We start from the raw sequence: 56775 nt of genomic DNA, 5'->3' as shown, positions 1-56775 counted from the left end.
AAGTAGAATTTTCCAGTGCGAAATTCTTGCCGTAACCGATCCATCTCGTGTACAAGTTTTCAGATTAACTCATGCCCTGAAATATATGTAACATTTTGACACAGCAAAAGGAGATATGCATGTTCGCCGTTATCGTAAAAGTCCATATCAAGCCCCAGCATAAAACGATGTTTATTGAAGAAATGCTCGCTGATGGGCGTGGTTCAGTAAAAAATGAATCGGATTGTCTACTTTTCAATATTATTCAAGATCATGAAGACGAAAATCTTCTTCACCTTTACGAAGTCTATCAAAGTGCAGATGCATTTGAAGCACATAAAGCAACTCCCCACTTTGTCCGTTGGGTTGAAACCACAAAGGACTGGCTTGCAAAGCCTCTGGAGATAGCGACCGGTTCTCATCTGTTTCCGGATGACGGCATTTGGAAGAAACAGGGCTGATGTCCCTGCCGTCAACGGGTAAGAGGGAATGACGAAAGGCCCCGATCCGTGACGAACCTGCCAAGCCCTCCTGCATGCGCTTTTGCATGGCCGGGATGATATGAAAGAAAAGTCAGCACAAGGCTTGGCCGATTCCCTTTGATACCATCCCGTTTTTTTTCAAATTCCTTCTCACGCAACGGAGCAAGCGCAACCGCTCCGCGCGAATCATCAATTCCTTCCCGCTACCGCCTCCATTCCGGAATGGAACCTGTCTTGAACGATCGCAATACCAATTCGTACCTTGACGATCCGATTTGAATATGCACTGATATTCATCAATCTACTCTTGAAATGGCCGTGAATCGCTGCCTGCCAAAATGCTCGCGGCAAAGGCGACTGAACGCACGGAGAAGGCAAGCCCAAAAGGGCCAGATCCTGGATGGGTTGGATGGATGAGCATAGCAACTGCCGCCGTTTCGCGGCATCCGGAGGACGCATGAAGATAGTTTCCCTGGCTACGAGCCTGAAGAAAGGCACGCGCAAGACCACAGTGGATGAACTGCGCCTGGTCGAGGACCATGGCGTGGAAGGAGACGCCCACGCCGGCCCCTGGCATCGGCAGGTGAGTTTTCTGGCTGCCGAGCAGATTGAAGGCTGCATCGAGCAAGGGCTGAACGTCGAATTCGGCGCCTTTGCCGAGAACATCGCCAGTGAAGGCGTGGACTGGAAGACCCTGCCCGTCGGCACGCAGGTGGAACTTGGCGACGAAGTCCTGGTCGAGATCACGCAGATCGGCAAGGAATGCCACAAAAAATGCGCCATCTTCTATCAGGCCGGAGACTGCATCATGCCCCGCGAAGGCGTTTTCGGGCGAGTCCTCAAAAGTGGCATGGTCCGGGTTGGCGACGCGATCAGGATTGAAGACGCGGTTCGGAACTGAAGATTTTCATGCGTGGATTTTTCCCCATGTGAACGACCCAGGAAAAATTCACGCATGGAAGAATTGCCCTGCGCGCAGAACGAACTCATGCAAGACAAGTCATTTTTGGACTCCCAATCATGAGCAAAGAGACTCCCCATTGCCCAATCTGCCGCACGCCTTGGCTCACGATCCCGCGCCGACCTCAATGGCGACCTTGCGACCACCCGAGAAATACGCTCCCCGATCTGCGCTGACCACACATTTTCACTTCATAATATCATACGGCAATTGCGTCCCTGCATTTGGATATTTGTGCCTGTTTCATTTCATCCCGGACTGGCGAATGCCCACATAGCACCTTCCGCATGACTTTTGACTCGGCATGCCTGATCTGGCAGGGATGTGTAGCTGCTCCACCTCTTGTGTAAATTGATAGAGATGGTCTTGCCAGCCAGGAACTCAAAAGGGGATGACATGAGAAAATATATGATGCTGACCATGATGGCGGTGCTGCTTGTCGTGGGAGCGGCTCACGCGCAGACCGCCTACGTGGCTGACGTTTTCGAGATAACGCTGCGCTCCGGACCGACCAACAGCAACAAGATCCTGAAGATGCTGCCGTCCAGCACTCCCGTGGAAGTGCTCAGAAACGACAAGGACTGGTCCCTTGTGCGGACCGAAGGCGTGGAAGGATGGGTGTTGGCGCGCTATCTGACCAGGACTGTCCCGGCAGCCCTTCAGGTGGAGCGATTCGCCAAGGAAAATGAAACCCTGCGCGCCAAAATGGCCGAGATGACCGAAAAAACTTCCGCCACGACAGGCGAGAACCAGGCATTGCTGGACCGCCTGAACCGCGCCGAAACCGAACTGGCTTCCTTGCAGCAGCGGTATGCCGAACTGGAACAGGGATCAAAGGCCTATGTGGACCTGCAGAAAGCCCATGATGAACTCGTCGCGCTGCAGGCGGAAACGGCGCAGCAGGCAGAAGCCCTGGAGATGAAAAACAGGGATCTGAGCGGTGACACACAGTTCCGATGGTTCCTCACCGGAGCGGGCGTAGTCGGAGCCAGTCTGCTCCTCGGCCTGGTTCTTGGCCGGTTGCAGAGAAAGAAGACAGGCCGCATCTTCGCCTGAAGAAGGCTGACGGCTTGTGCTGTCGGCCTTCGTGAAACCCGCGGGCAAAGCGACCTTCCAGCAATTTTGCGACCATCGCAATAAACCCGTCACAACTCGGTCGCAATGCTCCCGGCCGTATCGAAAGACCGCTCCCCGTCAAACCGTCTGCCGGATCAACGAATCAGGGCTCCAGCAACTGGTGCGTCAGCACTCCGAGTTCCACGGTGATGTCCATGTTCAGCACCACCATGTTTTCCGGGATTCGCACCGGGCGGGAAGCGAAGTAGAGAGCGCCGCGGACGCCCAACTGCGAAAGGCGGTCGATGATTCCTTGGACTTCCGGCGGAGGAACGGCGATGATGGCCACATCGATGCTGCTCGCTTCCAACTCCAGCTCAAGATTGGCAATTTCGTGAACCGGGATGCCCTCGATGGAAGCGCCCGCGCTGGCGACTTGGTGGTCGAAAATCTGAACCACCGAGAGGTTGCGCTTCTTGAAGGAGGCCGAATGCATGAGCACGCTGCCCAGGCCTCCGGCACCGATCAGGGCGACCCTCCAGTGCCGATCCAACCCCAGAATCCGAGCAATCTGCTCGCGCAACTCCGGCACATGATACCCTACCCCCCTGACCCCGAAAGACCCGAACTCGGCGAAGTCCCGACGCACCAGGCTCTGGGACACGCCGTCAATCATCTCGAGGTCCGCGGACGAGGTGACTTTCACACCCTTGTTCTGAAGGTGGTCCAGCGTGCGCAAATAGATCGACATGCGGCGGATGATGAGATTGTTCTTGTCCGCCCTGGGGCGCTTTCTCGTGTTTGCCATGATGTGGATACCTCGTGTGCGGTTGTAAAACTGATCAAAATTCTCCATTACACGCACTGCGGTCAAGAAATACTTCAGTCAGTCCGGTGAGGATCGGCAATGAGGATGCAAAACAAAAAATCCTGTACCAACACCATATCCTCTGCGCGCTGCGCGGGCATGCGCTCCCAATACGGCCCGCTCATCCGGCTCCTAGACGCCATCCCTTGCGGAGAAATCATCACGCTTGCCGCCGTTGACGGGACGCAGCCCGACGATCACAACCGCAGACTGATCCGTCTCTGACAAAACGACGCGCCCCGCTCCCCTTTACGATAAAACCGGGGAGCAGGTCTCATTCCGGACATCCCGGGCCGCCGTCATGCCCAATAATGACGGCAGTCCGGGCCGTGCGTTGATTTTTCAGGACAGGCATTCCCGGCGCAAGGAATTATGGGCGTCCATGGCGCAGAGCTTGCCGCACATGGTGCAGGTCTTGCCTTCGCTGGCGCGGTTTTCCTCCCAGCGGCGCCGGGGCAGGTCCTGATCCAGGGCCGCCGCGAACATACCGTCCCAATCCAGCTCCTTGCGGCACACGGACAGAGTCCGGTCCCGGTCGATGGCTCCGGGGACACCCTTGGCGATATCGCCGGAATGAGCCGCGATGAGAGTGCTGACCACGCCCTGATGTACATCGTCCATATTTGGCAGGCAGAGATGCTCGGCGGGTGTCACATAACACAGAAAATCCGCACCCGCGGCCGCCGCGACAGCCCCTCCGATGGCAGCAGTGATGTGGTCGTACCCGGGCGCAATGTCGGTGGTCAAAGGGCCCAGGACATAAAAGGGTGCGCCGTCGCAAATGCGCTTTTGCAGCATGACGTTGCCCGCGATCTGATTCAGCGGCATGTGCCCCGGCCCCTCAATCATGACCTGCACTCCTCTGGCCCGGGCCCGCCTGCCCAGTTCCCCGATGACCAGCAACTCCTGGATCTGCGCCGAATCCGTGGCGTCGCTGACCGCTCCGGGGCGCAGCCCGTCGCCCAGGCTCAAGGTGACATCGAAGCGAAACGCGATGTCGAGGAGCCTTTCGAATTCCTCCAGCAGTGGATTCTCGCGGTTGTTGCGTTCCATCCAGGCCGCCAGGAGCGCCCCGCCCCTGCTGACAATCCCGGCCACACGGTCCTGCGCGTGGGTTCTGGCCACGGCTTGGCGGGTTACTCCGCAGTGCACGGTGATGTAATCAAGCCCCTCGGCGCATTGCGCCTCGATGGATTCGAGCAGCATGGAGGCGGTCATGGCCTCTATCCCGTAACCGGCATCGACCAGATCGGCAGCCACCGCATACATGGGAACGGCCCCGACCATGACCGGCGAATGATCGAGGATCGCGCGCCGGGTGGCCATGAGTTCCCGGCCCGTGGACAGGTCCATGACGCTGTGCGCTCCGGCTCTGACCGCCACTTCGAGCTTGGCCAATTCGACGTCCAGCGCACCCTGCACTCCGGACGTGCCTATATTGGCGTTGACCTTGGTTTTCAGGCCTGCGCCAATCCCCTCGACGGAAAAATTCCGCCCCACGCTCCTTGGGATGACGATCACCCCCTTTTCCACACCCTCGCGGATGACTTCAGGGTCCAGATTCTCCTTCTCCGCCACCACCCGCATTTCCGGGGTGATCTTTCCCTCTCGGGCAAAACCAGGTTGTGTCATGTTGACCTCGGTTGAAAATGAAAAAGCCGTTTTCCAGCACAGGAAAACGGCCGCACGAGCGTCAGCATGTTTTTCGTTTTCCTACGCTGGAATTATCCAGATCAGGTTCAAAGGGTATAATCTCAGACTCATGCGAGCCACCCCCAACTTGTGTCGTGTTACGTAGTCGGTTCCAAACTCAAGGTCAACGGACCCGGGAACTTCGTCACAGAGGCACTATCCCCGGCGGAATGAAGCAGCATTCTTCACTTTGTCAGTCTGCGACACTCTCTACTTTCATATGCAATTTCAGTTATATGAAGATTAAATCCTACATGAAGCGTCTCTAAAAGCTAATGTGACGAAAACGTTTCAATCACAATCGCTGCCAATTGTTCATTAATGACACGGTGACGGGACATTATGACCCATTTTCACAGCTCCATTCTGCAAAACAAGCAACGCTCATTGATGTCTGGACACAATTCCAGGCAAATTAATCATGTCTATTTAATCATGTTACATACTAATAAGATTAATAAAAACATATTAAAAAAACGCATTTATCGCTCACGAATTTAATTACGAATAAAAAAATATATTCGTAGTTATCACCAGTGGCTTCAATTTTGCTCAACACAATCTCGATCTTGTCTAATTAATTTTACATAATACATATCTATAAGACATTATTAAATTATGATATTCTCTGAATGAATATCGTATTATCATTACGCATATTAATAAATCGCCTCACAATTTAACAAGGAGTACAATAGAATTCATGCGATGATTTGGAATTATTCATGTTTTTTCAATATCAAGAATTTCTTGAATGAAAAAATTTATCTCAGCGACGGAGGAAAAAGTAATGACGTTGGTACTTCTGGTTACAATTGCCATGTTGTGGTTTCCGATCGGACTTTTTTACTTTGGACAGGGTGATGCAAAAACATGCGGCGCTATTGCCGGATTTGTGGGAACAATAACCTGTATTGGCGGATTAATTCATGCTACGCCCCTATTTGGCAGCGATGCGTTTACAGCAACATTGCTGATCCCCTTTGGCATCGTATATCTCACAATCGCGTACTGCATGCTGACCGGGGTCGAAGACCTTCGCTCACTGGGCAATCTGAGTTTGATGATGGCCATTATTCTGGCCATTGCTGCATATTTCTTTTTCACAGGCGGAGGCATCAAGCCCGACGGAACGTCATTCATCGGCAAGAGCCTGTACCTTGGCTGCATGATGGTCGCCTTTCTGGTGCTGACGGTCGCGGTCTGGGCCGTGACATATGGAAAGTTGTCACCCAAGGCTTTGGGCGCACTGCTTATCATACTGTCATTTGTCGGCCTTTTGCTGCCCGCCTATGATCTCATCGGTTTTGGCAAGCTGCCGTTCTAGCCTTCAAACCTGACATGGACGTGAAAACGCCGCCTTTTGCTTTCCAGCGCAAGGCGGCGTTTTCACGTCTACCAAGGCAAAGGGCGTCAAGCCCGAAACGTGGCTCTACGGAGCGGCGTTTGCGATCTGATCGCGCAGGCCGATTATTTTTTCACGCAGCGGGTCCGCGCCCGGCAAGCCCTGCAGAACCTCGTCCAAAAGCGCCAGCGCCCTGGATTTTTCACCAAGCCGCGACAGTGCCAACGCCCTGGTGCTTTTGAAAAGCGCATTGCCGGACTCGACCTCCAGGGCCTTTGCGGACCAGTCCAGAGCTTCCTGCGCCTGACCCAGGTTTATCAAGGCAAATGCCAGATTGTTCATGGCTTCAGGGTTTTGCGGGTTTCGCTTCAGGGCCTGCCGATACCTGGCCTCGGCCTGCGCCCAATCGCCCAGGGCCGCTTGCACGTTGCCCAGATTGATGAGCGGCTGATCCCAGGTGCGATCCTTGGCGGCAGCGGTTTCATAGGCAGTAAGGGCCAGGTCAAGTTCCCCGGAGGCCTCGTAGGAAGCTCCCAGATCATTGTGTTCCCTGGCGTCCAGCGGGTCGGAGAGCACGACGATCCTGGGCGTGGCGCAGCCAGCCAGGGCAAAGGCGATGCAAAAAAAGAGACAGCATGCAAGGCGCATGGTTCACTCCAGAAACAGATACAGTCGGTTCATGCGTTCCCAGCGGTCGAGCAGGTCGCGGTTGGGCAGATACATGTCTCCCCTGGTTCCTATGTGCATGAGCAGCCCGTCGGGATCATGCCCGTAGACCACCACGTAATGCCCTTGGCTGAACATTTTCGTGCCCATGTCGAGCAGAAGGATGACCGGCCCCCCGGAATCGATCATCGCCCTGACCAGGGGCAGGTCTCCGCGTCCGGAGCGGGTCGCAAAGCCCAGCGACCGGGCATGGTTTTCCATGTCCGGAAGCAGCGACCGTCCAAGGCCAGGCGTGAAGACACGGCGAGTCAATTCATCCAGTTCCACGTACCGGCCATGAAAAGCCAGCACCGAGGCAAGGGCCGCCGGTCCGCAATCATTGATCTGGGTCTGGGGAACGAACGGCACGTCCAGGCGCACCGCGCGGGGAAAAGAGTCCCGAACCTGCTGAAAAGCGGGGCGCTGCATGCACCCCGCACAGGAGATCATCAGGATCAGGAGCAGCCGGAGACAGGATCTAGCTGATGACAATGCGCCTGTCGCTTATTTGAAGGATGAGCACGACCAGCAAAATGACCAGCAGAACGGCGATGACCGCCCCGAGAATGCCGCCGCCCACGTCGCCGGAGAGGCTGGCCAACTGATGCAACTGATCGTCGGAAAGCGTCCCGAGCTTCGCGTCCACCTCTTCAGGAGTCAGTCCGTAGTCCGCCAGACGCTGGGTCACGACCTTGTTCTCCAGAGCGCTCTGGATGGAAGCGATGTCGGCGCTTCGCTCGGACACGACCTTGCCCGAAGACATGCGGCTTTGCGCCAGAAAGGCATCAGCGTTGGAAGGTACGAACGCGATAAACAGATAGGCGACCAGTATCGGCCAGCACACGCGTGTGTTGAAAAACCACTTTTGTCGATTCATGCTTTAAGCCTCCATGAAATTATGCCCGCAAGCTCCGCGCCCCCCGGCACCCACCGGGAACACGTGTCCTTCGAAGCGACTTCGGTAAAAAGTTGTTTTTTCTTACAGTGTCCAGGGCAGAATAGTCAAACCGACTCCATGCGCCACGTCATCCCCCAGGCGGAAAAAACATAACTGTCAATGCGCTCACCAGATTTTCGCGTCCGCCGCGATGCGCGTTAAACCGCAAGAACTGCACTGTGAAAACCAAACAACTCTTAGGCAGTATCCCGAAGCAGCTTCGAAAAGGCTACCGAAATTTTCGAGCCGAGCTGGCGCCTCGTATGACAGCGCATAAAAAAAAACCAAGAAAAAGCATGTTACATCCAGGGTGTCTTACAGAGAGACTTGTTGACAAGTCATGCACAATAAGATTCTAGTTTCAAATAATGCATCGTATCTGTTCGCACACTATTTGAATAAAACCTGCTGTCCGAGATAGATCCTGGTGCAATGCAAAATGGCATTTTCGTTTTCAAACCAGCCAAGGAGTGTTCAATGAGCCCCGATATGGCCAAGCCTTTCATAAGCGCAACCAAGCATGTGCTCTCCGCAGCCGCAGCTCTGGAAGTCGTGGCCGGACCTCCCTATGTGAAAAAAGACAAGGTAGCCTGCGGCTGCGTCTCCGCGTTGATCGGCATCACCGGCGACAGGAAAGGGACTTTTTGCATCTCTTTTGACAAGAACACGGCAGTTCACATCGTCAGGCAAATGCTCGGAGACGCCATCGAGGACGTCGTGCAGGACGTACAGGACGCCATGGGCGAGATCACGAACATGATCTCCGGCCATGCTCGGGTCGGACTTGTGGACCTTGGCCTTAAACTGCAAGGCTCGACGCCGTCGGTCATCATGGGGGACAACCACTCCATCTCATACCGGGCCTCGGCCCAGGCCATCGCCATTCCCTTCTCCTGCCAGGCCGGAAAATTCACCCTTGAGTTCTGCTTCGACTAAGCCGTAGAAATCCCTCTTCAGCAATCTGGACACAAGCTCCATCTTCGCGGCCCAGGCGACAACCGGGCCGCAGAGGGCCTAGTGGACGAAGGCAATCCTCCCGCCCTTTCCCGCATTCCAAAAGCTTCAGATAACTTTCGTACCTGCGTGCGCCATCGATCCCTCAAGTTCCTTGACGAACGGCATTGCCATGCCGACATTGCGGTTTTAGTCCAAAAACAGTAATCACTCTCAAGAGCAATTCCGGTTTTGCACCAAACCCACTGGAGCTTCATGTCTTCTCAAAATCAAAATCCCCTCGCCGCACAAGGCTGGAATTTCGACAATACCTACACCCGTCTGCCCGAATCGCTTTTCGTGCGCCAAAAGCCCGTTGCAGTAAGAAAACCGGGCCTTGCACTCCTGAATCGCGAACTGGCGACGTCTTTGGATCTTGACCCGGACAGCCTTGATGGTCCGGACGGAGCCGCCATTTTCGCCGGGAACATTCTCCCGGCAGGCGCGGACCCCATTGCCCAGGCCTACGCGGGACATCAGTTCGGGCACTTCACCATGCTCGGCGACGGCCGCGCCATCCTTCTGGGTGAACATGTCACCGCCGGCGGCGAGCGCTTCGACATCCAGCTCAAGGGCTCCGGCCAGACCCCCTTTTCCCGCCGTGGCGATGGGCGCGCGGCCCTGGGCCCCATGCTCCGTGAATACATCATCAGCGAAGCCATGCACGCCCTTGGCATCCCGACCACGCGCAGCCTCGCCGTGGCCACCACCGGCGAGCCCGTGCACCGCGAAACAACCCTGGCTGGCGCCGTCCTGACCCGCGTGGCGGCCAGTCACATCCGCGTGGGCACCTTCGAGTACCTTGCGGCGCGCGGCAAGACCGAAGACCTGCGCACCCTGGCCGAATACACCATCCGCCGTCATTACCCGGAGCTTGCCGAGGCTGAAAAGCCCTTCCTCGAACTGCTGCGCGCGGTCATGGAGCGCCAGGCCCGGCTCGTGACCAGCTGGCTGCACGTCGGCTTCGTCCACGGTGTCATGAACACCGACAACATGGCCCTGTGCGGAGAAAGCATCGACTACGGCCCGTGCGCGTTCATGGACGCATACGACCCGGCCACGGTCTTCAGCTCCATCGACCGCGACGGACGCTACGCCTATGGAAACCAGCCATCCATCGTCCAATGGAACCTGACCAGGCTGGCCGAAACCCTGCTCCCGCTGCTGCATGAACACGAGGAAAAGGCCGCCCTGCTTGCCCGGGAGACGCTTGAAGAATTTCCGGCGCTGTTCAGACGGCACTGGATTCAAGGCATGCGGGCCAAGCTCGGCCTGTTCACGGCCGAGGACGAGGACGCATCCCTGGCCCAGGACCTCCTGACGCTCATGCAGGAAAGCGGCGCGGACTACACCCTGACCCTGCGCGAACTCACCGGGGAGGCCCCGGAGGGGTCATTCTTCCGCGACACCGGCTTCACGCGCTGGCAAGGGCGCTGGCAGGCGCGGCTGTCCCGGCAGCACGAGACGCCCGAGGAGTCGCGCATCCTCATGCGAGCGCACAATCCGGCCATCATTCCGCGCAACCGCCGCGTGGAGGAAGCGCTGGAAGCGGCGACACTCAAAAACGACCTTGAGCCCCTGAAACGGCTTCTGGGCGCCCTGTCAACACCCTTCGAAGACCGGCCCGAACACGCGCGCTACCGCGATCCGGCGCCGCTTGGCAACGGCTACCGGACGTTCTGCGGAACATGACGCATCCGCCCTGAGTGATGGAAAACGGGAGATGAAGAGAGCTCAGTCTTCGCGCAGCACTTTCCGGATCCGTTCCAGCATGGCCATGCTGTCGCAGGGCTTCTGGAACACGTCGTCATCAACCAGGCCCAGCGTGCCGATATCGACATAGAGGCGAAAGTCCGTGGAGCCGGTGTGCAGGATATGGTGCCGGCACAAACCCTGCTCCCGAGAGACGCGGATGAATTCCGGTCCGTTCATGACCGGCAGACGTATGTCGACGATACACAGGTCCGCCGCTTCACGCCGCAATTCCTCAAGCGCCGATTCAGCAGAGTGGAACGCGCGGATGTGAAAATCGTCAAAGTCCTCCAGAAAACAGGCCAGGGAGCTGCGGATGTGCTCCTCGTCGTCGATGATCATGAGTCTTGGATGCACTCGTCCTCCTCTTTGCGGCCGGAATCAAGGAGCGGAAGCTCGATGATGAAGCGCGTGCCCCCGCCAGGCCTGGACTCCAGCCGCATGCGGCCATCATGGCTGCGGGTGATGATGAAGTAGGACACGGAAAGGCCAAGCCCCGTACCCACGCCCGGCGGCTTGGTCGTGAAGAACGGCTCAAAGGCCCTGCGCTGCACTTCGGGCGGCATGCCGGGACCGTTGTCCTCCACCTCCAGCACCACGTGATCCGACACGACCTTCATGCGCACCACGATGCGCGGATCCGGAACCTCCGGCCGGGCCGAAGCCATGGCCTGGGCCGCATTGCGCAGCAGGTTCAGGAACACCTGCTCCATTTCGGTCTCCGTGCATCTGACGGCGGGAAAATTTTCATCACACTCCCAGGCAATTTCTATCCGCTTGAAATCATAATTCCTCTTCAAATCGTAATCGTTTCCGGCGAGAATCATGGCCCGCTCGATGATGGCGCGCAGATCGCAAATGGTGCGCTTTGACTCGCTGCGGCGGCTGAAATCAAGCATGTGACGAATGATGTCCGCCGCCCTCACGGACGCCTCCTGGATATTCCTGATGAAATCGTAGAGCCCACGGATTTGCATGTACTTGTCGAACAGGTTCATATCGAGACCGATGTTTTCAGCCGCTTCGATATTCCTGGAAAAATCCGGCCTGCTCCGCTGCACGAGGTTCTGACTGCTGACCATGATGATACCGAGCGGGTTGTTAATCTCATGGGCCACCCCCGCAGCAATGCCGCCCACGGAAATCATCTTTTCGCTCTGGATCATGAGTTCCTGCATATGCTTGAATTCCGTGACATCACGCAACACGGCCAGGACGCATTTCTCTTCGCCGACCGTCAAAAGCTGGCCGGAAAGGACGCACGGAATCGTTTTTCCGTCCTTGCATCCCAGGGAGAAGTCGATGTTGTCGATCTGCCCGCTCTGGTGCATGCGCCGCCGCACGGCCTCGCGCATGGCCGGATTGGCGTAGAGGCCAAGCTCGAGCGCGGTCCTGCCTACGGCTTCGCGATAGGCGTATCCGGTCAGTCTGGTGAAGGCCTCGTTGACGTCGATGATACGACCCTCGCTCAGATTCATGAGAATGATGACGTCGGGCGATAGCCTGAACAGACGCGAAAACTTTTCCTCCGACTGCCGCAGGCGCTCTTCGGTCTGCTTGCGCTCGGTGATGTCGATGCCGATGCCGGTCAGATAGGTCTGGCCGTTGATGACCACGGCCACTCCGGAGAAGTAGAAGGGAACGGCCCGGCCGTCCTTGGTGAGCATCTCGGCCTCCACCGTCGCCACTCCTTCGGTCAGGCCCCTTTTCAACGCGGCCCGGACATTGGAAACATGGGGCTCCCGCCCGCCAAACCAGTCGAGAATATTGCGCCCCAGCATTTCCTCCGCCGTAAAGCCCATCTTTGATTCGTGGGCCTTGTTCCAGCGCATGAGCCTGCCCCTGCTGTCGTACATGAACAAAAGTCCGGGCACGCTCTCAAAAATGGCCTGGGTCAGCATCCGCTCCTGGGCAAGCGCCCGCTCGGCCTGCTTGCGGCCGCTGACATCCTCGACCACGCCGTTCAGGTACAGCGGACGGCCTTGGGTGTCATGCTGAATCGAGGCGGTCAGCACACCCTCGAAGTTTGTGCCATCCTTGCGAACGAACGTGACCTCCATGCTCAGCGCGTCCTCGGAAGCCAGCAGCGCCCTCAAATATGTCTCGCGGATCGAAGGGTCCGCATAGACCGAGTCAACCCGAATCCCGCTGGAGGTCAGATAATCCTCCCGGGACGAGTAGCCGAACATGCCCCTCAAGGAGGCATTGCCTTCCAGCAGAGTCCCGTCCAGGGTGGACCGAAAGATTCCCACGGGGGAATGATCGAAAATCACCCGGTACTTTTCCTCGCTCTCGGCCAGGGCGCTCACCTGCCGCTCGATGGTGCGCCCCATGTCCAGAAACGCGCGCACCAGCGGTTCGAACTCCGTGTACTCAACCCCGGGGTCGGCCTGGGCATATTGACCTCTGGCATAGGCTCCGATCAGGGAGTCCAGGGCCGCGAAAGGCTCCCGAAAATAGCGATGCAGAAGATGCCTGGCCAGAAAGTACTGCGCCAGAATGACGAGCAGGGCTATGCCGCTTGCTGCCAGACCGATGCCGATCATGGTCCTTTGCCTGGCGGAATCCTCCAGCCCCAGACGGATGGAGCCGATGACCTGCCCGTCATGGCTGATCTCGGCTTCGCGGGTGATGAAAAGCTCCTTGCCGGTGTCGTGCACAAACCACTCTTCGCCCCTGGCATCCCGCAATTCCACAAGGCCGACATTCGCGTCCAGGCTCGTGGCCTTTGCCACCGCCCCCGCGGTTTCCCGGTCAAGGGCCCAGAGCGGGGATTGCAGGGCCTGCGACAGGAAAGTGATGGTGTTCTCGGCCCGCTCCTCCATCTGGATGCCCACCCGCCACGAAAGAAAAAGAAAGGCCAGCGTCGAAACCGCAAGAATGATGACCATGCCCAGGAGCCCCAGCGACAGGGACAGACGTTTGGAGAGGGATTTCCTGGAAGCCATGCGGGAACCGATCCTTTTGAACAGGGGTGTCATGAGCGAAGCAAAGCTGGTTTCGTACCCTCCCTTAGCTCAAAGAGGCTCATCTTTCGAGAAAAATATTCCTTGCACTTTCCCTTCCAGCCCCGAAACTTCACCATGGGAAAGGCGCATCCCGCTCCCTGCGCGAGGCCGCATCCATTGCAACGGGATATCCGGCCTTGTCATTTATGAATCTAACGGGTAAGGAGCTTTGTCTTTAAACAAAAAAATACTGTAAACAGAGAAGGTATCCGTTTTATATGGCCAAGGAAGAGTCTATCGAAGTTGAAGGTGTCGTCGAGGAAGCCATGCCCAATGCCATGTTTCTGGTTCGTCTGGAAAATGGTCATCAGGTGCTTGGACACATCTCAGGAAAGATGCGCAAGTTTTACATCCGCATCCTGCCCGGTGACAGGGTTAAGCTGGAGCTTTCTCCCTATGACCTGACCCGCGGCAGAATCACCTACCGCTTCAAATAATCCCCCCTGTCGAGAATTCCCGGCACGCGCTCCCAAGCGCGTGCCGTTTTTTTGTCGTCGGACCCGCCTGGCAAATATCCTTGTCATCCCCGGGCCCCTGCCGTACCCATGAGCTTATGCCAGAAATAGATCTTCATACCCACTCCACCGCGTCCGATGGCACCCTGAGCCCTTCGGAACTCGTCGCTGCGGCCGTCGCTGCGCGTCTCAAAGCCATTGCCCTGACCGATCACGACACGGTCATGGGGCTGCCCGAAGCGTGCGCCACCGGACGCGAGCTCGGCCTTGAGGTCATCGGCGGGTGCGAACTGAGCGTTGAATTCGGGCGCGGCAGCATGCATCTGCTGGGGCTCTGGCTGCCCCAGCACCCGCAGCGACTGCAGGCCACCTTGAGCCGCCTGAGCGACCTGCGTACGGCGCGCAACGACAACATCATCGCGAACCTGAACTCCTACGGCGTGGACATCACCCGCACCGAACTGGAGGACATCACCACCGGCGGTTCCATCGGCCGCCCCCATTTCGCGCAACTGCTGGTAAAAAAAGGCTTCGCCGTCAATTTCCAGGACGCGTTCATGAACTGGCTGCGACCGGGGACCAAGGGGTACGCGCCCAAGGAAAAGCTCCTCCCCCGCCAGGCCATCGAGCTCTTGAAGGACGAACAGGCCACTATCATCCTGGCCCATCCCTGCACATTGAAGCTTGAAAAAGACGAAATCGAAAACGTGCTGCGCGAGCTCAAAGATTTCGGCCTCGACGGCATGGAAGTCTTCTACTCCATGCATACCCAGGCCCAGACAAATTTCTACGCGGGCCTGTGCAATAAGCTGGAACTGCTGCAGAGCGCAGGCTCCGACTTTCATGGCGACAACAAGCGGGGCATCGCCCTGGGCCGGGGCAAGGGCGGCCTGCGCCCCTCCTACGAACTGGTGCGACGCATGAAGGAAGCACGTCAGAAACTCGGTCTTCAACTTCCAACCTGCTCGTAACGCATGACACAATCACCCGAACTTCTCGTCCCCGTCGGAAGCCCTGACAAGCTGGCCACAGCCTTGCGCTACGGCGCAGACGCCGTGTATCTTGGCGGCCAGTCCTTAAGCCTGCGCGCCAAAACCGACGGCTTCTCCTTCCCCGAACTCAGAATGGCGGTGGAAGAGACACACCGTCACGGGGCCAAGGTCTACTTCACGCTGAACCTGCTGGCCTGGGAAGAGCACCTGCCCGACGTGGAACGTTACCTGGAAGAGATCGATGCCTGCAATGTGGACGGCATCATCATCGCCGACCCCGGCATCGTGGCCATGGCCAAAAAAAGGGTTCCGCACATTCCCATCCACCTCTCCACCCAGGCCAACACGTCGAACTCCGCTTCGGCCATGTTCTGGCGGGATCAGGGCGTGCACCGGGTCAACGTTGCCAGGGAACTCGGGGCCGGACGCATCCGGGCCATGGCGCAAAAAGTCCGGGACCTGGAGCTTGAGGTGTTCGTGCACGGGGCCATGTGCATGGCCATCTCCGGACGTTGCCTCTTGTCCGCGCACCTGAACCAGCGTTCGGGCAACCTGGGCCTGTGCACCCATCCCTGTCGCTTCGACTACAAGATCACGGCAGTTCGCCTGGAAGAGCGCCTGCGCCCGGGTCAGGACATGTGGGAGGTTTGCGAAGACGAACAGTTCACGCAGATCATGGGCGCCCAGGACCTGTGCCTGATCAAGTACCTACGCTGGTTCCGGCAGACGGGCATCCATAGCCTCAAGATAGAGGGTCGCATGAAAACGCCCTCCTACCTGGCCCAGGTCACGGACATCTACCGCACGGCATTGAACGATCTGGAACAGGGAGCGTTTCGTCCCGCCCTGTATCTTGAGGAATTGCAGCAACTCGGCACGCGGCCGCTCTCGACCGGATTCTTCACCCCCGAGCGCATCACCCTGCGTCCCGCCCTGCCCAGGAATCTCAAAAAGAACATCGTCGCCAAACTGATCGAACCCGTCCGCCCGGGGCTGTGGCTCATGGACGTCAAGTGCCGCTTTCAGGTCGGCGACCCTCTTGAGATCGTGCTCCCCGGCCTGCGCCGACCGCTGCTGGCTTCCGGGGACTACGGCGTGGAAAAAGAGGAGGGTTTTCACCTGAGCACCGCCCACAGCGGGTTGCGCCTGCTCCTGCATTGCGATCATCCGGATCTTGAGCCGGGCATCTTCCTGCGCGCCCACCTGCCCGACGCCCACAACGGCCAGGGAAGCTGAAACATGGATGCCACGCCAATGCGCATCTGGGTTGACGCCGACGCCTGCCCCAGGGTGATCAAGGACATTCTCTACCGGGCGGCCGACCGGCGCAAGGTGCGACTCATCCTGGTGGCCAATTCGCGCTTTCCCGTCCCCAAGTCGGAATTCATCGATTTCATGCAGGTCGGCGCGGGCTTCGACAAGGCGGACCTGGCCATCGTGGAGCAGGCCCGGGACGGAGATCTGGTCATCACCACCGACATCCCGCTGGCGTCGGGCGTCATCGAAAAGGGGGGACTTGGCCTGAGCCCCCGGGGAGAGCTGTTCACTCCCGACAACATCCGCAGCCGCCTGACCATGCGCGATTTCATGGACGAGATGCGCGGTAGCGGGGTCATGACCGGCGGGCCGGCGCCCCTTGGCGCAAGGGATCGGCAGGAGTTTTCCAACCAGCTGGACCGGCTGCTTACCGGGCGTGGGTACTGATCAGGTTAGTGCGATGGGCGAAATGGACATCATGGGCCAAATGGACCGGATGAACAACAAAAGCCGGGCCGATGCTCAGTCCTTGTCCAGGAGGTAGCGCAATTGGGCTACGGAGCGGCCCGTGCGTTTGGCCAGGGCCTGCAGGGCCTCGAACTCGGGCCGGGAGTAACTTTCCCCTTCGATGACGGTTTCCTTGGCGGACACATCGCCCCAGGGCGTAGTCCGTGTGGATGCCGCGCGGGGCAGCACGGCGCGGGTCGTCTCGGTCATGCGCAGCCCCAGGGTCATGGTCTGGGCAAAGGTAAGGTCGCGGATCCGGGCCAGATCCCCGGGCCTGCACAGCACCTGCAAAAGCCCCCCTGGCCGATTTTTCTTCATCACTCCGGGCAGGAAAAGCACATCCAGCGCCCCGGCATCGAGCAAAACTCCGAAAACCCCGCCTATCTCCTCCCCCGTGAGATGATCGACATTGGTCTCAAGCACCATCACCCGCTCCAGCCCCGGCCCATCCCCGGACAGAAGCAGGGCGCGCAGGCCGTTGACCGTGGGCAGGTCCATGGTCCCAAGGCCTAGCCCGGACCGCTCCAGACACCCGGCGGGACCTGACGTGAACTCGTCAACCATCCGGTCGAGCAAAAGCGCGCCCGTGGGCGTAATCAGCTCCCCCGTAAACTCCGTCGGGTACACGGGCTTTCCCTGCAGCAGGATTGTCGTCGCCGGGGCGGGCAGGGGCATGAGTCCGTGCGCGCACTGCACCGTGCCCGAAAACCAGGGCAGCCTTGAGCAGGTCACGCGGCTCACGCCAAGCGTCTCCAGAGCCCAAAATGCACCGACCACGTCGACCAGGGTGTCCACGGCTCCGACCTCGTGAAAGTGCACATCCGCAACCTTGCAGCCATGCACCCGCGCCTCCACCTCGGCCAGACGGGCCAGGGCGTCCTCGCTGCGTAATCGGACGTTCTCCGAAAAAGGCAGGGCCCGCACAATATCCTTCAGCTCGGCCAGATGCCGCAGGGGCTGGGCATGGGGCGCGGCAATGTGCATGCGCTTGCCGCTTATGCCCTTGTCCCGGGCGTCAAGAGCCGTGATTTCGACATTGACTCCGGCCCTGGCAAAGGCGGCGCGCAAATGGGCCAGCTCCACTCCCAGATCGGCCATGGCCGCCAGGAACATGTCTCCGGCGATCCCGGCTGGACAATCAAGATGCAACTCGGGCATGTGTTTCCTCACAATTGGTGAAGTGTTAAGCTTGTAGGGTATCACATGAAAATCGCTGCAGTTCAACTATCCGGATTCCCAGGAGATGTTCGCGGCAATCTGGACAAAATCCGCACCGCCGCCAAGGCCGGGGCCGAAGCTTCCTGCCGCCTGCTGCTCTTTCCTGAAATATCGGACCTCGGCTACGACATGCCGTCCATCGCGCTTGGCGGCCGCGACTGGTGGCCAAGGGTCCGGGACGAACTCTCGGAACTTGCGCGGGATCACGGACTCTGTCTGGTCTGCGGAGTCTGCCTGCCCGGGCCGGACGGCCTGGCCAACGCGCTGGTGGCCTTCGGCCCGGACGGAGGCATCCTGGCCACATACCGCAAGATCCATCTCTTCACGTCCAGGGATGCCGACGAAACCGAGGTGTTCAGCCCCGGCGCGAAGATCGTCAGTTTCAATTTCGAGGGAGTCCGTTTCGGCCTCTCCGTATGCTACGACCTGCGCTTTCCCGAACTGTACCGGGCGCAGGCCCTCGGCGGTTGCCAGGCCCTGCTCCTGGCTTCGGCCTGGCCAAAGGCGCGCATCGACGTCTGGCAGACTCTCTGCGCGGCCCGGGCTCTTGAAAACCAGTGCTACCTGCTGGGCGCCAACCGGGTCGGTGACCAGGGAGCCTTCCCTTTTGGCGGTCGATCCCTTTTTGTCACTCCCGGCGGCGAAATCACCCTTGCAAACGAAATGAATGAAGGCCTGATCCCGGGTCACATCGATCTGGCCGAACTGGCCGCCGTCCGTCGGAACATCCCGGCTCTGGCTCATCGCCGTCCCGACCTCTACGCTGAAGTTGTTGACGATTCGACACGGAGCCTTTGACGGAATGGCGAAAAGGTATTATTCGATGAACACCTTACATGCAATTTTCGCTGCATTGAAAGAAATACTGCCTCATCAAGGGCGGCAACCCGCCTCCAAGGAGAAATAACATGATCATAAAGGAATGGATGACCAAGGACGTTATCACGGTGGACCCTGAAACCTCCATGATGAGAGCGGCCAAGCTGATGAAGGAGAAAGGCATCCGCCGTCTGCCCGTGGTCGATGATAAGGGCAAGGTGCTCGGGATGCTCAGCGACCGCGACGTGAAGGAAGCCTCGCCTTCCAAGGCCACGACCCTGGACGTGCACGAGCTTTACTACCTGCTCTCCGAGATCAAGGTCAAAAACATCATGAGCCCCAATCCCATAACCATCAGGGATACGGACACGGTCGTCAAATGCGCGGCCATCATGCACGACAAGAAAATTTCCGGCCTGCCCGTGCTGAACGAAAAGAACGAACTGGTCGGCATCATGACCCAGAACGAAGTCTACAGCGTACTGTTGAGCATCACCGGCGTCTACCACGGCGGCATTCAGATCGGCCTCATGCTCTCTGACGAGCGCGGCAGCCTGAAGGAAGTGCTTGACTGCATTCGCGGACACAAGGCCCGCATCAGTTCCATCCTGACCTCCTACGACAAGGTCGAGAAGGGCTTCAGGCAGGTCTTCGTGCGCATCATGGACATGGACAAGTCCGCTCTCAACGAATTGCAGAAAGAACTGACCGAAAAATACAACCTGACCTTCTGGGTTCGGGACAACCTCAACTAAACCGGCTCGCCATCGCCTCGGGGCCCGTGGATACGTTCGCGGGCCCTGTCCATGTCGGCAGGAGCATCCAGGCAGGAGCATCCATGGAAGAGCATTATCCCATCAAGGACACTTTCGTCGAAATCACAAACACCTTGCAGGCTGCCCTGGACACGGACTACGTCCTGGGTCTTCTTTTCGCCACGGCACTCATTTCCTTCATCATCGGCCGCATGAGCAAGTAAGTTCCGGCTTCCGCATGCTTCAAGGCTCTTTCGAATTCCCGCCATCTGTGCGGGAATTCGTGTTTTTGGAGTCCGCGTTGCAGGCCAGGCGGGGACAAAAGGACAGGGCCGAGGCGCTCAGACGCGTCTGGCTGCCCCGACCTTCGTGCAGAATCAGGGGAGGATGCACCGCAAGTCCCGCCCCTCCGTTCTTGAGGCTGCGCACAAGCACCAGGCGGGCCGTGCTGTCAAGGCGCTGGTGCACGAACAGGATCTCCTTGGGCTGAAGCCGGGAGGCACGCAGCATATCCAGCAGTTCGTCAGCTCGTTCGGCCAGATGGATGAAAACGCAGCTCTTGCGGTTGCGCACAAGGTAAGCGGCGGCCCGAACAAAATCCCCAAGCCCGGCCCGGTACTCGAAGCGCGCCAGCGTCTTGGTCTCGTCCGGGCAGATCCGGCCCCGGGCGGGATCGCGGTACGGTGGATTCGAGAGCACCAGGTCCATGCTTTCGGGCGCAAGGCCCCACGGCCCGCACGCATCTGCCTGAAGCAGGGAGAATCGCCCGTCAAAACCAAGCCGGCGGACATTCTCGCGAGCATGCCGCAGCATGTCCGGATTCAGGTCCAGGCCAATCCCAAAAAAATCGGGGTGGTCAAGGGCCATTGCCAGCCCCACCACCCCGCATCCGGTCCCCAGATCAAGAACCCGGCCCCGCACCCGCTCCCGCCCGGCAAAGGCGGCCAGGAGCAGCGCGTCCATGGAAAAACGAAAACCCGACTCCGGCTGGGAGAGCCCGCGCGGAAAATTCCGCCGGGCCTGATCCGCGGCCGTTAGTGTCATTCTACTTCAGGACGGCGCGCAGCCGCTCCATGGCTTCCTGAACGTTGGCCAGGCTGTTGAAGGCGGAGATGCGGATGTAGCCTTCGCCGCAGGAGCCGAATCCGGCGCCCGGAGTACAGACCACGGCGGCCTTGTTAAGGAGCATGTCAAAAAAGTCCCACGAGCCCATCTTGCCGTCGATCCAGACATAGGGCGAGTTCTCGCCGCCGACGCATTCGTAGCCAAGCGCGGTCATTTCCTTGCGGATGATGGCCGCGTTGTTCAGGTAATGGTCCACCAGCGCCCTGGACTGCGCCTTGCCCTCGGGTGAATAGACGGCGGCAGCGGCTCTTTGTACCGGATAGGACACGCCGTTGAACTTGGTGGTGTGGCGCCGGTTCCACATGGCGTGCAGGCTGTGCGCATTGCCCTGGCTGTCGTAGGCCATGCAGGTCTTGGGCACCACGGTGAAGGCCAGACGTGTGCCCGTGAATCCGGCGGTCTTGGACAGGGAACGGAACTCGATGGCCACTTCGCGGGCGCCTTCTATCTCGTAGATGGACCTGGGCAGCTCGGGGTCGCGGATGAAGGCCTCGTAGGCGGCATCGAAAAGGATGAGCGCCTTGTTTTCACGGGCATAATCCACCCAGGCCTTGAGCTGGGGCCGGGTGATGGTCGCGCCTGTGGGGTTGTTGGGGTAGCACAGGTAGATCAGATCCACGGGTTCTCCGGGCAGTTCCGGGATGAATCCGTTTTCCCGGGTGCCGTCGAGGTAGACAAGCCCTTCGTAGCGGCCGTCCACGTTCTGTCCGGTGCGGCCGGCCATGACGTTGGTATCGACGTAGACCGGATAGACCGGATCGGGGATGGCGATGCGGATGTCTCCGGCGAAAAGTTCCTGGATGTTGCCGGTATCGCACTTGGCTCCGTCGCTGACAAAAATTTCGTCTCCGGAGATGTCCGCCCCGCGCGACTGGAAGTCTTCCTTGGCGATGAGGTCGCGCAGAAAATCATAGCCCTGCTCCGGGCCATAGCCTCGAAAGGTTCCGGCGTCGGCCATCTCGTCCACGCCCTGGTGAAAGGCGGACACGACCGCCTGGGGCAGGGGCTCGGTCACGTCGCCGATACCGAGGCGGATGATCTTCTTGTCGGGGTTGGCCTGCTGGAAAGCGGTCACGCGCCGGGAAATGTCGGCAAAAAGGTAGGAGGCTTTGAGCTTGAGATAATTTTCATTGATGCGGATCATATGTGGTCCTCACTGGCTGGTTTTTCTGTGGTGAATGGAAGCGGCAAGCCTAACGTCAAAGGGCGCACAGTTCAAGTCAGGCTCTTTTGCGCCATGACCGCCTTCCCAGCACTTTGGCGAAAAGCCGCGCCTGGCTTACGTTCAGGAGCAGGGCAGCCCCCATGTACAGGGCAGCCCAGACGGGGATGAAGAGCAGGCAGACCGGGCCAAGCCGGGTGCTCATCCAGCATCCGGCGAGCATGGCGAGACTCAGGGCAAGGGAGATGACCATGTCGCGGTTCACGCGGAACCAGGCTCCGCAATGCCGGCGCAGAAGAAAACCCAGGAGCACCACGTTGATCCAGGCCGACAGGGACGAGGCCAGGGCCAGCCCCACGTGCCCCAGCACCTGCATGCCCGTGTAGCCCGCAACCACGAAAACGCACAGGCTGCCAAGAGCCACGCGCACCGGGGTCCTGGTGTCGCCCAGGGCATAGTAGGCCGAGGCCAGGGAACGCACGCTCGAAAAGGCGGGCAGCCCGACCACGTAGCCGAGCAGAGCCATGGACGTACCGTGTACCGCCACCGAAGAAAATTCACCGCGCCCGAAGAGCAGGTCCACCAGCGGCAGCGACAATCCGGCCAGGCCCGCAGCTGCAGGCAGGTTCACGAACAGGGTCAGGCCCAGGGAGGTGGCCAGGGTTTCCCGGAACTCCGCGCGCTTCTCGGGTGCAGCCAGCAGGGAGAGCGAAGGCAGGGTGGCCACGCCCACGGCCACGCCGAAAACGCCAAGCGGAAACTGGAAGAGCCGATCCGCATAGTAGAGATACGATACGGACCCTTCGGGCAGAAAGGAGGCCATGCCCGTGCTGATCAGGATGTTGATCTGGTAAACGGCCGAGCCCAGGATGGTGGGCAGCATGAGCGTGCCGATGCGTCGCACGCCCGGGCCCGCTGGCTCCACCGGCCCGATCCAGGAAAAACCTTTGGAGCGCAGAATGGGCTGTTGCATGAGCCACTGCCCGACCCCGGCCACAAGCACGCCCCAGGCCAGATACACGGCCACGTTCCCGCCGACCTTTATGGCCAGAAGGCTTGCGGCTATGAGCACGATGTTGAGAATGCACGGCGCCAGGGCCGGGATGAGGAAATGTCCCATGCTGTTCAGGATGCCCATGCACAGGGCCACGCCGGAAATGAACAGGATGTAGGGAAAGCAGATCTGGACCAGACTTGCGGTCAACTCGAAAAGCTCCGGCCGCTTGGCCGCGAAACCCGAGGCGATGAGCAGGGTCACGGCCTTGGGGAAGAGCAGCACCAGAAGAGTCAGCAGGCCCAGGATGACAAGCAGCCAGAACTGGATGGACCTGGCCAGCACAAAAGCCGCCTCGTCGCCCTCGCTCTGCCGGATTCTGACGAAGGTCGGCACGAAGGCCATGGTCAGGGAGCCTTCGGCAAAGAGGCTCCTGAGCAGATTGGGAACGCGGAAAGCCACGAAAAAGGCGTCGGCCAGCACGGACGCACCCAGGGCGTAGGCCATGATCAGGTCACGCACGAGCCCGAGCACCCGGCTCAGCATGGTGGCGCCGGAAACGATGGATGCGTTTTTGGCGATGGTTCGGTTGGTGGACAAGAGAAGCTTCCGGAATGGTGAAATAAAAGGGACATCCTCAAAAAAATTTTATGTATCTGCCGCGCCAATGCGCGTCTACCAGGATTTACAGGGCAAAATCATGAAACCTCTTCATTTTTCTGTTTATCGGACTCACTCCCCCATCAACGGACACGAGCTTGAAAAGCCAGCCGAGCCCGGCCTGCCCTAAAATCTACAACGAAGCCAAGACGTTCTGGACATGGTCTTTGCTTAACCGATACACTGCCTCCATGAACACCGCACGAATTCTCACATTTCTGGTTCTTCTTGTCATTCTCGGAGGCTGCGCCGGACGCCAATCCGGACCGGGCCTTGCGACCTCGTTTTCCATCCCGGACGCTGCCAACCCCAATGCGGACGAACTCAAGACCTTTAAGAGCATGTACCTTGAGAATCCGGAGAAATCTCTTGCCGCGCATTTTCTGCTCGACAATCTCCCACCGGCCGACAGCCTGTCCATGAATGCCCATGCGCTGAGCGATAATCTGGATTATGCATTCCTGGCGCGGGAGGCCATGCCCTGGGGCAAAACAGTACCGTGGGACATCTTCCTGCACTACGTCCTGCCCCACCGCGCCAGCCAGGAGCCCTTCCAGCCTCACCGCGCCATGCTCTTCGGCGAACTGGCCCCGCTGTGCGCCACGGCCGGAAGCATGGAGGAAGCGCTTGTGCGAGTGGGCAAATGGTGCGCGCAAAAAGCCCAGTACCGCGCCACCTCGCGCCGCGACCTGGGAGTGATGTCCATCCTCGAGGCAGGATATGGCCGTTGCGAGGAGACGAACATCCTCTTTCTGGCCGCGGCCCGCGCCGTGGGCCTGCCTGTGCGCCAGGCCATGGTTCCGTGGTGGCAGCATACCGACGGCAACCATGCCTGGGTCGAAGCCTGGACCGAAGACGGCTGGAAATTTCTGGAAACCGGGACTGAATTTTCCGCGCTCAGCCAGACCTGGTTCGCGGCCCAGACTCCGCGCATGGCCAAGGTAGTGGCCTATGCCTTTGGCCAGCCCCAGGACCCGTCGATCTACCGCACGGGCACAGGTTACGCCCTCATCGACAACACGGCCGCCTACACGCGGGCAACGCCGGTCCAGGTCAGCGTGCGTCTGGCCGACGACCAGCCAGCCCCTGGCCGCGACGTCTTCTTCTGCGTCTATTCCATGGGCGGCCTGCGGCCCGTGACCAAGGCCGTCACCAACGACGATGGCCTGGCCAGGGTCATCCTCGGTCCCGGGATCTTTTTCGTCTCCTGCGCCGCTGAAGACGGCTTGGCCTGGACCCTGCTCGACACCCGGGACATGGACGAAACGCGGGTCCGGCTCCAGGCCGAAGCTCCCCGCACGCTTCCCGAATCCATCAGATTTTCCCATCCCGGCCCCGCTGAAACCGCCTTCAAAGCTTCCACCAGCACAAAACTCAAACGCCTGCGCAAAGAACGCGAGCAGCGCTGGGAACCATTTCTGCGCGACCTGCCGGGGCCTCTGCGCGATCGCCTGACCCTGGCGGGAGAGCGCACCCCGCTCTGGCTGCGACTGCTGCATCAGCCTCCCGGTCCGGCCTCGCCGTGGCTCTTGCCCCTGCTGACCGGCCTCGACGACAAGGACCTGCTGCAGGCCGATCCGGACGACCTGCTCCGCGACATCGAACTAGCGGTCGAGGCCAGTCGTGCTCTCCCCCCGCCTCCACCTTGAACCCTGGTCGCCCTGGCGCGCCCAGCTTCGCCCGTGGCTCGAAAAATCAATCGCCCTGCCTCTCGACAAAAAAATCCAGACGATCCGGGCTCATATCAACAGCCTGCCCATCCTGCCGCCGACCCTCTTCGGCCCTCCCCTGACCCCGCTGCAAACCCTTCAAGGCGGTTTCGCCTCCTCGAATTCGGACAAGGCGGTGCTGGCCACCGCAGCCCTGCGCACCCTTGGCGTTCCGGCCCGCAACGCAGTCGATTTCGGAGGGGTGGAGTATTTTGACGGCGCGAACTGGCAGTTCTGGGAAATGGAGGCCGCCGCACCGGCCAGTGGCGCTCTGCACATCACGGGAGGCAGGGATTTGCGTCCCCTGATGGATTTCGGCGTAGCCAGGATCGATGAAGGGTTTCTGCGCGCCCTCGACGACCTGCCCTGGAAAAAAACCCGTGACGGCCTGGCCTGCGCCATGCAGCCCGGGGACTACTTCCTGCTCGAGCCCCGGCGCGGGGACAGCGGAGTCACGATCCTTCTGACTCCCTTCAGCATCGCGGACAAGGAGACGGAGGTCGTTCAGATCGTTACGGAGCAACAGGAAGCAAGCAAATAAAGCCCGCACGATTGCAAGACCTTGTGCTTTGCTCTACACCACAGACTAATAAAACCCAACGCACGAGGATAGTCACATGGACAGACATATTCTGCTTACCGTAAGCGATGATTACAGTTCCCTGCAGGCCGTGCGATTCGTCGCCGGCTTCTTTGCCGCCACCGAATACCCACAGTTGACCCTCCTCTACGTCGCGCCGAATCCCAAGGCGGGGCTGACAGAGGCAGAGATCATACAGGATTACGGAAACCTGAGCCGCAGGGAAAGCCAGACCAAGAGCCTGGCCCAGACCGCCCTCGACAGGGCCGAGGAACTGCTTGTCAGCAAGCATTTTCCCAAGGCCAACATCCACAAGAAGATCACCTTCAAACAGCTCGGCACGGCCAAAGACATCATCCAGGAAGGCATTGCCGGCATTTACGACGCCATCGCCCTCGGCCGCAGGGGCTTGTCACGTCTGGAAGAGTTGATCGACGACAGCGTGAGCAGACAAATATTCACAACGCCCATGGAAATTCCTTTATGGATCTGTCGCAGTCACGAAAAACCCGCTCCAAGCGTGCTGCTCTGCACAGACGGTTCTCCCGCCAGCCTGCGCTGCGCCGACCACGTCGGCTTCATGCTCGCCAAGGCCCCCGAACACGAAATTACCTTGCTGCATGTGGACTGCGGCTCGTCTCCGGCAGTCCCGGAGGAAGCCATCGCCCAGGCCCGGCGCATGCTCGAAGAGAACGGCGTTGCCGGCCGCCGCATTCATCAGAAGATAGTCAAATGCAGCGGCATCGCGGATACCATCCAGCGCGTGGCCAAAGAGGGCGAATACGGTGTCCTGGCCACGGGACGCACGGGACGGGGAGAGACCAGAACCCTGCACCTGCTGGGCTCTGTCAGCATGAACCTGCTCAAAAACCTCGAATCCACGACCTTGTGGATCTGCCATTAAAACAACCGACCCCGCTTTCGAATCCGAAAGCGGGGTCGAATTCCCCTGGCTGCACCTGGCTTCAGATGAAAAGCATGTCGTGAATGGCTGAAACCTGCAAAGGCGGAAGCGGATCTTCAAGAAAAATCTCATATTTGGAGGCCGTGCTGCTGATGGCCAGGACACGGTTTCCCACTTCCTCCAGCCGCGCCAGAACCTCGCCGACCCGGCGGCTCTGAGCGGACACACGCGCGCCGATGAGGGACAGGCTCGCGCACGGAACTCCTTCCAGGCTCCCGGCATTCTTTTCGTCCACGACCACCACGCGGCGTCCCTCCACGGACTGGCACAGGCGGCTATCCGGCGGGAGCGGTATCTCGGCGTCAAACGCGATCCAGCGCAACCGATCATTGTAAACCATGGCCTGCAGGGTGTCGCGGTTCAGGTTCTCACTTGAAACGATGGTCCCGATGAGCCCGGAACTGCTCGATCCGGCGGCAATGCGCACCCCCAGACGCCGGGCGTACTCCACGGCGTCGTCCTTCAAAACCTTGGCCCCGGCGGCGGACATTTCGAGCATGGTCTCGTAATCCACGGTGTCCAAAAGACGGGCCGATGGCGCCAGGCGCGGATCAGAAGTGTAAACCCCGTCCACATCGGAATAGATTTCGCACATATCGGCCGAAAGGGCAGCGGCTACGGCCACAGCGGTGGTATCCGAGCCGCCCCGGCCGAGCGTGGTGATCTCCCGCTGCGTGGACACACCCTGAAATCCGGCGACCACGGCTATCCGGCCTTGATCCAGGGCCTCACGCAGGCGGTCGCCCCGTATCTCCAGAACCCGTGCGTCACCGTGATTGCAGTCGGTGATCAACCCGATCTGCGAGCCGGTGAAGGACACGGCCAGACCAGGCCTGAGGCCGTTGATGGCGATGCTCATCATGGCGATGGAGATGCGCTCCCCGGCCGACACCAGCATGTCCATTTCACGCGGATCAGGGTTTTGGGCCAGCTCCCGTGCCTGGCTGACCAGCGCGTCGGTGCTCTTGCCCATGGCCGAGACCACCACAACCACCTTGTCGCCGCCGTCGTGCCGGGCCACGATGCGCCGTGCCAGATCCCGAATCCTGTCCGGGGTGGCCACACTGCTGCCTCCGTATTTCTGAACGACAAGCGCCATGCTTTTCTCCTTATTTCGCCATTTTCACGATACGCGGCATAAATGTCCCTCGAATACGCACCAGATCGGCCTGCGCGGCCATGACTTCCCGTATGTTCTTGTAGGCCATGGGCACTTCGTCGATCCCTCCCGACAGGAGCCGCACCCCGCGCTCCTTCAGTACATGCTCCAGATCGGACCTGCGAAAGCGCTCCGTGGCCTCCTTGCGGCTCATGACCCGACCCGCACCGTGAGCCGCCGAGCACAGGGACATCGGATTGCCGAGGCCCTCGACCACAAAGGCCGGATCGACCATGGTGCCCGGAATGATCCCAAAAAGCCCGGCATCGGCGGGAGTCGCGCCCTTGCGGTGCACGATGACCCGCCGTCCTCCAAAGGTCTCCTTCCAGGCGAAGTTGTGATGATTCTCGAGACTCAGCAGGGAAGTCAACCCAAGACTCCCGGCCACTGCGGCGTGGATGAGGGCATGATTGGCCGCGCTGTAACGGCCCATGAGCTCCATGGCGGCCCAGTATTCCCCTCCCTCGTCCGTATCCAGTCCAAGCCAGGCCAGGTGCCCGAGAGCGCGAGGCAGCTCCGGATGCAGACGTCTGGCCAGCGCGCTGTAGTGCTTGGCCACTTCCCCGCCAGTGCCCCGGCTGCCGCTGTGTGACAAAAGAGCCAGATACGTCCCCTCGGCCAGACCAGGCATGGCCAGGGGCACATTCAGCACGCCCCACTCGACAAAATGATTGCCCGAACCGCTGGTCCCCAGCTGGGCCCAGGCCGTGTCCTGCATCCGCCGCGTCACGGGAGAAAAGCCCCAGTCCTCATGCATGACCGGATGATCCTTGCGGACCTTGAACTGGCCGCCGACGCCAAAACAGGTCTCCTGCTCGATGGCCTGCGCCAGTTCGCCGCCATGGGAATCGACCAGATCCGGGGATACTGCGAAGACGCTCATCTTCATCCGGCAGGCGATATCCATGCCGACACCGTAAGGAATGACCGCGTTATCCACGGCCAGCACGCCGCCAATGGGCAGGCCGTAACCGACATGAGCGTCGGGCATGAGCGCTCCGCTCACGGCCACCGGCAGGCTGCATCCGTCACGGAGTTGCTGCACCGCCTTGGGATCGAGTCCCTCGCCCCAAACCCGCCAGGGAACCTCCGTAACGGGATCGGCCACGCCAGGCGCCGATTCGCCGCCAAGCATTCCTGCCAGGCCGCCCAGGACCGGATGATCCCTGAACGACCTCGGATCCTGCGCCAGACGACCGAAAAGACGACGCAGGGCCTTGCCGCGCACTCCTTCCCCTTCCATTTGTCGCACGCAATCGAGGACCACGGGGAAAAGACGATCGGGGATGCCAAGGGCGGCCGGACGAAACGGCAACGCTTTTTCCATTTTTCGGCTGTTCATGGGCATGAATTTCACGTATCCGTTTTTTGAAATTTCTCCAAGAGAAGGAAACTTGAAACATTATCCGGAACCCACCATGATACAGAACTACACACGCATTCGTGCATTTTTTTCGAATGTTCCTTCTCTGAATACATTGATTTTACGAATAAAGCATTCTAGTGGAGCGCATTCGTAACACGGGAGGATGAAATGGCCAAATTCCTGTTTATTCTTGGCAAGGACGACAACGAGGCGGCGACCCGCTGTTTTCAGTTCGCGCGCATCGCCCACTCCAAAGGGCACCATGTCAACCTTTTCTTCATCGACGGCGGAGTGCTCTGGGCGGACACCACCCGGGACACGGGCCAGAAGACCCTGACCGGGGATTGCCCGGGGGACTATCTGCCCTATCTTGTGCAGGAAGAGATCGAGATCGGAATCTGCACGCCCTGCGCCAAAAACAGGGGAGTCGACGAAGCCCGCTTTTACACGAACATGCGTCTCGACGGCGGGCCGAATCTGATTGACATGGCCGCAGAAGCCCGGGTCTTCAATTTCTAGGTGGAAGTACCTTATGGGTTTGCCAACAGCGCATCGCCAGCGGCTTGATGCAGCAAACCCTACCGTCAGAAAGATTGATTTTGCCATTGAATCGGGACATAATTCTCAATGTCCGGTTTTGCAGTGACATCTTTGCAGATCCTGCTTGCCAATCTTTTTTTCGGGAGGGTTCCACTTCATGGTTACCGACACTGTCGCCCACGATCCGAAGTTCCCTCCCTGCCCAATGGTATTGCGCCCAGTAGGGCGGTTCGTGTTGCCCGTACACGAAAGCATGGAGCTTTGCGCGACATGGTTTAAAGTCAACGGTATAGCCGTGGAGGAGTTTCCCTGGAAACCCGGGTTAAACAAGCGCAGTCTGGACGCGCTCAAGGAAACGCTCGGGACGAAAGCGGGGATGGCGAACGAAATCACGGGACTGTCTGTCCGTGAGAGATGGGACGAAACGGATGTCAGCGACCTCTGCGGATTTCCGGCCATGTTGCGCTGTTGCAACGGCAGCAGGGCCAATCACAACCTTGAAGTCTATATAGGCATGCCGGAAGTAATCCTGTGCCTGACAGAAAACCGACCCTTCGATACGTGCGGGCCATGCCTGACCGTAAACGGGCCGATCCTGAACCTTTTCCGAAAGTACCATCACGGCAGCGAGAATGTTTCGCCAACCGGCTTTTTTCTCTCCGCGGGGAGAGTCGAAGGTTTGAAGACATGGAGCGAACAAGCCGGCATGAGCCTCGAACGTCCGCCGTCCGAATCATCTCACAGGATTCGCCTGCGCTTTGACGCCCATCTTTTCGCCCATCCCTGCGACCCGCCCCGCATCACTGAAGCCGTCAAACCGGTGACCAGCAAGTACCGGATCGATCTGAAGATTTTGCGTTCACGAGAAAACGTCCTGGCCGGTTTGAAAGGTTTGGAGGAGATTTACATCCTCCAACCCAAGGACAAGGACTGTCCCGATGTCCCCAGACTAACGGCCTGCTGGGAATATGAAGGCGCAGGCGGGGACCCGCAAAAACCGCACATACAAATCAAAATGTCCTGTCGAATCGAGGCCAGAGAAGACGCTCTGCGCATGTGGGACGCGCTCATCTGCAATTTCAACTCGGTACGGAAACTTTTCGGCGGATAATCGAAAAACGCCTGAATCCGGCAACGGCCTGTCAACGCGCCCGACCCGCCACAATCGAGCCAAAAAGCGCTTACAACCCTATTTAATCACCCCGGCGCAGCGACCGCAGAATGAACCTGCGGGTCTCCTCGTAAAGTTCCGGTTCTCCGAAAGGGCTCAGAAAAACCGTGCGAACCGCCCCGACCATGGCGGCGTAGATCATGAGTGCGCAGTCCTTGACCGGAACCTGGACGATGGTTCCGTCGGCGATGCCGCGTTCCAGATTGACTTCGATTTCCCTGATCAATTCCTCGAACTTCGCGCCGATCTTGTGACGGTCCAGATGCGGATTGTCGTCGCTGAAGGGCGAGCACCGGATCAGGGTGGGAAAGGTCGCCCGGTTGGCCAGGGTGTAGGAGAGGTAGGAATTCACGAAAATCTCCACTGCCTGCAGACCATTTTCTGCCGACTCCATATCCCGCCTGATACCAAGCAGCATGGCATCGATCATCTCGTGCCCGGCCACCAGAAACAGCTTCTCCTTGTTCCCGAAATAATGGGACACAAGCCCGAACGCCACCCCCGCGCGCTCGGCGATCATGCGCATGGTCGTTCCGGCGTAGCCGTATTCGGCGAACAGGGCCTGAGCCGCCGCCAGAATTTCGTCGCGTTTATTCACCAGCGTCCATCCTTCTCATGAGAACTCCCCTCATTGTTACGGCACTTCAAGCGCGAGCCCCACCGGGCAATGGTCGGATCCGGGCACATCGGCCTCGATCCAGGCGTCCCTGACCGCGCCGCCAAGCTCCTCGGACACAAAAAAATAATCGATGCGCCAGCCCACGTTTCTCGATCTGGCCCCGAAGCGGTACGTCCACCACGAGTAGGCATCCTCCACATCTCCGTGACAATGGCGAAAAGTGTCCACATAGCCGTGGGCCACAAAACGGTCCAGCCAGGCCCGCTCTATGGGCAGAAAGCCCGACGTCTTCTCGTTGGCCTTGGGATTCTTGAGGTCGATCTCGCGGTGGGCGGTGTTGAAATCCCCGCAGACCACGATGGGCTTCTCCCTCCTGAGCTCCTGGGCGTGGTCCAGAAATGCGTCGTAAAACCCCATTTTGAAATCGAGGCGATCCTGGCTCATCTGCCCGTTGGGAAAATAGATGTTGAAAAAATGAAATTTCTCGAACTCAAGGCGGATGACCCGTCCCTCGCCCTGAAAACGCGCATCGGGCAGGCCACGGTGCACGGCCAGGGGTTCAAGGCGGCTGTAACAGGCCGTGCCGGAATAGCCCTTCTTGCTGCGCGCGGCGTTCCAGTAGCAGTGATAGCCGTCAAAGAGGCGATCACCGCCGACCTGGTCCTCCTCGGCCTTGACCTCCTGCAGGCCGAGCACGTCCGGCGCGGCCCGATCGAACCAGTCGCGGAAATTCTTGCCAAGGACAGCCCGGAATCCATTCACGTTCCAGGAATACATGCGCAGGATCATGCCACGCTCCGCAGGACAGCCACAAGGCCGGAAGGAGTCTCGTCGATGCGCACATACCCGCCCTGGGCAAAGGCCCCGGGGTTCAGCACGTGCGACCGGGCGATAATCTCATCTCCGGCCCCTTCGTGAATGTGGCCGGTAACCACGATGGCGGGCTGGTATTTTTCGATCAGCGCGCGCACTCCCGGACTGCCTACATGGGCTCCCGAAGGCAGCCTGTCGACCACTTCCCCCCGAGGCGGGGTATGGATCATGAGAATGACCTGCTCGAAGGCACCCGCACGCTCCAGCACGTCATGGGCCCATTGGCAGATCTGGGTCTCGTCCACTTCGGAAGGGGTGCTGAAAGGCGTGGGAGTCGAATATCCCACGGCGGCCAGGCAGACCCCGCCGCCCAGATCCACCACTTGGCCGTGGACGTTGACCCCTTGTTCGGTCAGCACCCGATCCACGGCCTGGGTGTCCATGTTCCCGATCTGGGCATGAATGCGCGGATTGATTTTGGCCACTGCGGACACGATGCGTCCGGCGCTCTCACGCGTGCCAAGATTGGTCAGATCCCCGGACAGAAAAACCCCGTCGGCGCGACTCAAGTCATCGATCCGCTCCGCGGCCCCGACACGTTCGTGAATATCCCCAAAAACTATCCAAAAGCGGTTTGCCATTTGCCTGTCATCCCCTCTTTGAGTAAATGTCGTGTTTTCACGGCATGGTAAAGGAGCGCACCACGTCATGCAAGAGCCCAGCAAAAACCTTATGCGAATTGCCCTGCGCAAGCACCGGCAGGAACTGCCCCTGGACCTGGTACAGGAGGACAGCGCCCGCATTCGGGAGAACCTGTTGTCCCTGGATCGCATCCGCCTTGCCGCCAGCGTCATGCTTTACCTGCCGGCCCGCGGCGAAGTCGACACCTGGCCCCTGCTTGACCATTTCTGGGCGCGCGGCAGCGAAATCCTTCTTCCTCGCTGCTGCGACGGCTCCCCCGGCATCATGGACGCATACTCCGTATCCTCCCGCGAGGATCTGGGCCCCGGCTGCTTCGGCCTCATCGAGCCGCGGATGGAGCGTGCGATTCGCGTCCCAAACCCGCAGCCCGAAGTCATCATCCTTCCGGCTCTGGCTTTTGACCGGCGCGGATACCGCCTTGGCTTTGGAGGGGGCTATTATGACCGCTTTCTGCCCACCCTTGGCTGCACCCCCCTGCTGGTCGGTCCGGCCTACGCCTTCCAGATCCTCGACAGCATTCCGGTCGAACCCTGGGACCGGCCGGTGGAAATGATAGTCACCCCGGAATCCATCCTTCACATCCCCTCGGAGCGATAGTCATGTCTTTGAAGTATATCGATTTTCATTTCCCCGGTCTTGACAACGTCGGCTGCGTCTTCACCACCCGCCATGGCGGTCACGGCGCGGGTGTATACGCCGCGTCCAACATGTCGCTCGAGGTCGGAGACGATGAAAAGGCAGTGCGGGACAACAGGGCCGAACTGCGCGAGGCCTTGGGCTTTCAGGTCTGGCAGGAACTGAGGCAGGTGCACGGACAGGCCATGCACATGAATCTGGAGGATGATTGCTTCGACGGGGCAAGGCTGGAGGGGGATGGACTGGGCACGAATCGGCCCGGACACGCCCTGGTCATCAAGACCGCGGACTGTCAGCCCATCCTGCTGGCGGATGTCGCCGGACGGCATGTGGCCGCCCTGCACTGCGGGTGGAGAGGCAACGCCGTCAATTTTCCCGCTGTCGGAGTACGTAATTTCTGCGCGGCCTATGGCCTCGATCCTGCCGAGGTTCTGGCCGTGCGCGGGCCGAGTCTTGGTCCTGGCAGAAGCGAATTCGTCAATTTCGAGGCCGAATGGGGACCAGGATTCACATCCTGTTTCAACCCGGCCACCCGCTGCATGGACCTGTGGAGCCTGACCCGCGAGCAGCTTCTCGGGGCGGGCATCCCCTCCGGCAGCATCTTTGCCCTGGACCTGTGCACGGCCTCGTCCCCCGGTTTCTTTTCCTACCGCAGGGACAAGGTCACCGGCCGCCAGGTGGGCGTCATCTGGATAAGGTAGCCGCTCCGCCACTGGAGCGGCTCACCCCGGTTCAACCCTTGCGGCTCAGGGCGTGACGGCCAAGAGGCGTGATCAGGGCGCCGTTTTTGTACCCCCCGATACGCTTGTTCTCCTGGCGCACCTTCAAAAGCTCTTCCTTCAAGGACTGATGCAAGGCCCTGGCCTCATGGCGCAAGCGTGTGTTCATGTTCTGAATGCTCTTGAGCTTTTCCAGAAAAACCTTGTCCTGCTCATCCATGTCGCAGTTCATGAATTTCACTATGGCTGTCTCCCGTTCCCGCACCGCCGTCCCGAGACGTTCGGTGTCCTGGCTCGCGATCAAGCCCATCTCTTCCTGGCCAAGCGCCATGATGTGCTCGTAGGTGTCCCTTGATTCAGCCATTTTTTTCCTTCCTGACCGAATCCCTGATCGACTCGCGCAAGCGGGCGACCAAGTTCTTGGTCTTATCCACCACAGGCAGGTATTCATACTCGAGCAGGTCCGCTAGCAGAATCCAGTCCTCGTTCTCCTGAATCTCGATCATCTCCGAAAAAAGAGATGAAAGATCCGACAGCGACGCTTCAAATTCCTCGGAGGTATCCGTGGCGAATTCGTTCCGGAGCACGCCGACCATGTTCAGGAAATCGCGGTTCACTTCCAGCAGGTCTCCGTAAAGCTCCAGAGCCTGGTCGTCATCCGCCTGGCGGAAAAAATCCGCGACCTGCCGCCCGGCCTTGCCCATCAGGGTCACGACCTTGTACAATTCGCGGGTGATGTCCTGCGCCATTTCCGACGTGGGCACGGAAACAATTTCCACCCGATTGATATGCGAGGTGTCCATGTCCTCGGCCTGATGCGGGTAAATCTCCGAAAAGGCCTCATCGTTGACCAGAACATCGGTCACGATGCGACTGTTCATGCGTACGTCTTCCATGACTTTTTCGATGATCTGCTCAAGGTTTTCGAAATGACGAACCTCAAGTCGACTCTGCTGACCGTCTATAATGATCATTTTCCTGTCCTCCGCCTACTGGGAATAATTTTGCCGTATGTCCGGACTAATCAACATTCATGCCAGCGCGAGCCGTTGCCTGAAAACATCGAGCAGACCGCGGTACCGGACGCACAGTTCCAGGAAAGCCTGCATGCTCACGGACTCGGCCCTGGACTGAAAGCGCCACATGGGGCCAAGTATCCCAAATGACGAGCTACTGGAAAAAAAATCCTCTAAATTCTGACAGTTGACGAGAAATTTTGGTTTCACCGGCGCATCCGGGCGGAGCGCCAGAACCCGCCCCTGCTCTTCGACCAGGGTCAGCATGAGAGCGGCGCGCTCGAGATCGTGCACAAGGGCGTCTCGAAAATCGGAGCCCGGCGCGGGCCACAAAAAATTCCCCCCTCCAGCTTTTTGGTCAAGAAATTGACGATAGACCTCACGCTGAATCCTGATCCACCGGCTGCGATCCTGACCCTCATGCCCGGACACGGAAAAAAGATCCATGAACCCGGCCTCATCGCGCCTTGCCTGCCAGATCCGTCCCCTGAAGCCGGGTGCGACGCTCAAGGACTGCCCCTCCGGATACCCCGCCAGCATTTCCCCGACGGCCTCGCCCTCGATGGAGTCGCGGCAGACCAGCCCATGGGGGCATCTCTCCCCGAAGGAACATGGATGACAGGGCAGGTCGGGTTCCAGGCTCAGGCTGCCCTCAAGGTACGGCCCGGTGTCGAAGGGCTGGGCCGTGGCCAGAAAAATCGCCGCCACCGGAACGCCAAGGCCGGCCGCCAGATGCATGGTGCCCGTGTCGTTGGTCAGCAAAAGATCCATGCGCAACAGTACCGCCGCCAGCGTCAAGAGGTCGGTCCGACCGGTCAGGTCCAAACAGGGGTAGTCGGCCAGGTCCATGAATTCGCGCGCCAGATGCCCCTCGGAGGCCGTGCCCAGGAGCACGGGCATGCGCCCGGTCCTTGACCACAGCACGCGTCCGGCCCGTACGAAGGAGGCTACGGGCCAGCGCCTGTAATCCTGGCTGGCCCCGAGCTGAAAGGCCACTCGCCGCCCGTTCCCGCCGAGCAGTTCGTCCGCCGCCGCCAGGGCCCCGGCTTCGGGCGTCTTCAACCTGAATTCTCCCGGATCAAGAGCTGCCACACGCTGAAACAGATCGACCAGATTGAAAGGGCTGCACCCGCGGTGGGCGGACGCCGCCTGCAGAAAAGTCGCCCAGTGTGTGGAGTATTCGCCGAAACCATGACTATCGAGACCAAAACCCTCCACCGGCCCGTCATGCATGGCGCGGGACAGCAACCGCGCAGACAGGGTCGGGGTCAGGTTCACGATCCGGTCGAAGGGCGTTTGCCCCCCCTGGTCCAGCCAGGAGGTCAATTCCTCCACCGCCAGAGGCCAGCCGCGATCCAGTTGCGCCAAAAGACGCGCCCCGGGCAGGACCCGGACCTGATCCACATCGCGCAGCAGACCGGCCGCGCCCCTGAAGGAGTCCAGACAGACCAGCCCCGCGCTGCCGCCCCGCCGTCGCAATCCGCTGAAGACAGGCTGGGTCTGCAGCAGATCGCCGAAGCGGGTCAAATTGATGACCAGAGTATGCATTCTAGGCAATGAACAAAAGGCGTGCCAAAAACCCGAGGTTCCGGGTCGCTGGCTCCGTGACCGAAGCGTGGAAGGGACAGGGATTGGGCATCAATCAATCCCCTTTGTCCAAGATCTCGTTCTTGTAGGTCTCGAAGTGCGATGCGGCCTTGATGGCCGTCGCAACGAAGGCGAGAAAGGAAAAAAAGATGAGTGAAATATTGAGGATCAGCCATCTGTCCTGGCGCAGGTTGCGCCCAAGGATGACCTGATCCGGAGCCAGATAGTAAAGCCCGACGGACACGCCTCCGGCCACGACCAGAGCGATGATCTCGAAGATGAGCAGGTACTTGCCGGACAGTAGCAGGAAAAGAATCCCGTTTCGCACGCCTTGCAGGAACAGCAGCTTCTTTTCGAGCGTGTCCAGATTCTGCTCGGCCTGCCGCATGGCCTCATGCCCCTGTCTGAACTTATCCGGGACGTAGAGGTCAAGGTGCCCGATGAGGCTCACTCCTTCGCCGCATGCATTGAAAAGCTTGTTGAAAGAACCGAGCATCGACGGAAAGGGAAACCAGGACGCCTCCCGCTGTATTTTCTTGAGTCGCTCCCGAATGGCCGTACGGCGGTTGGCGAGCCCCTGGATATCCTTTTTGACCCGATGCTGGATATCCGCCCGTATGGCTATGGTGCCTCGCAGCAGCTTGGCCATGGAGGCATAATTGTTGATCCCGGCATAGCTGTTCAGGTCCTCGATGCGCACATGGAACATGTTGTAGGCGTCGTGATCCGAAGGCAGCCACTTGGCCAGCAGATCCGGAAGATGCTCCACCGCGCCGATGACTTCTTGGGAGCGGGTTTTGGCATCATCCCAGATCTCCCACAAATCGCTCAGCAGGTAGGAACGCCCCCCTTCGAGCTCGGTGTCAAGCAGCACGGTGCTGAAATAGTCGGGATTGTCCTTGATCAGCTCGCGAATAAGCGCCTGAGCTTCGTTGAGGTATCCGGATTTGATCAGGCAGACGGCCTGTCTGTAGCGGGCCTGGCTGAAACGCGGGGATTCCCCGAGCGCCCGGCCGTAAAGACGGATGGCTTCGGGATAATCGCCCGAAACCTCCCTAAGACGCCCCTGGAGGAGCTGAATGTAGGAGCGCTGCAGGCTGGTGTAGGCAAGGCTCTCGGCCTCTTCCCAGAAGCCCAGGGCCCGCTTGAACTCGTCGCGTTCCATGGCCATGAAGCCAAGGAGCACCCGAGGCTGATAATTCTTGGGCGAACTGAGCACGACATGATCGACCTTCTCCATGGCCCGATCCAGGCTCCCTGTGCGCAAAGCCTCCAACGCCTCCCAGAGCTGCGCCTCGCTTTGCGGCCGCTGGTCCTCTATCCCGCGCGGCCACTCCTTGCCCTTGGCGCGCCAGACAGTGGCCATCATGCGCAGCTGGCAGATCATGTTGACCTCGAACATGGACCGAACCACAAGGCCCGGATCGGTCTTCTCCCCCTGTAAGGCACTCAGGCCGCGAATGATGTCCGGCGCAACCTGTTTTTCAACCCCGGCCAGGATTCCGGGCAGGGCATCAAGATCCAGGCGGGCAAAACGGGACATGTCCGTGACCTGCACGTTCCCGGGCTGGAGCATCCGGGAGGGGCATTTGCGGGGCTGATGCGACCGCAGCCCGCAATAGAAACAGGGGTTCTCGCCGCCGGATATCAGGCTCGAAGGCAGAAAAACATTCAGGCTGCCGCGTCGCCGCCCGCTCTTGCTGGAATGGAAGCGGACCTGAAACAGGTCGGTCAGTTTGGAATTGTCCATGGAAGCACGCGAATCCACCGGCGTGATCCTGGAGTCGGCGATCTGGAAAATCGTGGCCAGGGGCAGGTGCAGGGCATTGGATTCAAGAGAGTCCATGACATAGCGGACCTTGCTCGCAAATTCCGGCGTGAAGGACTGATCGCCCATCTCAACGGCCATGTATTTGCAAGGCCAGGCCGGCTTCTCCTTGTCGTCGATCATGGTCAGCAGCTCCGCGGTCAGGGCGCCCATGACTCGCGGCGATGCCACGCGGAGGACCAGATTCTGGTCCTCCGCCTGCAGATAGGAAATCTTGTACTGCTGGAAGACCGCTTCCAACCGGTCGAAGTAGGCCCGCCAGCCCTTGGTGAAGGTCTTGTCCTGTCGGACGCCCTGAGGGCGGATGACCCACAGCCAGTTCAGCCTGTAGGACACGCTGACCTGCTCGCTGCCTTCCAGCTCGAACCAGTCGCCGGACAGTCCGTCCGGATTCTGCACATGCTTGAAGGAGAGGCCCGTCAAGGTTCGTCCGAGTTCCCGCATGCGGGCGCTGACGCGAACAACGAGCCTCTTGGGGAATTCGACGCAGAGAGTGTGCAGTTCGGACTTAACCTTGAGGGATTGCCCAAGCTTGTCATCCACGACGAGACTGCCCTCGAAGACGGTCACGCTGGTGGCCATGGGATGAAGCCTGGCCCAGTTGTAAAGCCTGGCCAGTCCGAGCATGACTTCGGAAGAGGGAAAGAACCACAGGGTCTGTGTGTTCTCTTCTGCCAGGGGCCAGCCGCCGATATCGGTCAGGGTCTGCATAAAACTGACGGGCAGGGGCTGGGAGTGCACCAGCCAGCAGACGAAGCCGTTGCTCAGCAGCCTTGGCGAGGCTTGCTTTGTCACTTTCGCCAGGAGCGGCGCGATGCAGGTCATTTCGTTCTCCGGTTGTACGGACTGAAAGCGACTGGTTCCTTTGGACACAACATATGCGGCAACATGACACGCAGCCCCCGCAAGCGCAACCCGCTAATGGCGCAGTTACGGCTTGACGACGGGGGGTCCTTTTCCTAGTCAACAGCCAAACCACACCACCCTCCCGCAAGGAATCCGGCATGTTTTTTTCCTATTTCAATAACGACCGACTGACCCTGCTGCACCGCCTCGTGGACCTCGCCCTGGAGGAAGACGGGCGCGACCTGACCTCCGAAGCCCTGTTCCCGCCAGCCTCGCTGCTGGAAGCCTCCATCGTTGCCAAGGAAGAGACCCTGGTGGCGGGCCTGCCGCTCATCGACATCGTCTTTGAACGCATGCACTGCGCCAAACCCCTCGTGACCCTGCTCTCCTCGGACGGGGATATGGCCAATCGCGGACAGGAGGTTGCCCGCATCCGGGGTTCGGCACCCATCTTGCTGAAGGCTGAGCGGGTCATCATGAATTTCATCTGCCACCTCTCCGGCGTGGCCAACGAGACCAGACGCTTTGTGCAGGCGGTGGAAGGGACTAGAGTAAGGGTGCTCGACACCCGCAAGACCACCCCCGGCCAGCGCTATCTGGAAAAATACGCGGTGCGCATGGGAGGAGGACACAATCACAGGGCCAACCTCGAAGAAATGCTGATGCTCAAAGACAATCACATCGACCAGGCGGGCTCCATCACCGCCGCCGTGCGCGCGCTCAGAACAGCCTACGACGTCTGCCCACCCCTTGAAGTGGAATGCCGCACGCTCGACCACGTGCTCGAGGCCGTGAGCCTAAGCCCCCAGCGCATCATGCTCGACAACATGCCCGTACAGACCGCTGCCGAGGCATTGCGGCTCATCCCGCCCCACATCGAATCGGAGATCAGCGGCAATGTCACCCTGGCGACCATCCGCCCCCTGGCCGAACTGCGGCCGACGTTCATCTCAACCGGCGCCATCACACATTCCGCCACTGTCGCGGACTTTTCCATGCGCCTGACACAGAGCCCCCGGGAGAATGCATGAATCTTAAAATTTCCGCCATCAGGGAGCAACTCGGCAAAGAGCTGTGCATCCTCGCCCATCACTACCAGGCCGACGAAGTCGTCCGGCATGCCGACATTCTGGGGGATTCCCTGGAACTGGCCCGGCACATCAACGGCCTACAGGCACGGCACATCGTGTTCTGCGGAGTGCATTTCATGGCCGAAACGGCAGCCATCCTGGCCAGGCCGGAACAGAAGGTGCACATCCCCGATCCTGGGGCCAGCTGCGTCATGGCCGAGATGGTTCCGGCCCTCCTGGCCGAAGAGGTCCTCGCGCGGCTGAACCGGGACGGAGCGCGCATCATCCCCCTGACCTACGTCAACTCCTCCGCCGCCGTAAAAGCCTTCTGCGGCAGCCATGGCGGCAGCGTATGCACTTCGGCCAACGCCCCGACCATGCTGCGCTGGGCCCTCTCGCAGGGGGACGGAGTCCTCTTTCTGCCCGACGCCAACCTCGGCCGCAACACGGCCCGCCTGATCGGTCTGGCCGAGAACCGGATCGAGAGACTCGACATTCGCGGCCAGGGGCGCTACGTGCCTGCGGCCGATCCAGCCCGCCAACTTTACCTGTGGCCTGGGCTGTGTGCCGTACATGCCAAATTCAATGCCGGCCAGGTGAAAGCCATCCGCGCAAGCGAACCCCATGCCCTGATTTTCGTTCATCCCGAATGCGACCCTGAAGTCGTGACCATGGCCGACGGAGCCGGTTCGACCACTTATCTCATAAAGGCCGTGGCCGAAGCCAAAAGCGGAAGCACTGTCTATGTCGGAACCGAATGGAGCCTGGTCAACCGCCTGGCGGCCAGACATCCCGACAAAACCGTCCGGCCGCTGCGCAAGGCGCTGTGCTCGAACATGGCCAAGGTCAACGAATCAAACCTCGCCCGCATGTTGCAGGAACTGGACACCGCCCTGCCGGTCCGGGTCGAGGAACACATAGCCCGGCCGGCGCGCCTAGCCCTTGAGCGCATGCTGACCGCCTGCAGTTAGGAAATCGATCATGACGACGCCCACCCGCATGAAGACCGAAGTCCTGGTCATCGGTTCAGGAATCGCCGGTTGCACTGCGGCCATTTGCCTGGCCGACAAGGGACATGAAGTGACCCTGCTCTCCTCGGGAGCCTCTCTGGACAACGGCAATACCGCCCTGGCCCAGGGAGGCATCGTCTACAGCAGCAGCGAGGACTCTCCTGAAAAACTGGCCAAGGACATTGGCACGGCCGGTTGGGATTACAACTACGATCCGGCTGTGCGGCACTTGTGCGAAGACGGTCCGAAGGCTGTGGAAAAAATTCTCTTCGAGCGCGTGCAGGTGCCCTTTGACCGCACGGAAAAGGGAGACTGGTACCTCACCAAGGAAGGAGGGCACGCGGTACATCGCATCCTGACCTGCGCCGACTACACCGGGCGCGCCATCCAGGACAGCCTGGTCAGGGAAGTGCTCATCCACCCCAACATCCGCACCCTCTACAACCGTACGGCCATCGACCTTCTGGCCACGCGACACCACTCCACCAAACTGGAATTCCGCTACCAGCTGAACAACCAGTGCGTCGGAGCATACGTCTTCAATTCGGAGACAAACGAGCCCAATACCATCCTGGCCGATTATACGGTCCTGTGCACCGGCGGACTTGGCCAGATATTCCTGCACACGACCAATACCTCGTCCTCCATCGGTTCGGGCATGGCCATGGCTCACCGCGCAGGCGCGACGGTCATGAACCTGGAATACATCCAGTTTCACCCCACCTCCCTCTTTCACCGCGCGGACCGCAAATTTCTCATCTCCGAAGCCGTTCGCGGCGAAGGGGCCCGCCTCTTCAACGTCAAGGGCGAACGCTTCATGGCCCGCTATGACGAACGCATGGAACTTGCCCCTCGCGACATCGTGACCAGGGCCATCGTCGACGAATTGCTCAAGACCGGAGAGGATTGCGTTTTTCTGGATGCCGCCAACTACGTCGACCAGAACCTGCGCAAACGCTTCCCGACCATCCACGAGAAGTGCAAGCAAGTCGGCGTGGACATGTCCAAGGATCCCATCCCTGTGGTGCCTGCGGCGCATTATTCCTGCGGGGGCGTACTTGTCGACAACAGGGGCCGCAGCACCCTCGACGGGCTCTATGCGGCCGGCGAGATCGCCTGCACGGGTGTGCACGGGGCCAACCGTCTGGCCTCGACATCACTTCTGGAAGGATTGTTGTGGGGAATGAAAGCGGCGGAAGACATTCATGAACGCTATGAGGGATCGTGCCAGCTGTGCCAGAGGCTGCAGGATTCCATCGCCGACTGGATCACCTCCGGCAAAACCGAGATGGAAGATCCGGCGCTCATCAACCAGGACTGGGCGACCATTCGTCACACCATGTGGAACTACATGGGCATCATGCGCACCACACCGCGCCTGGAACGGGCCTTCGAAGACCTGCGCAACCTGAACAAGCGGCTGCACTCCTTCTACAAATCGATCCGCATCTGCAAGGAGTCGGTGGACCTCTTCCACGGCTGTCAGACTGCCTACATCGTGACCACGGCAGCCTTGCGCAACAAGACCAGCAGGGGTTGCCATTTCCGCAAGAACTAGCAGGCCCGGCGGGATGCGGCCGGGTTCAGACCCGGCCGGATTCTAACTGGGATCAAAAAGAAAATCGGTTAACAACTCGCGAAAAATGTCGCGGCCCTGCTCGAAAGACATGCCCTCCAGGGTTTCCACCCCCGAAGACTGCACCCAGGCTATCAGAAGCCCAAGGCAAACCAGATTGCGCTGCAGCAAGACGTCTTCCTCGCCGCTGCGCAGTGCTTCAAGATAATCTCCGCGCGAACTGACCGCAAACCCTTCCTTTTCCAGAATCAGGCGCATGATCCCGAGACGGCTCCGCCTCTGCGCCCGGGTCCCCGTCCCCCCCTTGAAACGGAAACGGACGTACTTCTCAACGCCATCCTCGCACGAACATTCCGCGACGTACAGATTCTGCTCAAGGCGCAAGGTACAATGCATGAAAAACTGGGAAAGAACCGCGTAACTGCTGTAATGCGGAACCGAAGGGGTGTCCTCATGCCGCTCGCCCGACCAGGACACAGCAGGGCAAACCAGCCCCAGCAGCAGCGACCAGGCAGGGATGGAGCGCACATCTTCCATGGAGATCACGGCCCGCTCCGCCGCCGAAGGAAAAAGTCCGCCACCCAGATTGAAGATGTTGATGACCACGGGAATTTCAAGTCGGAGCTGCTTGATTCCGGCCAAACCACGGGCCGGCTCTCCGGCAAAGGCAAAGATCTGGGCCAGCCCCCGTTCCATACACAGGCAGATCAGGTCGTGCAGTGAGCGGCAATGCTCCGGGCGCAAGGCCTCTCCCTGGGCCTTGAAGACGTGCAGCCTGGTAACGCGGGGCAGTATCTGGTCCAGGCGCGCGACCAGGGCCGCCGCATCGGGAACACCTTCAAAGAGAGCGCAGGTCCTGATGTCCGAGGCCGTGTCAGCGGGAAAAACAGCCATGGTCAGCGGGTGCTCCTCGTCGGCAAGACCTTTTGAAAGACGCAGGGCCAGCGCCGAAGGAGAGAACTTGCAGGCCACGGCCTCAAGCCACGCTGCAAAGAACTCCGTGGGCCGCACCCCGCCGTACTCGCCGATCATTACAGCGTCGTCTCCGCTGCCGGCGAACACCCGCAGTTCAAGAAATCTGCCACCCGGAGCAAGCTCCACGGCCGCGATCTCCAGTTCGGTAAGCAGCCGCTGCGGCAAGGAACCTCCGCGGATAAGCTCACGCGCGCGTTTTCCCAGCTTTTCGGTAGCGTCTTCCTGCATCAGGTCCAGCTGGCGCAAAAGCTCGTCCAGCTCGTGGCGCATGTCGTTGGCCTCGATGAAATACTGGTACAGCGCAGGCGTGAGAACGAGTGCCGGGTTTGGGTCCGAAGGGCTCAAAAACTTTGAGATCCAGGAGTGGGAGTCTTTGCCCTCGGGCGAATCGAGGGCCAGCAGGTATGGAGGATTGGCGGACGTGGCCGCGTGTTCGGTGGCAAGGCGGGTGTAGAAGCTCAATTTCGCGACCCAGTCGTGGGCATCCATGAATTCCACGGGATTCATCACCTGCAACTGGTCCACAAGATCGCGGATGGCGACACTCAGTTGATTCGCCAACCCCGAAACCCGGCACCAGTCGACCACAGCCCCACCCATGGACAAGTCTTCGAAGTGGGCCAGGAGTTCAAAACAGATGCTGGTCTGACGATGTATCCGGTAAAAGGCATTGTACTTGGGCCGGGGAATCGAACCGGGTGCAAACGACTCGAAACTCCAGTGCTTGAAAAGTCCTGACTGACGCATCATCTCCCTCCCCTTGCCAACTTCCCCAGGCGATGCTTCCGCAAGGACACGGCCCCTGCCGAAGCGCTGCCGTGACAGGAGGCAATCATGGTCGCGGTGCATCCTTGGAATCGGTGGCAGGGCGCGCATTCTCTTCCAATTTCCCGGGCGATTCACCCGTCGCAGGCTTGAGCAAATCCATGAAGGGAACCATCTGCGTATCGTTGCCGTGCTTGCTCCAGCCCAGAATGCGCTGATAGAAAGGAAAACGGCGCATGATTTTCCCGTAAGAAATCCGCACGACAATGTATATGGGAAAGAAGAAAAAAGGATAAAACACGCTGTCTCCTACTCCCGGGATCGAGAAAGGCAACGTGATCGGAATGCCGCCAAAACGGATGTCCAGCCAGGCCATGGCGAAGGGCAGCGGCCAAATGGACAGGGTAAAGGCACCCGCCTGGCTGAAAAAATACTTCCCGAACGCTTCGTGCGCCTGCCGGTTGACGGCCTTGTACGCATCCTTGTCGGAATGCTTCAGGGCCTGAACGGAAAGGTTGTGCTGGCGAACCATCTCATCGCGGTATTTGCCGTAAACCCCTCGATTGAGCCTGCGGGCCAGATGTGAAGTGAAATCCCCCGTGACCACGCAGAGAAGTGTCAGCACGGCCAGGCCGGTCAAAAAGCCGCCCCAGGGGTGATCAAAGAGGCGGAATCCCCAAATGAGAAAGGGGTCCATCATCAAGAGAATATTTCGTAGTGTTTCCATGCAACAAAAATGGCCCCGACAGAGCCGGGGCCATTGGGTGTGTACGTTTTTACAAGTGGCGCCTAGCCGAACAGAAGTTCGATAACGCGTACGTTAAAGAAGCCCTTCAAGATATAGTCAATGCCTACATAGAAGGCAAGAACGATGAAGATGCGCTTGAGCAGCTTGTCGGAAAAATACTTGGAAGTATGCGGACCGACAATGGAGCCGATGGCGATACCAACCATTTCCGTACCGATGAGTACCCAGTCAACCGGGGTGCCCTTGGTCATGAGGGTCAGGATGCTGGTGACCATGCTGACCAGAACGGCCAGGGCGGAGGTACCGGCAGCCAGATACATGGGCAGCTGGGTGATGCTGGTCAGGAAGGGCACCAGCAGGAAGCCGCCGCCGACACCCAGGAAAGCTGCCAGGGCGGAGATGACAACGCCGCCGACTACGGGCAGCACGGGATTGAAGCTGAACTCGACGCCGCAAAAGGTGAACTGAACCTTGGAAAAGGTGATGCCGAGAATCTTGACGCCTGTCGGAGCGGGCGCGCCGCCAGCCTTCTGGGCCTTGACTGCAGCTTCAAAAGCCTGTGCAGCCTGCTTGGCCTTGACCTTTTTGGCCTGGCCGGCAGGAGAAGTCTCCCACAGCAGGTAACAACCAAGGGCCAACACGAAGAAACCGAACCAGCCCTGATAAGCGGAAAAGGAAACCTTGCCGGCCGACAGGGTTGCGGAACCCCATGCGCCGAGCAGCGAACCAGCGCCCAAGGCTAAGCCCAAAGGCAGCACAAGACGTCCCATCTTACCATAATTGATGGAAGAAATAAGGGCGGAAAGACCGACAAGAAACTGGTTGGACGCACGGATGGAGTCGGTCACGGTCTTGTTCAGTTCGGGAGCTGTGGTCTTGAAACCCTTGGCGTAGGTTCCCAGGCCGAAAACGGTGACGTGGCCGACACCGGCCATGACGCCGCCGAAAGCGCCGACAGTGGAGAAAATCCAGCCTACCCACACCGCCCAGAGCAGCGCAATGATGGGATTGATCTGGGGAGCGCCGGGGATGCCGAGAAAGCCGACGGGCTTGGCCGGATCGATCTGGCCGACTTCTGTTCCCACAGGAGCCATGGCGATCGCCTTTTCCAGCTTGGAACCGGTGGCGGGGGCTTTGGGAGCTTCAGGCGCAGCTGCAGCCTGAGCAGTTACTTCCGTCTGGGCAGCCGCGGGCGCGGCAGCTTCCTGCTGAGCCCAGAGGGGGCCGACTACGCTCACAAGTACAAACAGAGCGGACAAAACCAGAACACGAAAACGTTTAGACATAAATCCTCCCTTTTCTCCCATTGTAAAAAAAATGACACTAAGCTGAAAATTTCCGAGCAGTTATCGGATTTTACCACCAGACAGCACTCGTCTTGAAAAGATTGCTTCGCCTACCACTGTTTTGAGGAAAAAGGCAAACTAAGACTTTTTATAGACAGCTTTGCTCCTTTTGTCACATTTTTCACCAAACTTTCACCCAAAACCCCCTTCTAAACCATGTTAATTCGTTCAAAATTTCACAATATGCCTGCATGGAAAACATCCCATAATGCCGCCAGTTATCCAAACAACCCGGCAGCAACCAGAAATTACAACAAAAAAAGCGCTCCGAAGAGCGCCTTTAAGAGTGTGTACAAAGAAACCTAGTTCAAGCAGTAGCCGGTGCAGGATGCTCATCGACATCGATGCGGGGTTTGAAGAAGGCCAGAATCGGAGCGCCCACGAAAACGGACGAATAGGTTCCGGCCACAACACCGACGAGCATGGTCAGGGCAAAATCGTGAATGACGCCGCCGCCGAATACATACAGGGCGAGCACGGCCACGAAGGTCGTGCCTGCGGTGATGAGCGTGCGGGACATGGTCTGGTTGACCGACTTGTTGATGACGACATCGAGGGACGGAGAAACCTTGGCGCGAATGTTTTCGCGGATACGGTCGTAAATGATGATGGTATCGTTCAATGAGTAACCGACGATGGTCAGCAACGCCGCTATGATGGTCAGATCGACATCCTTGTTCAGCAGGGAGAAAAGTCCCAACGGGATCATGACGTCATGGATGAGGGCGACAATGGCTCCAAGAGCGTATTTGAGCCGCAACACCACGCAAAGCACCAGGGACGCAACGGTTGCGACGATGACGGACAGGCTTGTGGGCGCATTGAGCAGATCGAGAACGTAGACGACCGAGGCTAGGCCGGCGGCCATGAGCCCGGCAACCATCCACTTCTGCTCGAAGCGTCCGGAGATGTAGGTTGCGATGAGCAGGACCGCGTAAAAAATAGCCTCCAAGGCTTTCTCGCGCAGATCCGCACCCACCTTGGGACCGACCATTTCCAAGCGCTGTATTTCATGGGTCACCCCGGGAAAGGCGGACTCAAGCCCGGTATTCACGGCCTCGCGGACCTGATTGGCGGTCTGCTCGGAAAAGGACGCCCGCAGCAGGATCTCGTGGTCTCCGGCATCGCCGAAATTCTGGACCACAAGACCGGTCAGGGCGGGGCTGTCGAGGGCCGTACGGATCTTGTCCAGCTCGACGGACTGGCTGAACTTGACCTGGACATTGAAGCCGCCGGCGAAATCGATGCCGTATTGCGGCCCCCCCTTGACGAGAAGGGACAGGAATCCGGCCAGAAGCAGCACGGCGGAAAGGACATACGCGTACCTACGCATTCCGACAAAGTCGAAGTTCGTGTCGCGTTTGATGATTTCAAAGGACATGGTCTGCTCCTTAAATGCTCGGTTGGGTGCCGGGCTGCCGTCTGGCCAGCCAGGAGTCGAAGAAGATGCGGGACACGAAAATGGCCGTGAACATGGACGCCAGTATGCCGAGCGTCAGGGTGACGGCAAATCCGCGCACCGGGCCTGTGCCGAACTGGTACAGGATTACGGCGGCGATTATCGTGGTCAAATTGGAGTCGATGATGGTCTGGGTCGCCCGGCTGAAGCCGTTGTTGATGGCGGCGGCCACGGACTCTCCGTGCCGGAGTTCTTCACGGATGCGCTCATAGATGAGCACGTTGGCGTCAACCGCCATGCCGAGCGTCAGGATGATGCCTGCGATGCCAGGCAGGGTCAGCGTGGCGCCGAATGCCGCAAGGCCGGCCAGGATCAGAAAAATGTCGAGGACAATCTCAAAGGCCGCAATGAGGCCTGCCCGGCGGTAGTAGATGGACATGAAGACCACCACCAGCAAACCGCCGATCAATGCGGCCATCATGCCGCTGTCGATGGATTCCTGCCCCAGGGAAGGACCGACCGATCGCTCTTCGAGGATGTTCACCGGAGCGGGCAGGGAGCCGGCCCTGAGCACCACGGCCAGATCATGTGCCTCTTCTGTGGTGAACTGACCGGTGATGGAAGCGCGTCCGCCGCCGATGCGGTCCTGGATGACGGGTGCGGAATGAACCGTGCCGTCAAGCACGATGGCCAGACGCTTCTTGATGTTCGAGCCGGTGACATCTTCGAAGGTGCGGGCTCCGCGCGCATTGAAATTCATGCCTACATATGCCTGTCCGTAGGAGTCGAACTGTACATTGGCGTCGGTGATGTACTCACCGGTCAGCACGACCTCGGATTTGAGTACGATGGGCGTCTTGACTTCGGAGGCACCCCGCTTGTCTTCCATGTAGGCCAGTTCACTCTCCGCCGGGACCGTACCGGCCACGGCGGCCTGGACGTCAGCGCTGTCGTCGACCAGCTTGAATTCCAGATGCGCGGTGCGACCGATGATGTTGATGGCCCGCTTGGGATCGTCAAGACCCGGCAGCTGGACGATGATACGATTGCCCTGCTGCTTGCGAATGTCGGGCTCGGCCACGCCGAACTGGTCGATTCGGTTGCGGATGGTCTTGAGGGCCTGATCCATGGTCAGGTCCTGAAGATACTTCACATAATCAGGAGTGGCACCCAGCACATAGCGCAGCTGCCCTTTGCCGCCGTCCTCGGTGGAAATGATTTCCATGCTGCCGAAGCGACTGCTCAGCAGCGCATCAAGATCTGCCCGCTGTTCCTGTTTGAGCAGGGTGAATTCGATCCTGCGGCTGTCCAGCAGACGCGGACGCAGGACCGGAATTTTCTTTTCCCGGGCTTCAAGGCGCAGATCCTGTCCAATGCTGGTGACGGCATTGCCAAGAGCGGCATCAAGATCCACACCCAAAGTCAGATGAATTCCGCCTTTGAGGTCAAGTCCAAGGCCGATTTCATCGGAAGGAAGCAGAGCCCCCAGCGATGAATTCCGTACCGAGGGAATTGAGGGCAGAACATGTATCAGGGCCAAAAAAATCACGAACGCGGCAAGCAATGCCCTCCAGCGCAAACTACCCATGAGCATCATCCTTATCCAAATCAAACAGGTTGAATGTTGCCAAAATCACACCAGGAACCCGGGAACCAAAGGCCCGGTCACGCATACAAAACAAGGCCTGTTCCCAGTTACGGAAACAGGCCTGCCTTATCGTATGCCGTATGAAAAGGCTACTTTTTCTTGTCCTTGGCCTTGCTGGCGCCGCCGTCGGCGGGGACAAGACCCGAAATGAAACCGCGTCCGACCTGTACATGCATGTCATTGCCCAGATCAAGCGTCAGGACATCTTCCTTGGCTTCGACCACGCGACCGTACAATCCGCCGGCGGTGACCACGCGATCGCCCCGGGTCAGATTCTCAAGCATCTGCTTGTGCTCCTTCTGCTTTTTCTGCTGCGGACGGATAAGCAGAAAATAAAAGATCACGAACATCAAAATAAGGGGCATGAAGGTCATCAGCGGATTGCCGGGCTGACCTCCGGCCGCAGGGGCCTGTCCCATGGCATGGGCGAGATTTTCAAAAAACATGGTGTTCCTCCATTACGAATTGTCGCGAAAACTCGCGGTTTTGCTACACCGGCAAAGCCTGAAATACAAGGCCAAAGCGGACTAGATCCCCAGAATCTCCCGAAATTCGGCTATCTCCTCGCGCACCTTGCGAAGCTGCTCCTGCTGCGGGGGGGTCTGGGCCAATGCTTCGGACTTTTGCAGATGAAAGTTGTATTTACTGAATTTTCTCTTGTAAGCAAAGGACTTGGCATAATTCAAATGCGCATCGAAGGCGCGCCCCAGAGCCGCCTGGTAACGTGCCAGATATTCCAGAACCTCGGCATCGCGGGGAACGGCCTTGAGGACTCTTTCCATGGCCGAAACGCTGGCCGCATGTTTCCCCTGCTCGGCCACGGCCCGGGCATAGAAAAAAAGGGCAAAGAGATCTTTCGGGTCACGCAACACAACCTCCTGCAGATATTTCGCTGCAGTTTCAAGATCGCCGTACTCGAAGGAAAAACGCCCGTATTCACGCATCCACAAAGGGTCACGGCCATTGCAGGCCATGGCATCTTCAAAGCGGGCGCTGGCCGCCTCGATCTGCTGCAGCCTGCTCAAAGTGATTGCTTCACCGAGCACTGCGGGGCACGTGGATTTTTCAGAGGAAGTGAATATGGCCCTGGCGGTGTTCGGGTCCGTATACCAGGCCTGCACCAGCAGCTTGACGCGCTCGAAATCGGTATTGTCCGACGCGCGGTTGCGCACGTTGGCCGGAAGCCGGGCCATGCGCTCCTGCATGTAGACCACGCGGTCATCCATGCCCGGATGCGTGGACAGATACGAGGGGACATCCCCGCCGCCGCCAAGCCACTGCAATTTCCGGATTTTGTTGAAAGCGCTGGTCATGCCGGCTGGTGCGAAACCGGCATCCACCAGATAGCCAAGCCCGTACTGGTCCGCGTCCTTCTCGTTTTCACGGGTGTACTTGAGCTGCATGGCCTTGGCGCCCGCTACGGAACCGAGCACCAGGGCTCCGGCACCATCACCCCCGCCCTGGGAACCGACCAGCACTCCCGCCAGGATTCCGAGCAGGGAGCCGGCTCCGACCAGTTTGCTCTTTTCAATGGAGTTGGCGATGTGACGTTCGGAAACGTGGGCCAGTTCATGGGCGATGACGCTGGCAAGTTCGTCCTCGGTCTCAAGGTTGGCGATCAGGCCCGTGAAGACCGTGATATGGCCTGCTGCCGAAGCAAAGGCGTTCAGGGCCTGATTACTGACCACGGTCGTCTTGATCGGGAAAGGCTGGGGAGGCATGGCGGCGATCAGGCGGTCGACCAGCGAGCTCACATATCCGGTAATCCGCGTGTCGTGGATCACGGGAAAGCGGGTCTCGATGACCAGATCGAACTTGCGAGCAAGCTCCAGTTCGTCGCGAATGGTGAACTCGCCAAAGCTTGAAAAAGTCGAGCAAGGGAAAACCAGGGCGATCAGGCAGGTAAATGCAAAGACCCGCATGCGCGCACCCTGGAAAAAGGTCACGACGACGCCCTCCTCGGATCCACAAGCACCGCGCCGCCTCTTTTGAAGCCACTGAGCAGAAAGCGCCGCACGGGGCCGGTCTGTTCGAGTTCTTCCCTGCGCAGCGCTTCGGCCGCTGAAAGCCCGCGACCAAGCGCCGTGAGACGCAGCTGAAAATACTCCCTGAAGATGTCTTCGACCTGGGCATAGGAATCAGCCCCGAGTTGATCCAGATCGGAACGGCTGATGCCGAGACCGTCCGTAGGCACGGCCTCGATTGCCGCCTGCAGAGGCGCGGGATCGGCCAGACGCGTGCAGAGCATGCGGGCCAGTTCGTACTCGACGCTCTTGGGCACAAGCTGGATGGGGCTTACATCACCGACGTCGCCATGCAGAGTCCAGAAACCGGTCAAGAGCTCGTCGAGCTGATCCGTGGAGAGGACGCATCCGCCGTGAATCTGGGCCATATGGTAAAGAAAGAGCATGCGGGTGCGGGCTTTCAGGTTGCCTTCCGCCACGGGGGTTGAGTCTGGGCAGATGCCTGCGAAGGTGCTTGAAATCTTTTGGTACAACGGGGTAAAATCCTGAAGATGCGAAAAAGAGGCTCCCTGTGGCGGGTTGCCGTAGGCATTGGCAACGCCCAACCCGCGCGCGGTCTCCTCGGGAGTGTTGGTCGCGATGGGCAGGCAGAAACCCAGGTAAGGAATACGACGATGATGCAGCAATGCGGCAAGGAAGGAAGAATCGATCCCTCCGGACAGCCCCATGACATAGACCTTCAAACCCGAGGCGCGCAGGTATTCCTGCAAAAAATCACCCAAGGCATCGAGCAGTTGCTCGGAAGGCTTTATGGCAAGCAGTTCCAGCCACAGTTCAAAATCATCGTCATGGGGGCATTCCATGCGGGGCAGGGCAACCATTCAACCTCCTCTTCAGGAATTCATCATGTCCAGAAAATCCTTGTTGCTCTTGGTACCGCGCATCTTGTCCAGCAGAAAATCCATGCTGTCCACGGAATTCATGGAAGCCATGATGCGGCGCAGGATCCAAACCTTGTTCAGGACGTCGGGCGCAAGCAGCAGCTCTTCCTTGCGGGTGCCGGAGCGATTGAGATCGATGGCCGGGAAGACGCGCTTGTCGGAAAGATGGCGATCGAGATAAATATCCGAGTTGCCCGTGCCCTTGAACTCTTCGAAGATGACTTCATCCATGCGCGAGCCGGTATCGACAAGAGCGGTGGAGATGATGGTCAGGCTTCCGCCTTCCTCGATGTTACGGGCCGCTCCGAAAAAGCGCTTGGGCCGCTGCAGGGCGTTGGCATCGAGACCACCGGACAGAACGCGGCCGGAGGACGGTGTGGTCGCGTTATAGGCACGACCCAGACGGGTGATGGAATCGAGCAGGACCACCACGTCGACCTTGCGCTCGACCAGTCGCTTGGCTTTTTCGAGCACCATCTCGGCGACCTGCACGTGCCGTTGCGGCGGCTCGTCGAAGGTGGAACTTATGACCTCGGCCCTGACCGTGCGCTCCATGTCCGTGACTTCCTCGGGGCGTTCGTCAATCAAGAGGACGATGAGATAGGCATCCGGATGGTTGATGCTGATGGAGTTGGCGATGGCCTGCATGAGCATGGTCTTGCCGGTGCGCGGCGGCGCAACGATGAGCGCTCGCTGACCTTTGCCGATGGGGGTCATGAGGTCGAGGATGCGGGCGGAGTAGTTCTTGTCGCCGTTTTCCAGGCGGAACTGCTCGTCAGGATAAATGGGGGTGAGGTTGTCAAAAAGGACAATGCGTTTGGCTTCCTCCGGTTCACGGAAACAGATCTCCTTGACCCGCAGCAGCGCAAAGTAGCGCTCCCCTTCCTTGGGGGGGCGAATCTGTCCGGAAATGACGTCACCTGTCCTCAGTCCAAAGCGCCTGATCTGTGAAGGCGATACATAAATATCGTCCGGACCCGGCATGTAGCTGTACATGGGTGAACGCAGAAAACCAAATCCGTCGGGCAGGATTTCAAGCACTCCCTCGCCGAAAATGGAACCGTTTTGGGAGGCGCAGGCCTGAAGCAGCGCGAAAATAAGCTCCTGCTTACGCAGACCGCTCATATTTTCAATCTGATACTCGCCGGCAATGTCCATAAGTTCTGACATGGACTTGGTTTTCAACTCAGAAAGATTCATAACAAACCCTCGTAACAATGAAATGGCTGGGACCTGTGACCTCTGGAATGGAGCAGACCAAAAAGAAAAAAGCATGCACGATGCAAAATTCGAAAAATAATAATGGAATAAGGAGTACTCTGATATGAATATGAAGCCCTTCAAGGGATCAAAAAGGAAAATATGAACATCTGCTTACGGACTTGTAGTGTCAGGCAGGAATGGAACAAATATTTAGCTGATCACAGAACAAAAAACAAGGGGCCAATGGCCCCTAATCAACCTCAGCCTCGTTTTCTGCTTCCTTGGCATGCAGAATGTCGGCAAACAAGTCTTCAATGGACTTCTTCACTTCGGCCTGGTCCTGCTTCAGGGCAAAAGACAGCTCAAGGGAGATGAGTCCCATGGCCTGTTCCAGCAAACGCCGCTCGCCAAAGGACAACTCCTTGTCCTTGCCGATCAGGATGAGCTCCTTGAGCACGTATGCGACATCACGCAAGTCGCTGCTTTTCAGTTTTTCGGAATATTCACGATAGCGACGATTCCAGTTTTGACCGGAATAGCCTGTAAAGTCGCTCCTGTCTTGGAGGTAGACGCGAATTTCGTCTGCCTGCTCAGGAGTGTAGACACCACGCAGTCCGACATTGCGGGCGTTTTTCACGGGAACCATCAAGGTGACGTTATTACTCAATATACGCACGATGATCAGTTCAGTGGCAACGCCGCCGATCTCCTGGGTCTCAATCCTTTCGACCTTACCGACCCCCTGAGCGGGATAGACGACAAGTTCATCAACTGAAAACACAAGTGACCTCCAGAAATACGTAATCGAACTACAAAGGAAGATGACTATAGATCAAAATCAAGACGGCGTCCACTAGGAGCTGAAATGGGCACCAGGTTTCAGCGGGCGTGAAGGCGGCTCGTGGCCGCTGTCAGACCTTCGCGGCAATAATGCACGACCGCGTCGCGAGCGATGTCAAGGGCCTGGGCTACCAGCTCCCATTCAGTTGGCAGGAAGGAGCGCAGCACGTAATCGGCCATGGCCTCGCTACCCTCCGGGCGTCCGATGCCCAGACGAATCCGGGCGAAATCGCGGGTGCCCAGATGCGCAGCTACGGATTTGAGCCCGTTGTGTCCAGCCAATCCGCCGGAAAACTTGAGACGAACCGTGCCCAAAGACAGGTCGAGTTCGTCGTGGGCGACGAGGACCCGATCCGCCGGAATCCCGTTTTTCCTGCTGAGTTCTCCCACCACCTGACCGCTCAGGTTCATGAAGGTCAGCGGTTTGGCGATGATCCAGCGTCGTGCGCCGTAATCCTCACTGACCTCCCAAAGCTGCGTGTTGAGACGCGCGCTGCGGGAGGTGCAGACAGCTCCGGGCTGACCGGCCCAGTACTCCAGGAGATGATCCGCGAGCATGAAACCGAAATTGTGCCGGGTCCGGGCATACTTCGTGCCCGGATTGCCCAAGCCTACTATCAGGCCGTCATATGTCATGGGGAACCGTCAGAAAAGAGGATGGTCGAAAAAGAAAAGAGGGCCCTGCCAAGGCAAGGCCCCGGGATTGCGAACTATTCTTCTTCTTCGCCGGTCTTGGCGCCACGAGCGGTCTGAATCGCGACGACAGGGAAATTGCGATCGTAAACGGCCTTGACCCCTTCGGGGAGAACGAGCTGATCGACAAATACCTTGCCACCGATTTCAAGCTCGGTAACGGTGACGACAATGGAATCGGGAATGGCGGTCGGCAGACAGCGCACCATGACGCGTTCTTCCAGAATCTCAAGCTTGCCGCCCAGCACGACGCCCTTGGCGCGACCGATGGTCTCGACGGGAATGGTGACCTGCACTTCCTTGTCGAGATCGATGCCTATGAAGTCCACGTGGTCATAACGGCTTTTGACCGGATGCTTCACGAGTTTTTTGAACAGGGCGTTGCGCTTCTGCACCTGGCCGTCAACTTCGATCTGCAGCTCAATCATTTTTGAGTAGCGAACCTTCTCGAAAGCCTTGCCCAAAGCCAGGTTTTCTACGGTAAAGGAGATATTTTCACCCTTAGAGTTGTAGAACACGCCGGGAACCAAACCATTGGAACGCAAACGGGAGCAAGGGCCTTTTCCCCTTTCTTCACGAGGCGTTAACTGCAAACTTGCGACTTCAGACATGCTTTTCTC

General features: G+C 59.0%; 55 protein-coding genes and 1 riboswitch. Of the genes, 23 read left to right on the top strand and 32 right to left on the bottom strand.

Annotated features, from left to right (window positions below; genetic code table 11):
- Window positions 1-119: 119 nt before the first annotated feature.
- The 3 genes from CVU60_07820 (at window position 120) to CVU60_07810 (ending at window position 2478) form a co-directional block, all read left to right on the top strand.
- Window positions 120-440 (top strand): antibiotic biosynthesis monooxygenase, encoded by a 321-nt coding sequence (locus tag CVU60_07820; GenBank protein PKN42117.1) that lies wholly within the window; start codon window positions 120-122, stop codon window positions 438-440.
- Between the two features lie 478 nt (window positions 441-918).
- Window positions 919-1362 (top strand): MOSC domain-containing protein, encoded by a 444-nt coding sequence (locus tag CVU60_07815; protein ID PKN42116.1) that lies wholly within the window; start codon window positions 919-921, stop codon window positions 1360-1362.
- A gap of 420 nt (window positions 1363-1782) precedes the next feature.
- Window positions 1783-2478 (top strand): TIGR04211 family SH3 domain-containing protein, encoded by a 696-nt coding sequence (locus CVU60_07810; protein ID PKN42115.1) that lies wholly within the window; start codon window positions 1783-1785, stop codon window positions 2476-2478.
- A gap of 163 nt (window positions 2479-2641) precedes the next feature.
- Here CVU60_07810 and CVU60_07805 read toward each other — a convergent pair whose 3' ends face one another.
- A complete protein-coding gene (locus CVU60_07805; protein ID PKN42114.1) occupies window positions 2642-3334 on the bottom strand; it encodes a redox-sensing transcriptional repressor Rex in 693 nt (230 codons plus the stop codon).
- 51 nt (window positions 3335-3385) lie between these two features.
- Here CVU60_07805 and CVU60_07800 point away from each other — a divergent pair, with 51 nt between their 5' ends.
- A complete protein-coding gene (locus CVU60_07800; GenBank protein PKN42113.1) occupies window positions 3386-3571 on the top strand; it encodes a hypothetical protein in 186 nt (61 codons plus the stop codon).
- 117 nt (window positions 3572-3688) lie between these two features.
- Here CVU60_07800 and CVU60_07795 read toward each other — a convergent pair whose 3' ends face one another.
- Complete coding sequence (locus CVU60_07795; GenBank protein ID PKN42281.1) at window positions 3689-4978, bottom strand: phosphomethylpyrimidine synthase; 1290 nt, start codon at window positions 4976-4978, stop codon at window positions 3689-3691.
- Between the two features lie 61 nt (window positions 4979-5039).
- A riboswitch (TPP riboswitch) is annotated at window positions 5040-5133 on the bottom strand.
- A gap of 695 nt (window positions 5134-5828) precedes the next feature.
- Between CVU60_07795 and CVU60_07790 the strand changes: the two genes are divergently transcribed.
- Window positions 5829-6365, top strand: a complete 537-nt coding sequence (locus CVU60_07790; GenBank protein ID PKN42112.1) for a hypothetical protein — start codon at window positions 5829-5831, stop codon at window positions 6363-6365.
- Window positions 6366-6470: 105 nt separating this feature from the next.
- Here the strand turns inward: CVU60_07790 and CVU60_07785 are convergent, their stop codons facing one another.
- From CVU60_07785 to CVU60_07775, 3 genes are read right to left on the bottom strand one after another with little or no spacing between them, the layout of a single operon-like run.
- A complete protein-coding gene (locus CVU60_07785) occupies window positions 6471-7031 on the bottom strand; it encodes a hypothetical protein (protein PKN42111.1) in 561 nt (186 codons plus the stop codon).
- Between the two features lie 3 nt (window positions 7032-7034).
- Window positions 7035-7538 carry a peptidase C39 gene (locus CVU60_07780; GenBank protein ID PKN42110.1) on the bottom strand — a complete coding sequence of 168 codons (504 nt, stop codon included), beginning with the start codon at window positions 7536-7538 and terminating at the stop codon, window positions 7035-7037.
- Between the two features lie 28 nt (window positions 7539-7566).
- A complete protein-coding gene (locus CVU60_07775; GenBank protein PKN42109.1) occupies window positions 7567-7965 on the bottom strand; it encodes a hypothetical protein in 399 nt (132 codons plus the stop codon).
- 537 nt (window positions 7966-8502) lie between these two features.
- Here CVU60_07775 and CVU60_07770 point away from each other — a divergent pair.
- On the top strand, window positions 8503-8961 hold the full coding sequence (locus CVU60_07770; protein PKN42108.1) for a chemotaxis protein CheX: 459 nt from the start codon (window positions 8503-8505) through the stop codon (window positions 8959-8961).
- 273 nt (window positions 8962-9234) lie between these two features.
- Window positions 9235-10710 carry a YdiU family protein gene (locus CVU60_07765; protein ID PKN42107.1) on the top strand — a complete coding sequence of 492 codons (1476 nt, stop codon included), beginning with the start codon at window positions 9235-9237 and terminating at the stop codon, window positions 10708-10710.
- Window positions 10711-10752: 42 nt separating this feature from the next.
- Here CVU60_07765 and CVU60_07760 read toward each other — a convergent pair whose 3' ends face one another.
- Window positions 10753-11112, bottom strand: a complete 360-nt coding sequence (locus CVU60_07760; GenBank protein ID PKN42106.1) for a two-component system response regulator — start codon at window positions 11110-11112, stop codon at window positions 10753-10755.
- Entirely contained in the window at window positions 11109-13751 is a 2643-nt protein-coding gene (locus CVU60_07755) for a hypothetical protein (GenBank protein PKN42105.1), read from the bottom strand. Before CVU60_07755 ends, CVU60_07760 begins: the two co-directional genes overlap by 4 nt.
- Window positions 13752-13996: 245 nt before the next feature.
- On the opposite strand from CVU60_07755, the gene CVU60_07750 reads away from it, so the two are divergent.
- The 4 genes from CVU60_07750 (at window position 13997) to CVU60_07735 (ending at window position 16929) form a co-directional block, all read left to right on the top strand.
- Window positions 13997-14215 (top strand): translation initiation factor IF-1, encoded by a 219-nt coding sequence (locus tag CVU60_07750; GenBank protein PKN42104.1) that lies wholly within the window; start codon window positions 13997-13999, stop codon window positions 14213-14215.
- Between the two features lie 116 nt (window positions 14216-14331).
- Window positions 14332-15204, top strand: a complete 873-nt coding sequence (locus tag CVU60_07745; protein ID PKN42103.1) for a phosphatase — start codon at window positions 14332-14334, stop codon at window positions 15202-15204.
- Window positions 15205-15207: 3 nt separating this feature from the next.
- A complete protein-coding gene (locus CVU60_07740) occupies window positions 15208-16461 on the top strand; it encodes a peptidase U32 (GenBank protein PKN42102.1) in 1254 nt (417 codons plus the stop codon).
- Between the two features lie 18 nt (window positions 16462-16479).
- A complete protein-coding gene (locus CVU60_07735) occupies window positions 16480-16929 on the top strand; it encodes a YaiI/YqxD family protein (GenBank protein ID PKN42280.1) in 450 nt (149 codons plus the stop codon).
- Window positions 16930-17004: 75 nt separating this feature from the next.
- Here the strand turns inward: CVU60_07735 and CVU60_07730 are convergent, their stop codons facing one another.
- Window positions 17005-18147, bottom strand: coding sequence for a TIGR00299 family protein (locus CVU60_07730; GenBank protein PKN42101.1), 1143 nt, complete (start codon window positions 18145-18147; stop codon window positions 17005-17007).
- A gap of 45 nt (window positions 18148-18192) precedes the next feature.
- Between CVU60_07730 and CVU60_07725 the strand changes: the two genes are divergently transcribed.
- Both CVU60_07725 and CVU60_07720 read left to right on the top strand, forming a co-directional pair.
- Complete coding sequence (locus tag CVU60_07725; GenBank protein ID PKN42100.1) at window positions 18193-19005, top strand: hypothetical protein; 813 nt, start codon at window positions 18193-18195, stop codon at window positions 19003-19005.
- A 110-nt stretch (window positions 19006-19115) separates the two neighbouring features.
- The gene (locus tag CVU60_07720; protein ID PKN42099.1) at window positions 19116-19781 is read left to right on the top strand and encodes a hypothetical protein; all 666 of its coding nucleotides are present in this window, start codon (window positions 19116-19118) and stop codon (window positions 19779-19781) included.
- 243 nt (window positions 19782-20024) lie between these two features.
- Here the strand turns inward: CVU60_07720 and CVU60_07715 are convergent, their stop codons facing one another.
- From CVU60_07715 to mviN, 3 genes are all read right to left on the bottom strand, one after another.
- Entirely contained in the window at window positions 20025-20825 is an 801-nt protein-coding gene (locus CVU60_07715; protein PKN42098.1) for a methyltransferase, read from the bottom strand.
- Window position 20826: 1 nt separating this feature from the next.
- Window positions 20827-22050 (bottom strand): LL-diaminopimelate aminotransferase, encoded by a 1224-nt coding sequence (locus CVU60_07710; protein PKN42097.1) that lies wholly within the window; start codon window positions 22048-22050, stop codon window positions 20827-20829.
- Between the two features lie 76 nt (window positions 22051-22126).
- The gene (mviN, locus tag CVU60_07705; GenBank protein ID PKN42096.1) at window positions 22127-23662 is read right to left on the bottom strand and encodes a murein biosynthesis integral membrane protein MurJ; all 1536 of its coding nucleotides are present in this window, start codon (window positions 23660-23662) and stop codon (window positions 22127-22129) included.
- A gap of 251 nt (window positions 23663-23913) precedes the next feature.
- Between mviN and CVU60_07700 the strand changes: the two genes are divergently transcribed.
- The 3 genes from CVU60_07700 (at window position 23914) to CVU60_07690 (ending at window position 26915) form a co-directional block, all read left to right on the top strand.
- Window positions 23914-25371, top strand: coding sequence for a hypothetical protein (locus tag CVU60_07700; GenBank protein PKN42095.1), 1458 nt, complete (start codon window positions 23914-23916; stop codon window positions 25369-25371).
- Window positions 25346-25972, top strand: coding sequence for a hypothetical protein (locus CVU60_07695; protein ID PKN42094.1), 627 nt, complete (start codon window positions 25346-25348; stop codon window positions 25970-25972). The genes CVU60_07700 and CVU60_07695 overlap by 26 nt, the downstream gene beginning before the upstream one ends.
- Window positions 25973-26048: 76 nt before the next feature.
- Entirely contained in the window at window positions 26049-26915 is an 867-nt protein-coding gene (locus CVU60_07690) for a hypothetical protein (GenBank protein PKN42093.1), read from the top strand.
- A gap of 61 nt (window positions 26916-26976) precedes the next feature.
- Here CVU60_07690 and CVU60_07685 read toward each other — a convergent pair whose 3' ends face one another.
- Together CVU60_07685 and CVU60_07680 are read right to left on the bottom strand one after the other, a co-directional pair.
- On the bottom strand, window positions 26977-28074 hold the full coding sequence (locus CVU60_07685) for an aspartate kinase (GenBank protein PKN42092.1): 1098 nt from the start codon (window positions 28072-28074) through the stop codon (window positions 26977-26979).
- 10 nt (window positions 28075-28084) lie between these two features.
- A complete protein-coding gene (locus CVU60_07680; GenBank protein PKN42091.1) occupies window positions 28085-29509 on the bottom strand; it encodes an RNA-splicing ligase RtcB in 1425 nt (474 codons plus the stop codon).
- Between the two features lie 159 nt (window positions 29510-29668).
- Here CVU60_07680 and CVU60_07675 point away from each other — a divergent pair, with 159 nt between their 5' ends.
- The gene (locus tag CVU60_07675; protein ID PKN42090.1) at window positions 29669-30019 is read left to right on the top strand and encodes a sulfur reduction protein DsrE; all 351 of its coding nucleotides are present in this window, start codon (window positions 29669-29671) and stop codon (window positions 30017-30019) included.
- Between the two features lie 397 nt (window positions 30020-30416).
- Window positions 30417-31151: a hypothetical protein gene (locus tag CVU60_07670; protein PKN42089.1), complete on the top strand. Its 735-nt coding sequence runs from the start codon at window positions 30417-30419 to the stop codon at window positions 31149-31151.
- An 82-nt stretch (window positions 31152-31233) separates the two neighbouring features.
- Here CVU60_07670 and CVU60_07665 read toward each other — a convergent pair whose 3' ends face one another.
- The 3 genes from CVU60_07665 to CVU60_07655 are packed head-to-tail and all read right to left on the bottom strand — an operon-like array spanning window position 31234 to window position 33284.
- The gene (locus CVU60_07665; protein PKN42088.1) at window positions 31234-31809 is read right to left on the bottom strand and encodes a TetR/AcrR family transcriptional regulator; all 576 of its coding nucleotides are present in this window, start codon (window positions 31807-31809) and stop codon (window positions 31234-31236) included.
- Between the two features lie 36 nt (window positions 31810-31845).
- Window positions 31846-32619, bottom strand: coding sequence for an exodeoxyribonuclease III (gene xth, locus CVU60_07660; GenBank protein ID PKN42087.1), 774 nt, complete (start codon window positions 32617-32619; stop codon window positions 31846-31848).
- Window positions 32616-33284, bottom strand: a complete 669-nt coding sequence (locus CVU60_07655; protein ID PKN42086.1) for a serine/threonine protein phosphatase — start codon at window positions 33282-33284, stop codon at window positions 32616-32618. The genes xth and CVU60_07655 overlap by 4 nt, the downstream gene beginning before the upstream one ends.
- A 67-nt stretch (window positions 33285-33351) precedes the next feature.
- Between CVU60_07655 and CVU60_07650 the strand changes: the two genes are divergently transcribed.
- Both CVU60_07650 and CVU60_07645 read left to right on the top strand, forming a co-directional pair.
- Window positions 33352-33942: a 5-formyltetrahydrofolate cyclo-ligase gene (locus CVU60_07650; GenBank protein PKN42085.1), complete on the top strand. Its 591-nt coding sequence runs from the start codon at window positions 33352-33354 to the stop codon at window positions 33940-33942.
- A gap of 2 nt (window positions 33943-33944) precedes the next feature.
- On the top strand, window positions 33945-34682 hold the full coding sequence (locus CVU60_07645; protein PKN42084.1) for a laccase domain-containing protein: 738 nt from the start codon (window positions 33945-33947) through the stop codon (window positions 34680-34682).
- Between the two features lie 31 nt (window positions 34683-34713).
- Here CVU60_07645 and CVU60_07640 read toward each other — a convergent pair whose 3' ends face one another.
- The 4 genes from CVU60_07640 to CVU60_07625 all read right to left on the bottom strand — a co-directional run bounded on the left by CVU60_07640 (window position 34714) and on the right by CVU60_07625 (window position 39956).
- Window positions 34714-35064, bottom strand: coding sequence for a hypothetical protein (locus tag CVU60_07640; GenBank protein PKN42083.1), 351 nt, complete (start codon window positions 35062-35064; stop codon window positions 34714-34716).
- Entirely contained in the window at window positions 35057-35674 is a 618-nt protein-coding gene (locus tag CVU60_07635) for a hypothetical protein (GenBank protein ID PKN42082.1), read from the bottom strand. Before CVU60_07635 ends, CVU60_07640 begins: the two co-directional genes overlap by 8 nt.
- A 57-nt stretch (window positions 35675-35731) precedes the next feature.
- Window positions 35732-37264 carry a glycosyltransferase family 9 protein gene (locus tag CVU60_07630; protein ID PKN42081.1) on the bottom strand — a complete coding sequence of 511 codons (1533 nt, stop codon included), beginning with the start codon at window positions 37262-37264 and terminating at the stop codon, window positions 35732-35734.
- A gap of 94 nt (window positions 37265-37358) precedes the next feature.
- Complete coding sequence (locus CVU60_07625) at window positions 37359-39956, bottom strand: hypothetical protein (protein ID PKN42080.1); 2598 nt, start codon at window positions 39954-39956, stop codon at window positions 37359-37361.
- 179 nt (window positions 39957-40135) lie between these two features.
- Between CVU60_07625 and nadC the strand changes: the two genes are divergently transcribed.
- From nadC to nadB, 3 genes are read left to right on the top strand one after another with little or no spacing between them, the layout of a single operon-like run.
- On the top strand, window positions 40136-41008 hold the full coding sequence (nadC, locus tag CVU60_07620) for a nicotinate-nucleotide diphosphorylase (carboxylating) (protein PKN42079.1): 873 nt from the start codon (window positions 40136-40138) through the stop codon (window positions 41006-41008).
- Window positions 41005-42018 carry a quinolinate synthase NadA gene (locus CVU60_07615; protein PKN42078.1) on the top strand — a complete coding sequence of 338 codons (1014 nt, stop codon included), beginning with the start codon at window positions 41005-41007 and terminating at the stop codon, window positions 42016-42018. The genes nadC and CVU60_07615 overlap by 4 nt, the downstream gene beginning before the upstream one ends.
- Before the next feature lie 10 nt (window positions 42019-42028).
- Window positions 42029-43615: an L-aspartate oxidase gene (gene nadB, locus CVU60_07610; GenBank protein PKN42077.1), complete on the top strand. Its 1587-nt coding sequence runs from the start codon at window positions 42029-42031 to the stop codon at window positions 43613-43615.
- A 42-nt stretch (window positions 43616-43657) separates the two neighbouring features.
- Here nadB and CVU60_07605 read toward each other — a convergent pair whose 3' ends face one another.
- The 12 genes from CVU60_07605 to CVU60_07550 form a co-directional block, all read right to left on the bottom strand.
- Window positions 43658-45358: a hypothetical protein gene (locus CVU60_07605; GenBank protein PKN42076.1), complete on the bottom strand. Its 1701-nt coding sequence runs from the start codon at window positions 45356-45358 to the stop codon at window positions 43658-43660.
- An 82-nt stretch (window positions 45359-45440) separates the two neighbouring features.
- On the bottom strand, window positions 45441-46073 hold the full coding sequence (locus CVU60_07600) for a hypothetical protein (protein ID PKN42075.1): 633 nt from the start codon (window positions 46071-46073) through the stop codon (window positions 45441-45443).
- An 89-nt stretch (window positions 46074-46162) separates the two neighbouring features.
- Window positions 46163-47407, bottom strand: a complete 1245-nt coding sequence (locus tag CVU60_07595; GenBank protein PKN42074.1) for a hypothetical protein — start codon at window positions 47405-47407, stop codon at window positions 46163-46165.
- A 367-nt stretch (window positions 47408-47774) separates the two neighbouring features.
- On the bottom strand, window positions 47775-48848 hold the full coding sequence (secF, locus tag CVU60_07590; GenBank protein ID PKN42073.1) for a protein translocase subunit SecF: 1074 nt from the start codon (window positions 48846-48848) through the stop codon (window positions 47775-47777).
- Window positions 48849-48858: 10 nt separating this feature from the next.
- Entirely contained in the window at window positions 48859-50454 is a 1596-nt protein-coding gene (secD, locus tag CVU60_07585; GenBank protein ID PKN42072.1) for a protein translocase subunit SecD, read from the bottom strand.
- Between the two features lie 149 nt (window positions 50455-50603).
- The gene (gene yajC, locus CVU60_07580; protein ID PKN42071.1) at window positions 50604-50960 is read right to left on the bottom strand and encodes a preprotein translocase subunit YajC; all 357 of its coding nucleotides are present in this window, start codon (window positions 50958-50960) and stop codon (window positions 50604-50606) included.
- Window positions 50961-51041: 81 nt separating this feature from the next.
- The gene (locus CVU60_07575; GenBank protein PKN42070.1) at window positions 51042-52460 is read right to left on the bottom strand and encodes a peptidase M48; all 1419 of its coding nucleotides are present in this window, start codon (window positions 52458-52460) and stop codon (window positions 51042-51044) included.
- On the bottom strand, window positions 52457-53359 hold the full coding sequence (gene nadE / locus CVU60_07570; GenBank protein ID PKN42069.1) for an NAD(+) synthase: 903 nt from the start codon (window positions 53357-53359) through the stop codon (window positions 52457-52459). The genes CVU60_07575 and nadE overlap by 4 nt, the downstream gene beginning before the upstream one ends.
- Before the next feature lie 12 nt (window positions 53360-53371).
- A complete protein-coding gene (locus CVU60_07565; protein PKN42068.1) occupies window positions 53372-54619 on the bottom strand; it encodes a transcription termination factor Rho in 1248 nt (415 codons plus the stop codon).
- A gap of 253 nt (window positions 54620-54872) precedes the next feature.
- Window positions 54873-55403, bottom strand: coding sequence for a CarD family transcriptional regulator (locus CVU60_07560; protein PKN42067.1), 531 nt, complete (start codon window positions 55401-55403; stop codon window positions 54873-54875).
- A 98-nt stretch (window positions 55404-55501) separates the two neighbouring features.
- On the bottom strand, window positions 55502-56098 hold the full coding sequence (locus tag CVU60_07555; protein PKN42066.1) for an aminoacyl-tRNA hydrolase: 597 nt from the start codon (window positions 56096-56098) through the stop codon (window positions 55502-55504).
- A gap of 74 nt (window positions 56099-56172) precedes the next feature.
- Complete coding sequence (locus tag CVU60_07550; GenBank protein PKN42065.1) at window positions 56173-56766, bottom strand: 50S ribosomal protein L25; 594 nt, start codon at window positions 56764-56766, stop codon at window positions 56173-56175.
- Window positions 56767-56775: the final 9 nt, after the last annotated feature.

It is taken from the genome of Deltaproteobacteria bacterium HGW-Deltaproteobacteria-18, from assembly GCA_002841885.1.
Taxonomy (GTDB): domain Bacteria; phylum Desulfobacterota; class Desulfovibrionia; order Desulfovibrionales; family Desulfomicrobiaceae; genus Desulfomicrobium.
Note: the sequence above shows the minus strand (reverse complement) of the source record. Positions and strands in the feature narration are given on the sequence as shown.

Coding starts and splice junctions, on each gene's coding strand:
- CVU60_07820 (PKN42117.1), top strand. CDS start 120: ATGTTCGCCGTTATCGTAAAAGTCCATATCAAGCCCCAGCATAAAACG.
- CVU60_07815 (PKN42116.1), top strand. CDS start 919: ATGAAGATAGTTTCCCTGGCTACGAGCCTGAAGAAAGGCACGCGCAAG.
- CVU60_07810 (PKN42115.1), top strand. CDS start 1,783: ATGGTCTTGCCAGCCAGGAACTCAAAAGGGGATGACATGAGAAAATAT.
- CVU60_07805 (PKN42114.1), bottom strand. CDS start 3,334: ATGGAGAATTTTGATCAGTTTTACAACCGCACACGAGGTATCCACATC.
- CVU60_07800 (PKN42113.1), top strand. CDS start 3,386: ATGAGGATGCAAAACAAAAAATCCTGTACCAACACCATATCCTCTGCG.
- CVU60_07795 (PKN42281.1), bottom strand. CDS start 4,978: ATGACACAACCTGGTTTTGCCCGAGAGGGAAAGATCACCCCGGAAATG.
- CVU60_07790 (PKN42112.1), top strand. CDS start 5,829: ATGACGTTGGTACTTCTGGTTACAATTGCCATGTTGTGGTTTCCGATC.
- CVU60_07785 (PKN42111.1), bottom strand. CDS start 7,031: ATGCGCCTTGCATGCTGTCTCTTTTTTTGCATCGCCTTTGCCCTGGCT.
- CVU60_07780 (PKN42110.1), bottom strand. CDS start 7,538: ATGATCTCCTGTGCGGGGTGCATGCAGCGCCCCGCTTTTCAGCAGGTT.
- CVU60_07775 (PKN42109.1), bottom strand. CDS start 7,965: ATGAATCGACAAAAGTGGTTTTTCAACACACGCGTGTGCTGGCCGATA.
- CVU60_07770 (PKN42108.1), top strand. CDS start 8,503: ATGAGCCCCGATATGGCCAAGCCTTTCATAAGCGCAACCAAGCATGTG.
- CVU60_07765 (PKN42107.1), top strand. CDS start 9,235: ATGTCTTCTCAAAATCAAAATCCCCTCGCCGCACAAGGCTGGAATTTC.
- CVU60_07760 (PKN42106.1), bottom strand. CDS start 11,112: ATGATCATCGACGACGAGGAGCACATCCGCAGCTCCCTGGCCTGTTTT.
- CVU60_07755 (PKN42105.1), bottom strand. CDS start 13,751: ATGACACCCCTGTTCAAAAGGATCGGTTCCCGCATGGCTTCCAGGAAA.
- CVU60_07750 (PKN42104.1), top strand. CDS start 13,997: ATGGCCAAGGAAGAGTCTATCGAAGTTGAAGGTGTCGTCGAGGAAGCC.
- CVU60_07745 (PKN42103.1), top strand. CDS start 14,332: ATGCCAGAAATAGATCTTCATACCCACTCCACCGCGTCCGATGGCACC.
- CVU60_07740 (PKN42102.1), top strand. CDS start 15,208: ATGACACAATCACCCGAACTTCTCGTCCCCGTCGGAAGCCCTGACAAG.
- CVU60_07735 (PKN42280.1), top strand. CDS start 16,480: ATGCGCATCTGGGTTGACGCCGACGCCTGCCCCAGGGTGATCAAGGAC.
- CVU60_07730 (PKN42101.1), bottom strand. CDS start 18,147: ATGCCCGAGTTGCATCTTGATTGTCCAGCCGGGATCGCCGGAGACATG.
- CVU60_07725 (PKN42100.1), top strand. CDS start 18,193: ATGAAAATCGCTGCAGTTCAACTATCCGGATTCCCAGGAGATGTTCGC.
- CVU60_07720 (PKN42099.1), top strand. CDS start 19,116: ATGATCATAAAGGAATGGATGACCAAGGACGTTATCACGGTGGACCCT.
- CVU60_07715 (PKN42098.1), bottom strand. CDS start 20,825: ATGACACTAACGGCCGCGGATCAGGCCCGGCGGAATTTTCCGCGCGGG.
- CVU60_07710 (PKN42097.1), bottom strand. CDS start 22,050: ATGATCCGCATCAATGAAAATTATCTCAAGCTCAAAGCCTCCTACCTT.
- CVU60_07700 (PKN42095.1), top strand. CDS start 23,914: ATGAACACCGCACGAATTCTCACATTTCTGGTTCTTCTTGTCATTCTC.
- CVU60_07690 (PKN42093.1), top strand. CDS start 26,049: ATGGACAGACATATTCTGCTTACCGTAAGCGATGATTACAGTTCCCTG.
- CVU60_07685 (PKN42092.1), bottom strand. CDS start 28,074: ATGGCGCTTGTCGTTCAGAAATACGGAGGCAGCAGTGTGGCCACCCCG.
- CVU60_07675 (PKN42090.1), top strand. CDS start 29,669: ATGGCCAAATTCCTGTTTATTCTTGGCAAGGACGACAACGAGGCGGCG.
- CVU60_07670 (PKN42089.1), top strand. CDS start 30,417: ATGGCGAACGAAATCACGGGACTGTCTGTCCGTGAGAGATGGGACGAA.
- xth (PKN42087.1), bottom strand. CDS start 32,619: ATGATCCTGCGCATGTATTCCTGGAACGTGAATGGATTCCGGGCTGTC.
- CVU60_07655 (PKN42086.1), bottom strand. CDS start 33,284: ATGGCAAACCGCTTTTGGATAGTTTTTGGGGATATTCACGAACGTGTC.
- CVU60_07650 (PKN42085.1), top strand. CDS start 33,352: ATGCAAGAGCCCAGCAAAAACCTTATGCGAATTGCCCTGCGCAAGCAC.
- CVU60_07645 (PKN42084.1), top strand. CDS start 33,945: ATGTCTTTGAAGTATATCGATTTTCATTTCCCCGGTCTTGACAACGTC.
- CVU60_07640 (PKN42083.1), bottom strand. CDS start 35,064: ATGGCTGAATCAAGGGACACCTACGAGCACATCATGGCGCTTGGCCAG.
- CVU60_07635 (PKN42082.1), bottom strand. CDS start 35,674: ATGATCATTATAGACGGTCAGCAGAGTCGACTTGAGGTTCGTCATTTC.
- CVU60_07630 (PKN42081.1), bottom strand. CDS start 37,264: ATGCATACTCTGGTCATCAATTTGACCCGCTTCGGCGATCTGCTGCAG.
- CVU60_07625 (PKN42080.1), bottom strand. CDS start 39,956: ATGACCTGCATCGCGCCGCTCCTGGCGAAAGTGACAAAGCAAGCCTCG.
- nadC (PKN42079.1), top strand. CDS start 40,136: ATGTTTTTTTCCTATTTCAATAACGACCGACTGACCCTGCTGCACCGC.
- CVU60_07615 (PKN42078.1), top strand. CDS start 41,005: ATGAATCTTAAAATTTCCGCCATCAGGGAGCAACTCGGCAAAGAGCTG.
- nadB (PKN42077.1), top strand. CDS start 42,029: ATGACGACGCCCACCCGCATGAAGACCGAAGTCCTGGTCATCGGTTCA.
- CVU60_07605 (PKN42076.1), bottom strand. CDS start 45,358: ATGATGCGTCAGTCAGGACTTTTCAAGCACTGGAGTTTCGAGTCGTTT.
- CVU60_07600 (PKN42075.1), bottom strand. CDS start 46,073: ATGATGGACCCCTTTCTCATTTGGGGATTCCGCCTCTTTGATCACCCC.
- CVU60_07595 (PKN42074.1), bottom strand. CDS start 47,407: ATGTCTAAACGTTTTCGTGTTCTGGTTTTGTCCGCTCTGTTTGTACTT.
- secF (PKN42073.1), bottom strand. CDS start 48,848: ATGTCCTTTGAAATCATCAAACGCGACACGAACTTCGACTTTGTCGGA.
- secD (PKN42072.1), bottom strand. CDS start 50,454: ATGGGTAGTTTGCGCTGGAGGGCATTGCTTGCCGCGTTCGTGATTTTT.
- yajC (PKN42071.1), bottom strand. CDS start 50,960: ATGTTTTTTGAAAATCTCGCCCATGCCATGGGACAGGCCCCTGCGGCC.
- nadE (PKN42069.1), bottom strand. CDS start 53,359: ATGGTTGCCCTGCCCCGCATGGAATGCCCCCATGACGATGATTTTGAA.
- CVU60_07565 (PKN42068.1), bottom strand. CDS start 54,619: ATGAATCTTTCTGAGTTGAAAACCAAGTCCATGTCAGAACTTATGGAC.
- CVU60_07555 (PKN42066.1), bottom strand. CDS start 56,098: ATGACATATGACGGCCTGATAGTAGGCTTGGGCAATCCGGGCACGAAG.
- CVU60_07550 (PKN42065.1), bottom strand. CDS start 56,766: ATGTCTGAAGTCGCAAGTTTGCAGTTAACGCCTCGTGAAGAAAGGGGA.